The sequence below is a fragment of the Halomonas sp. KM-1 genome (assembly GCF_000246875.1).
Taxonomy (GTDB): domain Bacteria; phylum Pseudomonadota; class Gammaproteobacteria; order Pseudomonadales; family Halomonadaceae; genus Halomonas; species Halomonas aerodenitrificans.
In genome coordinates this window covers 1-57,048 of the sequence record NZ_BAEU01000075.1, presented here as the reverse complement: position 1 = coordinate 57,048, position 57,048 = coordinate 1, and the positions used below count along the sequence as shown (strand labels likewise).

Below are 57,048 nucleotides of genomic sequence, written 5' to 3'. Positions count from 1 at the left end.
GCCTCCCCGACGGAACTTTGCCCTGCTTTTGCGGTCCTGGGCGCTCCCGCTCCCTGAACCGCGTGCTGCAGGCATGGCAGTCGATCTGCCTGGCAGCGATGAGCCCGCACATCATGCCTCGCTGATACAGCGCTGACAAGCGACGGACTTTCTACGCTTCGGCTGGGCCGGCTTCAACTCCCCTTGCGGCTGCTGCCGTGCTTGGCCAGCAATGCCGAAAGCTTGGCCTCCATGCGCTCCTCGGGGTCCGCCGTTGCGGCGATGGGATCGGCTGCTCCCGATGCGGGGCTGGCGGCCTTGGGTGGGGCATTCTCATGAGACTGACGGGCGGCCTTGTCGGCCGGCTGGGCGCCTGTTGCAACGGCGCGGCTGCGGCCGGAGTTCGCCTTGCCACTGCCCCGCTTCGGGGCGGCACCTGCCGGACGGCTGCGCTCGAGCCGTTCGCTCTGCAACCGCTCCAGCTTGCGCTTGGCATGTTCGGCGGCCTGGGCATCGACGTCACCGGCAGGCGCACCGTCGAGGTCGATACGCTCGGCGCCTTCACGCACCGCCTTCAGGTAGCGCGGCAGATTGACGTAGCCGGCCAGCGCGCGGCGCACCAGCTTTTCGGGCCAGGGCTCGCGTGCAGCGAGGTCGTGGTGAATGCCGACCTTGAGCGGCCGTGTATGCCCCTTGAAGAAGGTGTGGGGATAGCGCTGGTACCACTGCTTCAGCAGGGCATCGGCGGAGGGCGCCTGCTCGATGGCAAGCTGGCCCTGACGCTCGGCCAACGCTTTCTGAGCCGGAGCCACCTTGAAAGAGGCATATGTCGGAGCGGTCGGCGCAGCGGATACACCACCTGCGGGAGCGAAAGGGTTCAACGGTTTGCTTGCCGCTTCTGCTTTCCCTGCCGCTTCTGTTTTCCCAGCCGCTTCTTGCTCGGCTTCGGCGGGCTCGCTCTGCTGTGCGGCTTCCGCCCGCGGTCGCTGGCCGATCAGCGCCGCCAGGCCTTGGGCGCGCCGCGCGGGGCCGGGAAACGCCGGGGTCGGCTCGCCCTTGCGCAGTCGTTCGCGCAGACGGGCATTGTCCTCTTCGAGCTCGCGATTCTGCTCGTCCAGTTCGCGGTTCTCTTCCATCAGCTCCAGGCGCGCCGCTTCCAGCTCCTGCTGCCGCACCTCGGATTCGGCGAGACGGGACTCCAGCTCCTGGATTCTTGCGCGATAGCTGCGCAGCTCATGGAGCGCCGTGTCGGCACAGGTCTCCAAGACATCGAACAGTTGACGTGAACGCTCTTCGATCAAACCGGCATCCTCCTGGCGGGCTCACGTTGACGACACGACGATCGAACGGGGTGGCGAGAACGGGGCAGCTCCATGCCTCAGCCTAGTGTGTGCCACAAGCGAGGCGCTGACAACGTGCAGTTCAGCGGCGTTGGTACTGCACGAAACTGTAGCTCGGCTGGCCCGGGTTGGGCGAGCCCGGTACCCGCTGCACCTCCTGCCATTCACTCTCGTCCAGCTCGGGAAAGCGGGCATCGCCCTCCACCTCGACATCCACCTCGGTGAGGTAGATGCGGCTGGCATGGGGCAGCGCCTGGGCATAGATCTCGCCGCCCCCCATCACCATGATCTCCTCGCTGGCATCGATGGTGGCCTGCTGGTCGGCCAGGAACAGCGCCGATTCGAGATCGTGGCAGACCCGCACGCCATCGTGGCGAAAGTTTTTATCGCGGGTCACCACGATGTTGAGCCGCCCCGGCAGCGGCCGACCGATGGAGGCGAAGGTCTTGCGCCCCATGATCAGCGGCTTGGCCTGGGTCATGCGCTTGAAGAACTTGAGATCCTCGGGCAGATGCCAGGGCAGCTTGTTGTCGACGCCGATCACGCCGTTGCGCGACACCGCGGCGATCATCGCCACCGGCACCAGGGTCTCGTCGGTCATACTGCCACCTCGGCCTTGATATGGGGATGGGGGTCGTAGCCTTCGATGGCGATATGCTCGAAGCGGAACGCGAACAGATCGTCGACGCCGGGATCGAGCACCAGCCGGGGCGCCGCACGCGGGGTACGCGAGAGCTGCAGCTCGGCCTGCTCCAGGTGGTTGAGGTAGAGGTGCGCGTCGCCCAGGGTATGGACGAAGTCGCCGGGCTCGAGGCCGGCCACCTGGGCGATCATCATGGTCAGCAGCGCATAGCTGGCGATGTTGAACGGCACCCCGAGAAAGATATCGGCGCTGCGCTGGTAGAGCTGGCAGGAGAGCCGCCCTTCCGCCACGTAGAACTGGAACAGGCAGTGGCACGGAGGCAGCGCCATCTCATCGACCAGCGCCGGGTTCCAGGCCGAGACGATCAGCCGCCGCGAGCCGGGATTGGTACGCAGCTGCTCGAGCAGCTTGGCGATCTGATCCACGTGGCCGCCGCGGGGGTCGGGCCAGCTGCGCCACTGATAGCCGTAGACGGGGCCGAGATCGCCGTTGGCGTCGGCCCACTCGTCCCAGATGCTGACCCCGTTCTCCTTGAGATAGGCGATGTTGGTATCGCCGCGCAGGAACCACAGCAGCTCGTGGACGATCGAGCGCAGGTGCAGCTTCTTGGTAGTCAGCAGCGGAAAGCCGCGGGAGAGATCGAAGCGCATCTGGTGGCCGAACAGCGAGCGCGTGCCGACCCCGGTGCGATCGCCGCGCTCCACGCCCTGCTCCAGCACCTGCCGCATCAGATCCAGATACGGCTGCTCGAGAGCGGACTGTTCGGGTTGCGATTGGAGAGCGGCCCGTTCGGTGGCGGGCCGCCCGAGCTGGGCGTTGTGGTCAGGCATCTTGGCAAGGCTCTATATATAAGATGGTCGATTGGCAGTCGATCGATTGACCAGAGAGTCTACCGCCTCCGCTCACGCACTCCTACTCTCGACGAGTATCACTGCGTAGCTGTCGTCGAGTTTCACTGCCCCGCTGGCGTCGAGTTTCATTGCCCCGCTGTCGTCGAGCTTCACTGCATCGCCTTGTCGCCCACCAGCGGCTGACGCCGCGACCAGGCGATGAGCAGGATACCGAAGAGAATCATCGGCAGGGTCAGCAGCATGCCCATGGTGAACCAGCCGAAGGCCAGGTAGCCGATGTGGGCATCCGGCAGACGGTAGAACTCCACGCCGAAGCGGAACACCCCGTAGAGCAGCAGGAACAGACCGGAAACCAGACCGCGCCGACGCGGCTGGGCCGACACCCACCACAGGATGACGAACATCACCAGGCCTTCGAGAAAGGCCTCATAGAGCGCGGTGGGGTGCCGCGGCTCCGGCCCCATGCCGGGGAACGGCATGCCCCAGGGCATCTCGGTGACCCGACCGGGCAATTCGCGGTTGATGAAGTTGCCGATGCGCCCGGCACCCAGGCCGATCGGCACCATGGGTGCGAAGAAGTCGGTGAGGCTGAAGAAGGCCATGCGCTTCTTGCGGGCGAACCAGAGCGCGGCCAGCAGCACGCCGATCAAGCCACCGTGGAAGCTCATGCCGCCGTCCCAGACACGGAACACCCATAGCGGGTCGGCGGCCCACTGGCCCATGCCGTAGAACAGCGCATAGCCGAGGCGGCCGCCGGCCACCACGCCGATGGCGAGATAGAACAGCAGATCGCCGATATCGTCATGGGTAAGGCCGTAGCGATGGGCCCGCAGGCGCCCCAACCACCAGGCACCGACGAAGCCGATCACGTACATCAGGCCATACCAGTGCACCTGAAAGGGGCCGAGCGAGATGGCGACAGGATCGATATCGGGATAGTTCATGTACACCTCGAAACGGGAAACGGAGCCTTACGACAGCCAGCGGGCCGAAAGCACAGACCGGGGCCGGCATGATGACGGGGCCACCGTCGATGACAGATGAAAGATGAAAGATGAAAAGATGAACGCAACACGGTCATGTCGCTGCGGTATCTTGGAAGGCGTCCGGCCGCCACTGCCGAAGCAGGTCGATGAGCTCACGCGGGCCATAGGGTTTGGCCAGGTAGTCGTCCATGCCCGCTTCGACGAAGCGCTGGCGGTCGCTGTCGGTGGCATTGGCGGTGAGCGCCACCAGAATGCTGCGACCGGCCTCGGGAGCGAGCGCCTCCTGTTCGCGCCAGCGTCGGGCTGCCTCGATGCCATCCATGTCTGGCATGAAGATGTCCATCAGCACCAGGTCGTAGAACAGACGCTGCTGCTGCAACAGGGCTTCCGGGCCACTGGCGACGCTGTCGACCCTGAGCCCCTGAGTCTCGAGCAGTTGGCTGGCCAGCATGCGGTTGACCGGCCCGTCATCGACCACCAGCACCCGCAGCGGCTCCGCTGCCTGGCCGGCGCCGGCGGGCGGCAGCAGCTCACCCCGCTCTCCGGCCAGACTGTTGATCAGCAGCAGGATGTCGGCGATACGCTCGCGCAGGTGGGCGTAACGCGACGAATCTCCGGGGCCTGCCTCACCACGCTCCATGCTCTCGGCCAGCTCATTCAGCAGCGGCTCCAGCTCGCGCTGCAGCAGCGTCAGGTAGTGGGACTTCAGCCGCGAGTCTTCCCTCGCCCGCTCGCGGGCCGCCAGCAGATTGCCGAATTCGTGCATGCCGGCGCGTTCGAAGAGCAGCAATTGATAGGGCGAGGCCTCCAGCCACTCCGCCCGGAAGGAGCGCCAGCGCCCCTCGCCATCGAGCACCTGCACCTCGACCAGCCTGTCACCCGCATCGCCTCGCTCGATCAGCCGAGTCGCGGGATCCTGCCCCCTGAGCTTGGCCAGACTTTCTCCCAGCAGCTGCTCCATGGCCAGGTTGGCGCCGACGATCCGCGCCTGGTAGAGCAGCAGCGCCGGCCGCTGACTGCTCGCCAGCAGCGCATCGGGGCTCGGTACCAGCTCGAGCCGCGACTGCAGCTCGATCATGCCATCATGCAGGCGCTCCATGCGTCCCATCATCGAGTCGTCATGGGTCTCGAGCCGTCCCGGCTGTGCCAGCCAGCCCGGCAGCATCTGTTCGGCTTCCAACAGCAGACGCTCGATGCGCTCGAGCCGGCTCTCGGCCTGAGCTTCACATTCGCGAATGCGATGGCGCAATTGCAGGAGAAAGGCCGAGGTGGTGAGGGTCGTGCCGACCAGCAGAGCCAGCAGCAGCCAGGCGGGACCCGTCCAAGCGGCAGGATCGGGGGTAGCCAGCCACAGTACGGCGCCTGCCAGCAGACACAGCAGCACCAGGGCTGCCTGGGCCAGCAGCAGCGGCCACAGCAGGGGCCATATCAGGTAAGACCATAAGCGGTCCTTGTGTACTACCACGGGCTTGCGTCCCTGTGCCGAATGCCGAATGCCGAATGCCGAATGCCGATGGGTGAGTTTACGCCGCTACGTCCTGGCTGTCATGGCGATGCCAGGAACGAATTGAGTTGCAAGGAAATTCGCTCCCGCGTCACCCCCTGGGGCTGTCCAGCAGGGCCGAAGCGACGCTCTTCCAGCACCACGGCGCCCGCGCCGGCGTCCCACTCCAGCCAGGTAGTGGCACGGGTGCCGTACTGCTCGCCGACGATGAAAGGCGGCGACAGCCGGCGCTCCAGCTCCAGCCCCACGCCGGTATCGGGCAGATGGCCATCGTCGGCCGGCAGTGTCTGGCCAAACGCTTCCAGCGCGTCCTCCGGCCAGCGGCGACGCTGCGCGGTCGCCAGCCCTTGTCGGGCGGCGATCAGCTTGGGCCAGGGCGTATCGAGAGTGGCATTGGAAAGGCCGTGGATGCCGGGCGCGACCTGGGTGAGCAGCAGCTCGTCCCGACCGCGGTGCAGATGCCAGAGGCGCTCACCATCGCCCGCCAGCAGGTTGAAGCCGGCATAGCGCCAACCCTCGCCCCCGGCGAGCCTGAGCAGCCAGGCAGCGAGGTCGGGGCACTCCAGTGCGTCGCGCACGAGCTGTCCCCGGCTCGGCGCACCGGGCGCCACGGCGAGGGCAGGATCGCGCACGTTGGTCACCGCCGCGAATCGCCCGCGACGATGCACCGCCAGCCAGCTGCCGCCGGCCTCGAGATCGCGGCCGCCGACGATGTCGGGCGCATCCTGCCACGCCGCCAGTGCAGCCGTCGGCCGTTGGTAGAACTCGTCGCGGTTGGCCACCAGGCGCAGCGATATCGGCGCCTGCGGTCGAAAATCGAAAGCGATGAGACACATGAGTCGCGCTCAGTCCCGTGGCGGCAGCAGGTGCGCCAGCTGCCATTCGCTGAGACGCCCGAACAGATGACTGCGAACCGCCACCGGTGAATTGAGCGCCAGGGTTTCCCGAACCAGCGCCTTGGCGGCGTCGATCGATACCCGACGAATGGCCGCTCTGACCCGGGGCAGGCTGGGGGCGTTCATGGAGAGGGAATCGAAGCCCATGCCCATCAGCAGCAGCGCGCCGGCCGGGTCGCCGGCCAGTTCGCCGCACACCGAGATCGGCTTCTTCAACCGCCGTGACTCCTCGGCCAGCCGCGCCATGGCGCACAGCACGGCGGGATGGCAGGAGTCGTAGAGGCTCGCCACCCGGGGGTTGTTGCGATCCACCGCCAGCAGGTACTGGGTCAGGTCGTTGCTGCCGACGGAGAAGAAGTCGACCCGCTCGGCCAGGGCATCCAACTGATAGAGCGTGGCAGGGACCTCCAGCATCACGCCTACCCGGGGCCGCGGCGAGACCACGCCCTCTTCGCCCAGCTCGCGAATGGCACGGTCCAGCAGGCGCAGCGCATCGTCGACTTCGTCGACGTTGGTCACCATGGGCAGCAGAATCTGCAGATTGTCGAGCCCCTGGGCGGCACGCAGCATGGCGCGCAGCTGTACCATCAGCACTTCAGGATGATCGAGCGTGACCCGGATGCCGCGCCAGCCGAGAAAGGGATTGGCTTCCTCGATAGGGAAGTAAGGCAGGTCCTTGTCGCCACCGATGTCGAGCGTGCGCATCACCACCGGCAGCGGTGCAAAGCTTTCCAATTGATCGCGGTAGAGACGCGCCTGCTCCTGCTCGCCAGGAAAGCGCTCGGCGATCATGAACGGCACTTCGGTGCGGTACAGACCTACGCCGCTGATGCGCTTCTTCAACGACACCGCGGTATCGAAGGCCAGGCCGGTGTTGACCATCAGCGGCATCACGTGGCCGTCGGGCGTCTCGCTGGGCAGGTCCTGCTCGTGCTCCAGCACTTCCGTCAGCGCCGCTTCTTCTGCGATCAGGCTGCCGTAGCGGGCCTTCAGTTCATCGGTAGGCCGCACGAAGAGCCGCCCACGGTGCCCGTCGAGGACCACCTCGGCACCGGAGAGTCGCGGCAACGGCAGGTCGACCATGCCCGACACGGTGGGAATGCCCATGGCCCGCGCCACGATCGCCACGTGAGAGGTGCTCGAACCACGCATCGAGACCAGCCCGGCAAGCCGCTCCCGCGGCACTTCGCCCAGCGTGGCGACGCTGATCTCGTCGCCGACCAGAATGGTGCTCTCGGGGAAGTTGGCGGGGGTCTGGGGAGTCTCCTCCTGCAGATGCGCCAGCACCCGGCGGCCCAGGTCGCGCACGTCGGCGGCCCGCTCGCGCAGGTAGTCGTCGTCGACCCGCTCCAGGTACTGCACGTGACGCCGCACCACGTCGGCCAACGCCCCCGGCGCCCACTGCCCTTCGCGAATGCGCTTCTCCACTTCCTGAGAGAGCGCGGCTTCGCTGAGCATCTGCTGGTAGACCTCGAACAGGGCCAGCTCCTGGGCCGAGATACGGTTGGCCAGACGCTCGCCCGCGGCGCGAATCTCCTCGCGCACGCACTCGATGGCCTCCTTGAGGCGCGCGATCTCGTGCTCGACGTCGGTGGGAATCAGGTCGGGAACGCTGTCCAGGTCGGCCAGCGGCGCCACCACCACCACCTCGCCGATGGCCATGCCGGGCGAGGCGGCAACGCCGGTGAACATGGCCTGCCCGCCAGGCAGCGCGGGCTTGCTGAGACTGCCCGTAGCCAGAGCGTGAGCCAGCACACCGGCCAACTGCGCGCCCATGGTGATGAGGAAGGCTTCATCCTCCTCATCGTAACGCCGCTTCTCACTCTGCTGTACGACGAGAACGCCGAGCATGCGCCGCTGGTGAATGATCGGCACGCCGAGAAAACTGGAGTAGCGCTCTTCGCCGGTGGCCTCGAAGTAGCGGAAGCGCGGGTGCGACGGTGCATCCTCCAGGTTGAGCGGCTCCTCGCGCTCGGCCACCAGGCCGACCAGCCCCTCGCCCACCCGCAGGGTCACCTGCCCCACCGCCTGGCTGTGCAGGCCGATGGTTTCCATCAGCACCAGCGCTTCGACCTCGGCATCGAAGAGATAGAAGGAGCACACGTCGGTGCGCATGGCCTTGCGGATACGGCGAACCATGGTCGCCAGCGCCGCATCGAGATTGCGTGCCCCGTTGACCTCCTGAATGACCCGGCGCAGCACCTCGAGCATCGGCGTCTTGCTTTCCATCGTTGTCGTCCCTCGCCTGCTCAGGAGTCAAGGCCAAGCACCGCCAGTGGTGGCAGCACTTACTAACGGGGCCCTGCGTTGCCCCTCTCGTACCGAACAGCGGTCTTATCCGCTCAGCGCCCTTCCAGCGCCAGCCGCTGCGCCCGCGGCGACAGCTCGCTCAGCGCGCGGCGATACACCTCGCGCTTGAACGGCACCACCTGACCCAGCGGATACCAGTAGCTGACCCAGCGCCAGTTATCGAACTCGGGCTTCTCCGAGCCGTCCATGCAGATACGGCTCTCCTGACAGCGAATCCGCAGCAGGAACCACTTCTGCTTCTGGCCGATACACACCGGCCTCGAGTTCATGCGCACCATGCGTCGCGGCAAACGGTAGCGCAGCCATCCCCGGGTACAGGCGAGCAGTTCGACGTCATCGGCGGTCAGGCCGATTTCCTCCTCCAGCTCTCGATAAAGCGCCTGTTGCGGTGTTTCGGTTGACTTGATGCCTCCCTGGGGAAACTGCCACGCATTCTGTCCTACCCGACGCGCCCAAAGCAGCTGCCCCCTTGCGTTGGCGATGATGATGCCAACGTTGGGGCGAAAGCCGTCAGCGTCGATCACGGACGTCACCTTGTGAAATTCATCGTTGCTTGCATTCTTCCACAAGGGCGCGAAGCGCATCAATACAACGTTGGGGCCGAACCGGCGGCAGGAGAAAAAGCTGTGGCAGGCTTAGCAGCGAGGACGTTGTCTGACATAATCGCCAGCTTTCACGAAACCTAGCAAGTCATTACTCACCAAATCGCAAGGGGTAAGCCGTGAGTCTGGCCATCTTCGACCTGGACAATACCCTGCTCGCCATCGACAGCGACCACGCCTGGGGCGAGTTTCTGCTCGAACAGGGAGCAGTGGATGCCAAGGCCTACCGTGAAGCCAACGACCGCTTCATGGCCGACTATGAGGCGGGCACGCTGGACATCCATGCCTTTCTCGCCGTGGCGCTCAAGCCGCTCGCCGACAACAGCCCCGAGCAGTTGGCCGCCTGGCATCAGCAGTTCATGGCCAGCAAGATCGAGCCCAACATCCTGGCCAAAGGCGAAGAGCTGCTGGCGCGTCACCGCAGTCGTGGCGACACCCTGCTGATCGTCACCGCCACCAACCGCTTCATCACCGGCCCCATCGCCGAGCGGCTGGGCGTGGATCATCTCATCGCGGTGGAGCCGGAGGTGCGCGACGGCCGCTACACCGGCCAGGTCAGCGGCACGCCGAGCTATCGCGAAGGCAAGGTCAAGCGCCTGGAGGCGTGGCTGGCGGACAAGGACTACACCCTGGACGACGCCTGGTTCTACAGCGACTCCCACAACGACCTGCCGCTGCTGGAGCTGGTGGAGCACCCGGTGGCGGTGGACCCCGACGCCACCCTGCGCGAGGTGGCCGAACGGCGCGGCTGGCGCATCATGAGCCTGCGCGACTGACCCAGGCCCGCCCTGCCATACGCAAAACCCCGAAAGCCTGGGCTTTCGGGGTTTTTCATTTCTGCTTAAACGCTGAGCAAATAGCCGAGCGAGATGAAGCGCAAGGCGCGCGGCGCACAGGAACCCGAGCATATGGGGTATATGTGAGGGTTACGAGCACCGCGCAACACAGCGATTCTCTCGCGTAGGCATTTGTTACCCCAGAAGGTGCTCGACCGCGGCGCGCTCTTCTCTCAGTTCGTCTTCGGTGGCCTTCATCTTGGCGCGGCTGAACTCGTCGATCTCCAGACCCTGGACGATCTCGTAGTCGCCGTTCTGGCAGCGCACCGGGTAGGAGTAGATGATGCCCTCGGCGATGCCGTAGCTGCCGTCGGAGGGAATCGCCATGCTCACCACCTGATCGGTGCCCAGCGCCCAGTCGCGCATGTGGTCGATGGCGGAGGAGGCAGCGGAAGCGGCAGAAGAAGCACCGCGCGCCTTGATGATCGCCGCGCCGCGCTGCTGCACGGTGGGGATGAAGTCGTTCTCGTACCAGTCGCGCTCGACCAGATCGAAAGCCGGCTTGCCGGCCACCTTGGTGTGGGCCAGATCCGGGTACTGGGTAGCGCTGTGGTTGCCCCAGATGATCATGCTGTCGACATCGGTAACGCGCTTGCCGGTCTTCTGCGCCAGCTGGGTCAAGGCGCGGTTGTGATCCAGACGGGTCATCGCGGTGAACTGACGCGGGCTCAGGTCGGGCGCGTTGCAGGAAGCGATCAGGGCGTTGGTGTTGGCCGGGTTGCCCACCACCAGCACGCGCACGTTGCGGCTGGCATTGTCGTTGAGCGCCTTGCCCTGCACGGAGAAGATCGCCGCGTTGGCTTCCAGCAGGTCCTTGCGCTCCATGCCCGGGCCGCGCGGACGGGCGCCGACCAGCAGAGCGAAATCGGCATCCTTGAAGGCGACGTTCGGGTCGTCGGTGGCGACGATGTCCTGCACCAGCGGGAAGGCGCAGTCGTTCACTTCCATGACCACGCCGTTGAGCGCGTCCATGGCCTGGGGAATCTCGAGCAGCTGGAGAATGACGGGCTGATCCGGGCCCAGCATGTCGCCTGCGGCAATACGGAAGATAAGGGAGTAGCTGATCTGGCCGGCACCGCCGGTAATGGCAATACGTACGGGATCTTTCATCGTTGCTCCTTCGGTTGAGCCGCCGTGAGGAAAACGCTGCTACGAATGGCTGCGCGAGCGAATCGTTCAGCATTTTCCTGAGGATGAGCCTTGCGAGCGCTTGCCCGCCCTGGCCGGGATTCGGACCGCAAGATGGTATGCTTGCATTGCACAAAACTCAATCCGACCTCCGACTAGGGAAAACCCTGCACAATGACTGCGCGAGCGAAGCGCTGCGTTGCGCGGTGCTGGTGCGCCAGCCCGGTCGGAATCCTCACATATACCCCATATGCTCCGGCTCCTGTGCTCCGTGCGCCTTGCGCTTCATCTCGCTCGCCGATTGTGCAGGGCTTCCCCATGGCACGACTGCCACCTTTTTCGGCTTTTGCGCTATCATGCAATGCTTGATTAGCCGAGTAGGCGGCACGATTCAGCCAGCTTGGCTCCGCGCGACGCAGCACTCGCTGCACAGGCTCGTCTACCGTACTCCTGCTATCGAACCAGGGAAGGCCGCATGCTCAGACGTCCCCCTATTTCCGCGCTGCTGGCCGCTCTGGTGCTGCTGGCTCTGCTGCTGTGGCTGGCACTCGGCGACGTGCAGCGCTTCCAGCAGCAGGCGCCCACCGCGGAAGCGCCACCCGCCGAGACCCTGCCCCGGGTCGAGTACCGTCACAGCAGCGCCGTCGCCTACCAGCCACAGCGGGTGGTCCAGGGCCAGCTGATGGCCTTTCGCGAGGTCGAGCTGCGTACCCGCCATGCCGGCCGGGTCGTCGAATTGCCGGTCACCCAGGGCAGCACGGTGGAAGCCGGCTCGCCCCTGCTGGCGCTGTCGCGCGACGCCCTGGAAGCGCAGCTGCAGCGCGCCGAGGATCGGCTCGAACTGGCCAGGGCCGAGCTGACCGGGGCCGACAGTTTACGTCAGCGCAACCTGATCTCTCAGCCCGAACTGCTGGGCCTTCAGAGCAGCGTCAGCGTGGCGGCGGCGGAGCTGGCCGAGCTGCGCCAGGCGCTGGAGGAGACTCGCCCCGCGGCCCCCTTCGACGGCGTCGTGGACCGTCTTCACGTGGAACTGGGCGAGGTGCTGCAGGTCGGCGACCCCTATGCCAGCCTGGTCGACGACCGCCGTCTCAAGGCCAGTGCCTGGGTGGCCCAACGCGATGCCCCCGACCTTGCCCCCGGGCTGCCCGTCGAGGCGCGCCTGCTGGACGGCAGCCGCCTCGACGGCGAGCTGACCCACGTCGCCAGTCGTGCCGATGAGTCCACTCGCTCCTTCTATATCGAAGCCGAATTCGACAACGCGGAGCGGCGCCGTCTGGCCGGCGCCAGCGCCACCCTGGCGATCACCCTGCCCGAGCGCGAGGTACACCACTTCTCCCCCGCCCTGCTCGAGCTGGACGCTGAGGGCCGGCTGCGGGTCAAACACCTGGACGAGGAGGACCGGGTGGTGAGCACGCCCATCAGCCTGGTCGCCGCCGACGCCACTCAGGCCCGTGTGGCCGGGCTGCCCGAGACGATTCGCCTGATCACCCTGGGCAGCGGCTTCGTCGCCCCCGGCGAGGAGGTCATCGCCGTGCCGGCGCCAAATGAGAGCGACAACGGCACCCTCGACGAAGATGCCGCCAACGCCATTACCGACGAAGCCATTACCGACGAAGACGGCACGATCAGCGAACGCGCAGAACAGGAGACTCCCTGATCATGCGTACCCTGATCGAGGCCGCACTGGACCGGTCGCGCACCACTCTACTGCTGCTGCTGGCCCTGCTGCTGGCGGGCCTCGCCGCATGGCAGGCAGTGCCCAAGGAGGCCAACCCGGACGTACCGATCCCCATCATCTACGTCTCGCTGGCACTGGAGGGGGTGAGCCCCGAGGATGGCGAACGACTGCTGGTGCGGCCAATGGAGCAGGAGCTGCGCACCATCGAGGGTGTGCGCAAGATGACCTCCCAGGCCAGCGAAGGCCACGCTGCGGTGACCCTGGAGTTCGACGCCGGCTTCGACCCGCGTCAGGCGCTGGCCGACGTGCGCGAGCGGGTCGACATCGCCAACGCCTCGCTGCCCGACGAGGCCGAGGAGCCGCGGGTGTTCGAGGTCAACGTCGGCCTCTTCCCGGTGCTGACCCTGGGGCTCTCGGGCCCCATCGAGGAGACCCGGCGGCTGGCCATCGCCCGCCAACTGCAGGATGCCTTCGAGGGCGTGCCCGAAGTGCTCGAAGTGGAGATCGGCGGCGAGCGCGAGGAGCTGATGGAGATCGTCATCGACCCGCTGGTGCTCGACAGCTACGGCGTCGACTTCGACACCCTGTTCAACCTGATCACCCGCAACAACCGCCTGGTGGCCGCCGGCAGCCTGGATACCGGCGCCGGCCGCAGCCCGGTCAAGGTGCCCGGCATCATCGAATCGCTGGACGACGTGCTCAACATGCCGGTGAAGGTCGACGGCGACCGGGTGGTCACCTTCTCCGACGTGGGCTGGATCCACCCCACCTTCAAGGACCCAGCGGGCTTCGCCCGCATCGACGACGAGCCGGCCCTGGTACTGGAGATCTCCAAGCGTGCCGGCGCCAACCTGATCGCCACCATCGAGGGGGTGCGCGAGATCCTCGACCAGGCCGCGCCGCTGCTGCCCGAGGAGCTCTCGATCACCACCATCATGGACCAATCGGTGACCGTCGATCAGATGCTCTCGGAGCTGCTCAACAACGTGCTCACCGCCGTGGTGCTGGTACTGATCGTGATCCTGGCCGCCATGGGCGTGCGCTCGGCGCTGATGGTGGGGCTGACCATTCCCGGCGCTTTCCTCACTGGCATCCTGCTGATCTGGGCCATCGGTTACACCCTCAACATCGTGGTGCTGTTCGCCCTCATCTTGGTCGCCGGCATGCTGGTGGACGGCGCCATCGTGGTCAGCGAACTGGCCGACCGCCACCTGCGCGAAGGTCAGCCGCCGCGGCAGGCCTGGATCAACGCCGCCTCACGCATGAGCTGGCCGGTGATCGCCGCCACCGCCACCACTTTGGCGGTGTTCTTCCCGCTGCTGTTCTGGCCCGGCGTGGTGGGTGAGTTCATGAAGTACCTGCCGGCCACGGTGATCCTGTGCCTGATCGCCTCCTTGGCCATGGCGCTGATCTTCCTGCCCACCCTGGGCGGTGTGTTCAGCGTACGCGCCAGCCGGGCCGTGCACGGCGAAGAGATGATCACCGCCGGCGGGCGCCTGTATCGTGCCACCCTGGCCAAGCTGCTGGCCTGGCCGGGCATGACGCTGACGATCGCCCTGCTGCTGATGGCGCTGATCTTCGTCGGTTACGGCCGCTTCAATCATGGCGTCGAGTTCTTTCCCGCCGTAGAGCCGGAAAATGCCCAGGTGGTCGTTCGCGCCCGCGGCGATTTCTCGGCGCTGGAGAAGGACGCCATCGTGCGTCGGGTGGAAGCGCGGCTGACCGGCATGAGCGAGGTGCAAGCGCTCTATGCCCGCTCCTACGCCATTCCCAACGAGCAGCTCGGCAGCGACGTGATCGGCACGGTGCAGTTCCAGTTGATCGACTGGCAGGAGCGCCGCCCGGCCCAGGTGATCATGAACGAGATGGCCGAGCGCACCGCCGACCTGCCCGGGGTCGTGCTGGAGTTCCGCGAGCAGGACATGGGCCCCGGCGCCGGCAAGCCGATCGTGCTGGAGGTGAGCGCCCAGCAGGAGGCCGATAGCGCGGCCACGGTGGAAACCATCCGGCGCGAAATGGAACGCCTGGGCGGCTTCCGCGACATCGAGGACAACCGCAGCCTGCCCGGCATCGAGTGGCGGCTCAACGTCGACCGTGCCGCCGCCGCCAGGCTCGGCGCCGATGTCGCCGCCGTGGGCAGCGCCGTGCAACTGGTCACCAACGGTCTGCAGGTGGCGAGCTACCGCCCCGCCCACGCCCCCGACGAAGTCGACATCAGCGTACGTTTCCCCCATGACTGGCGCAGCATCGATCAGTTGGACCGCCTGACCCTCAATACCTCCCGCGGGCAGGTGCCGATCTCTCACTTCGCCAGCCTCGAGCCTGCGCCACGGGTCGGCACCCTGCACCGCATCGACGGCCAGCGTGCTATCACCCTCGAGGCGGACGTGGCCGCAGGCTACCAGCCCGACGAGCGTCTGCGCGCGCTGCTGGCGGCGTTGGGCCCACCGCCGGAGGGTGTGCGCGTCAACGTGGCCGGCGAACAGGAGGACCAGGAGGAGGCCAGCCGCTTCCTGATCACCGCCTTCCTCGTGGCGATCGGGCTGATGCTGCTGATACTCGTCACCCAGTTCAACAGCCTCTACCAGGCGCTGCTGGTGCTCTCGGCTATCGTCTTCTCCACCGCCGGCGTGCTGATGGGCCTGCTGATCAACGGCCAACCGTTCGGTATCGTCATGGTGGGCATGGGTATCATTGCCCTGGCGGGCATCGTGGTGAACAACAACATCGTGTTGATCGACACCTACAACGAGCTGCGCCACGCGGGGCTGGCGCCCTACGACGCCGCTCTGGAGGCCGGCGGCCTGCGCCTGCGCCCGGTGCTGCTCACCGCCATCACCACCGTGCTGGGGCTGATGCCGATGGTGTTGGAGATCAACGTCAACCTGTTCGCCCCGAGCCTGGGATTCGGCGCCCCCTCCACCCAATGGTGGACCCAGCTCTCCAGCGCCATCGCCGGCGGCCTGGTGTTCGCCACCGGGCTGACGCTGCTGCTGACGCCATGCATGCTGGTGCTGTGGCAGCGCCGCTCGACGCGGGAAGCGACCGAGCCCGCCGAGACGTGACGAAGCACGACCCCAAATGAATCAATCAAGGAAAGGCGGCGGTCAATAATAGCAATGCCAGCAGCCATTGGCGTAGGCGGGTCGCCCATGACCTAGGCATTCTGCGGCTCCTGAGTCGGTAGTTAGGAGTGCATCGACACATTAGGGAAGACCCGGCGCTTGCCGCCAGGCTCCGGAGCGTGGGCAGGCTTTCCTGGCGGTGCAAGGTAACCTGCGCCTCACCACGGCGAGGGAAATACACCTTCGTTGACGTACTCTTCGATGTGCTCACGGTACCAGTCAGGGTTCCCCTCTGCCTCCTCGGCCCACGCCGACTCCACGATTGGCGCATGGAAGTCCCTGCTGCGATCCCCGCCGCAGGCGCGACAGCGAGCCCGCCACCAGACATAGACCTCACCCTCACCGGAGAAGCCGGCCACCAGAGTGTGGCGATAATCCGATGTCGGGTAATCCCGGTACCATTGCTGAAGCAGGGCATCCGAATCCGGCAGTCCCAGATCGATCTCGTAGAAGGTCTGGGTGCGGTAGGAGAACCAGCGGGCTTGTATCGACCGTGGGGCGGGAAGATAGGTTCCAAGAACAGCGGTCCTGTTCCCTCTAGGCGGATCGCGATCAAACCCTTCACTCAAACCACCAACTGGAGCCCCCCAGGCACGATCGAAAGTCAAATTCTCAACCCACACTGGCCAACCACGAGGCCCCCCTACGGTTTGGAGAGTGAACTCATATCGTGTTGGCTCCGCCTCGCAGGCGGCGGTGAATAATAGCAATGCCAGCAGCCCTTGGAGTAGGCGGGTCGTCCATGGGCTAGGCATCCTGCGGCTCCAGAGTCGGTAGGTAGGAGTGCACCGACACATTAGGGAAGGCCCGGCGCACACCGCTGGGCTCCGGCGCATGGGCCAGACTTTCCTTATAGTATGCGATGAGGGCGGCGCAGGCTGGCTTCGACGCGCTGATCATGTCATTCCCAGGGCGAGGGAATGATTCCCTCATCAATCCGTCGCTGAGTCTGGCTGCGAAAGGTCGCCGGATCGCCCTCGATCTCCTCAGCCCAGGCCGACTCCACGATGGGCGCATGGAAATCCCGGCTGCGATCCCCGCCGCAGGCGCGGCAGCGAGCCCGCCACCAGACTTTGGCTTCCCCTCTACCGGAGAAGCCAACCATAAGATAATGGCGGTAATCGGGCAGCGGATAGTCCCGGTACCACTGCTGCAGCAGAGCATCCGTATCCGGCAGTGCCAGATCGATCTCATAGAAGGTCTGGGTGCGATAGGAGAACCAGCGCGCCTGTACCGAGGCGGGAGCGGTCACCGGATGCGCCAGGTGGATATACGATCCGCTGCGTGGGGGGGAATACTCGAAACCAGCGCTGAGATTGCCAGCTGGCGAGCGCCAGGTGTCATCGAAGGTCAACTCTTCTACCCAAACTGGCCATCCTCTTGGTCCACCGAATGGCTGTACGGTAAAGTCGTAGCGACGAGGCTCCGCCTCGCAGGCGCTGGTGAGCAGTAACAAGGCCAGCAGCAACCCGTGGCGCAGAAGTGCCATCCACGACCTAAGCATTCTGAGGCTCCTTCAGGGCCGTTATCGGCACTTCGTGGCGATTGGGGAAGACCCGGCGCACACCGCTGGGCTCCGGAGCGTGGGCCAGGCTTTCCTGGCGATGCGAGGTATGGATGTAGCCGGCGAAGTGTTCATGCGATACGTCCAGCATCCACTGCCGGCCACGTCGCCTGCCGCCTTCCCACCACTCATCGATCAAGGTTTGCAGCTCGGCGGGGATGGTATGGTCCGCATCATCCCGGAGTTCATCAAGGGGCACCCAGGCTCGCTTCGCCTCGTCGTACATCCGGTGCAGGGCGTAGATGGCCAGCTCCTTGCGCGTGGCACGGCGCTCGATCTCGAGCACGTCCCGGCCATCCACACGAATGTCGAGCCCTCTGGCCTGCGCTTCCGCCTGGGCCCGGCGGACCGTCTCACCAATGGCCCCCAGCCCAGCACGGCGGCGTACGATCAGTTCCTCATGGTTGGTGAAGCCCAGTTCCAGGTTTGGGTTCTCGTAACCTCCGCCCACATCTGAGTGCGCACCGGGCAGGACAATTTCAGCGAAGTTGCCGGGGTGGTTGCCCTGGGCATCGGCAATGCTGCTGAGGGGAAAATTGCGGCGGATCTCGTGATGGGCGGTGAGCTGCACCACGCGGGCGGCACTGCCCGAGGCGATGTAGAGATCGAAATCGAGATTACGGGCAGTCCCTGGCCAGTAGAAGCTACCCACGGTATCGAACAGCCCGACGAAGCGCACCTGCGGAAAGGGTATCGGCCTAGGCGGAAAGGCCCGGATGCGACGCAGCGGTGGTTGATAGCCTGGCCTGTCGAGGCGGAAGTCCGGTACCAGCAGCGTTTCCGGCCAGCGATGGATCAGGTTGACGAAGTGCCGGGCCAGGGCCGCGCCACGGCTGAAGCCGAACACATCGAAGGTGATCGTGGCATCCGGGTTGTCCTCCAGAATCTCGCGGACATCAGTCAGCGCCTGTTCGATACGCGCATGGCCGCCCTCTGGACCCACACCAGTGCCCAGCCCAGCGAGGTCTTCGGCGGCCACAAAGCCATCCTCGCTCTCCCGGCCGGTAATGGTCCCCACGCCTTGGATATAAATTCGATAATCACCTCTTTCGGGATCATTAGGATACAAGTCAAATAACTTGGCCACGTTGGTGATATCGCGGTCGGGCAACTGCCGGTCGTTGTACTTGTTGTTGCCGGTGCCGTCGAAGAACACGCCGATCTGCAGCGTACGCTGCGGTGCGGGGGGCGTTTCTGGCTCCGGTGGCGGGGTGGAGAGTCGCGGTTCGGGCGTAGGCGTAGGGCGAACGACGCCCCAATCACCGAAGCGTTGCTGCGAGGCTACGGCCTGTGGCCCCAGTCCTCGGGCATTCAGGCGAGGGAGGTTCCTTTTAAGCAGGCTCTCCAGCCCCAGGACGGATGCCCCGCAGAGATTCGCGCACCATTGCTGGCCGTTCCATTCGACCAGAGGGCAGAAGGGGCGGTCGAAACCGTCGTTCAGGACCAGCAGCAGATCACCCTGCTTGACCGCCTTGACGATCGTCCGGATCGCCTCTGCTTTATCCGGAAACAGACCGTGTCCGCCTGCCTTTCTATACAGCTGGGAGAGGTTTTCCCGGCCAGACTCCCTCGATAGCTTGCTTTCGATCTTGCTCGCGGCAAAGGTGGGCAACTCAATGAAGGGAAGGTCGATATCCCTGACGTCATGACCACGAATGAGCTTCCAGAACACTGCCCCCCTCTCCTATCCCTGGCTTTCCATGAAAGGAAAGTGGATTAGGGTATCCGGATGGTGTAGGACGCCGCTATGGACAATTTCCTACAACGACAATGGCCAATGGATTAATTTTCTGTGCGAGAGCCATCCCCAGCTGCGCCAGCGTATGCCCCATCGCAACGCCGAGCGCGCAGACATAAACGCCGCCCCGGGGACAAACCGGGGCGGCGTCAAAATGGGTCGGCCCGCAGGCCTGCTAGAGAACGGTTCGTAGAACCAGAACCATTCGGTAGCGCTATTCGGTTTCGGTTTCCGGGCGCGGCGTATGCGCGGCGTGCAACCTGGCGATCAGTTGGTCTTCCAGGGCGAAGCGTTCGGTCAGCCCCTTGGCCAGGCGATCGAGCCATGCGGGCAAGCGCGGCAGGAAATGCTGGCAGCGCACCGGGGTCGAGAAGTCGGCGTCGAAGGCCAGCACCAGTTCGGTGGAGAGCTCCAGGCGCTCCAACAGCTTGGCGGCGATTTCCAGCGCTTCGTGATCCTCGAAGGCGTTGGCCTCCTCACGCAGCTGCGGATAGATCTCGAAGTGACCGGCGCTGATGTAATCCATCAGCAGCTCGCTGAAGCGATCGATCTGGGGCTTGCACACGGCCTCGAGCTCAGTATCGCAGGCCTCCTTGAGCTCGATGAAACTGACCAGCAGCTCACGGCGCTCGTCGAGCCAGCGGTCGATCAGCTGATGCACGCCGCCCCAGCGTTCCCTGGCTGTCTTGCACTGTTCCAGCATGGAGAGCCTCCTTCCCCTGTGAAGCCGGTTGCAGCCCGGACCCTGCCGAACCCGAAACCCCAGACTCACCCTTGCCAGCCTGACTGTCAATCCTTGGCCGAGGGAAAAACGTTCTTCAACGATTTACTTCAAGCTTGAAATTTTAAGCTTGAAGTATTTCTTCGGCGGGTCTAGCCTGATATCAACTACAACAACCAAACGGTTCCGCCTCATGAGAATCGCCTGCCTGGGCGGTGGCCCCGCCGGCCTCTACTTCGCCATCAGCATGAAGTTGCACGACCCGGCGCACGAGATCGTGGTGATCGAGCGCAACCGCCCCGACGACACCTTCGGCTGGGGCGTGGTGCTCTCCGACGAGACGCTGGACAACCTGGCCGCCAACGATGCCGTGAGCGCGGCGCGCATCCGCGAGCACTTCGCCTACTGGGACGACATCGCCGTGATCCACGACGGCGTCAAGACCGTCTCCACCGGCCACGGCTTCTGCGGTATCGGCCGCCGCCAGCTGCTGTTGCTGCTGCAGGCGCGCGCCCGGGAGCTCGACATCGAGCTGCGCTTCGAGAGCGACGTCGCCGAATCCGCCATCGATGAGCTGCGCCGCGAGTTCGACCTGGTGCTGGCCGCCGACGGCCTCAACTCACGCACCCGTCAGCGCTATGCCGAGCATTTCCAGCCCGACATCGACGTGCGCGCCTGCAAGTTCGTCTGGCTCGGTACCCGTCAGACCTTCAACGACGCCTTTACCTTCATCTTCGAGAAGACCGAGCACGGCTGGGTGTGGGCTCACGCCTACCAGTTCGATGCCGACACCGCGACCTTCATCGTCGAGTGCAGCGAGGCCACCTGGCAGGCCTTCGGCTTCGGCGAGATGAGCCAGCAGGCGTCGATCGAGGTGTGCGAGCGCATCTTCGCCCGTCACCTGGGCGGCCATGCGCTGATGAGCAACGCCAACCACATTCGCGGCTCGGCGTGGATCAACTTCCCTCGCGTGCTGTGCGCGCGCTGGAGCTTCGACAACGTGGTGCTGATGGGCGATGCCGCGGCCACCGCGCACTTCTCCATCGGCTCCGGCACCAAGCTGGCGCTGGAGAGCGCCATCGCGCTGGCCGACTACCTGCACAGCGAGCCCGACATGGCCAGCGCCTTCGCCCGCTACGAGGAGGAGCGCCGCCTGGAGGTGCTGCGCCTGCAGTCGGCGGCACGCAACTCCACCGAGTGGTTCGAACAGGTGGAGCGCTACCTGGCTCTCGACCCGGTGCAGTTCAACTACTCGCTGCTGACCCGCTCCCAGCGTATCAGCCACGAGAACCTGCGCCTGCGCGATCCGGCCTGGCTCGAGAGCGCCGAACGCTGGTTCCAGGCTCAGGCCGGCAACGCGAGCAGCGCACGGGCGCCGATGTTCGCCCCCTACCGGCTGCGTGACATGCAGCTGGTCAATCGGGTGGTGGTCTCGCCGATGGCCCAGTACAAGGCGGTGAACGGCAGCCCCACCGACTGGCACTTCGTGCACTACGCCGAGCGCGCCAAGGGCGGCGCCGGACTGGTCTACACCGAGATGACCTGCGTCTCGCCGGAGGGCCGTATCACCCCCGGTTGTCCCGGCTTCTACGCCCCCAAGCACGAGGCGGCATGGAAGCGGTTGTGCGACTTCGTCCACGCCGAGACGCCGGCCAAGCTGTGCGCCCAGATCGGTCACTCAGGGCCCAAGGGCTCGACCCAGCTCGGCTGGCAGGAGATGGACGCGCCGCTCGCCGAGGGCAACTGGCCGATCATGGCGGCTTCCGCCGTGCCGTGGTCGGCGCGCAATCAGGTGCCCAGGGCCATGGATCGCGCCGACATGGAGCGGGTGCGCGACGAGTTCGTCGCCGCCGCCCGCATGGCCGAGCGCGCCGGCTTCGACATGCTCGAGGTGCATGCCGCCCACGGTTACCTGCTCTCCTCCTTCATCACGCCGCTGACCAACCGCCGCGACGACGAGTACGGCGGTTCGCTCGAGAACCGCATGCGCTATCCGCTGGAGGTGATCCGCGCAGTGCGCGCCGCCTGGCCGGCCCACAAGCCGCTCTCGGTGCGCATCTCGGCCAACGACTGGGTCGGCGACGAGGGCGTCACCCCCGATGAGGCGGTCGAGATCGCCCGCCTGCTCCAGGCTGTCGAGGTCGACATCGTCGACGTCTCCGCCGGGCAGACCTCGATCCAGGCCAAGCCGCAGTACGGGCGCATGTTCCAGACGCCCTTCTCGGATCGCATCCGCAACGAGACCGGCATGGCTACCATGGCGGTGGGCAACATCTACCAGGCCGACCACGTCAACTCGATCCTGATGGCCGGACGCGCCGACCTGGTGTGCCTGGCCCGCCCTCATCTGGCCGACCCCTACTGGACGCTGCATGCCGCCGCCGGCATCCAGGACGGCGAATGCGAGTGGCCGTCGCCCTATCGGGCCGGGCGCGATCAGCTGCAGCGCCTGGCCGAGCGCGGCGAAGGGTGGGTGTGAGCATGAACACGACCCTGCCTCCCCTCGACGGCAAGCGCGCGGTGATCACCGGCGGCGGCAGCGGCATCGGCGCCGACATGGCGCTGGCCTTCGCCGAGGCCGGCGCGAAGGTGACCATCACCGGGCGCCGCATCGCTGCGCTCGACGCCTTGGCCGAGCGACACCCCAACATCGCTACCGCTGTCGCCGACGTAACCCGCGAGGCCGATATGGTCGCTCTGTTCGAGCGCCTGGGCGAGGTCGATATCGTGATCGCCAATGCCGGGGCCGCTGAGAGCGCACCGCTGGCCAGAACCGGCCTCGACCAGTGGCAGCGCATGCTCGATGTCAACCTGACTGGCGTGTTCCTGACCCTGCGCGAGGGCCTCAAGCGCGTGCGCGACGGCGGCCGGCTGATCGCCGTGGCCTCCACCGCCGGGCTCAAGGGCTATCCCTACGTGGCGCCCTACTGCGCCGCCAAGCACGGCGTGGTGGGTCTGGTGCGCGCCCTGGCCCAGGAAGTGGCGGGACGCGACATCACCGTCAACGCACTGTGCCCCGGCTTCACCGAAACCCCGCTGCTGGAAGAGAGCATCGCCACTATCGTCGCCAAGACCGGGCAGACGGCGGAGCAGGCCCGCGCCCACCTGCAATCGACCAATCCCAGCGGCAGGCTGATCCAGCCCGCCGAGGTCACCGCCACCGCGCTGTGGCTGTGCGGTCCGCACAGTAGCGCCATCCACGGCCAGGCGATCTCCATTTCGGGAGGCGAGACATGAGCGCACCAAAGGCAAAATCCGACGCCCTGAGCAAGGAGCGCCTGCGCCTGTGGCTGCGCATGCTCAGAGTGACCCGTCAGGTGGAAGCGGCGTTGCGCGAGAAGCTGCGCCTGGAGTTCGAATCCACCCTGCCACGCTTCGACGTCATGGCCGCGCTCTATCGCGACCGCGAGGGGCTGAAGATGAACGAGCTCTCCAAGCGGCTGCGCGTCTCCAACGGCAACGTCACCGGTATCGTCGACCGCCTGGCCGAGGACGGCCTGGTGGAGCGCATCGCCATCGAAGGGGACCGCCGCGCCACCCTGGTACGCCTCACCTCCGCCGGCTGTGATGCCTTCACCGTCATGGCCGAGGCCCACGAGGGCTGGGTCGACGAACTGCTGGATGGCGTCGATGCCGAGGATGCCCACCACATCGGCGAGCTGCTGCACCGCTTGCCGGCCGACACGGGAGCACGACCATGAAACTGGCCGACCTGACGCCCAGGCATTTCCTGTGGCGCATGGAGGGCGAAGTGGCGGTGATCCGCCTCGACCGCCCCGAACGCAAGAATCCGCTCACCTTCGACAGCTACGCCGAGCTGCGCGACACCTTTCGCAATCTGGTCTATGCCGAGGACGTCAAGGCCGCGGTGTTCGCCGCCAACGGCGGCAACTTCTGCTCCGGCGGCGACGTCCACGAGATCATCGCCCCGCTGGTGGGACGTGACATGAAGGGGCTGCTCGAATTCACCCGCATGACCGGCGACCTGGTCAAGGCAATGATCCACTGCGGCAAGCCGGTGATCAGCGCGGTGGACGGCGTCTGCGTCGGCGCCGGCGCCATCATCGCCATGGCCTCGGACATTCGCTTCGCCACGCCTCGAGCCAGCACCGCCTTCCTCTTCACCCGGGTGGGCCTGGCCGGCTGCGACATGGGGGCCTGCGCCATGCTGCCGCGCATCATCGGCCAGGGCCGCGCCGCCGACCTGCTCTACAGCGGGCGCAGCATGAGCGCGGAAGAGGGCCATCAGTGGGGCTTCTACAATCGTCTGGTCGAGCCCGATGCGCTGGAAGCCGAGGCCATCGCCTACGCCACCCGTCTGGCCCAGGGCCCGACCTTTGCCCACGGCATCACCAAGACCCAGCTCAACCAGGAGTGGTCGATGAGCCTGGAGCAGGCCATCGAGGCCGAGGCCCAGGCCCAGGCGATCTGCATGCAGACCCGCGACTTCGAGCGCGCCTACCGCGCCTTCGCCGCCAAACAGAAGCCGGTCTTCGAGGGGGATTGATGAGCGATACGAGCTTTCTCGACTGGCCCTTCTTCGAGGCCCGCCATCGCGACCTGGCCAAGCGCCTGGAAGCGTGGTGCCAGCGCGAGTTGCCCCGCGACCACGCCGACGTCGACGCTACCTGCATCCAGCTGGTGCGCGACCTGGGTCGGGCGGGCTTCCTCGAGGGCACTGCGGGGGACGCCATCGACGTACGCAGCCTGTGTCTGATCCGTGAAACCCTGGCCCGCCACGACGGCCTGGCCGACTTCGCCTTCGCCATGCAGGGGCTCGGCACCGGGGCCATCAGCCTGTTCGGCAGCGCCGAGCAAAAGCAGTGGGTGGACAGGACCCGCCGCGGCGAGGCGCTTTCCGCCTTCGCCCTGAGCGAGCCGCGCTCGGGCTCCGACGTGGCCCAGTTGGATACTACCGCCGAGCGCGACGGCGACGGTTACCGCATCAACGGCGAGAAGACCTGGATTTCCAACGGCGGCATCGCCGATGTGTACACCCTGTTCGCCCGAACCGGCGAGGGGCCGGGGGCCAAGGGGCTCTCCTGCTTCCTGGTGCCGGCCGACACGCCGGGGCTCGAAATCCGCGAACGGCTGGAGACCATCTCGCCCCACCCGCTGGCCCGGCTCGGCTTCGCCGACATGCGCCTGCCGGCCAGCGCCATGATCGGCCAGCCCGGCCAGGGCTTTCGCATCGCCATGGCGGTGCTCGACGTGTTCCGCTCCACGGTGGGCGCCGCCGCCCTGGGCTTCGCCCGCCGCGCGCTGGACGAGTCGCTGGACCGGGCCAGGAACCGCGAGCTGTTCGGCGCCAGCCTGGCCGACCTGCAGATGGTGCAGGGCCACCTGGCAGAGATGGCGCTGGACGTGGACGCCGCCGCGCTGCTGGTCTATCGCGCCGCCTGGACCAAAGACATGGGCGCCGAGCGGGTCACCCGCGAGGCGGCCATGGCCAAGCTCTACGCCACCGACCGCGCCCAGCAGGTGATCGACAAGGCGGTGCAGCTGCACGGCGGCGACGGCGTGCGCAAGGGCCACATCGTCGAGAGCCTGTATCGCGAGATCCGCGCGCTGCGCATCTACGAAGGCGCCTCGGACGTGCAGAAAGTAGTTATCGCCCGCAGTTGCTTGGCACAACAGAACAACACCCGACATGAATAAAACAGTAAGGGGGAGACGCTGTACAAATCGCCGAGCGAGATGAAGCGCAAGGCGCACGGAGCAAAGGAACCGGAGCATATGGGGTATATGTGAGGATTCCGAGCACCGCGCAACGCAGCGATTCGCTCGCGCAGGCATTTGTGCAGCGTTTCCCAAGACACGCCAGACCCGTATCCCCTGTCGACGCTTCCGCGCCGAACAACAACAACGACGTACGGAGAATGGTCATGAACGCACCGTCGGCTCACGCCGATACCTTTGCCCGGGACAACCTGCCTCCCGTGCATGAATGGCCCGAGCTCAGGCTCGACGGCTTCGACTATCCCGAGCGGCTCAACGCCGCGGTGGAACTCTGCGACCGCTGGCTCGAGCGTGGCCATGGCGAACGCGTGGCGCTGATCGGCAACGGCCGACGACGCAGCTACCGCGAGCTTGCCGAGTGGAGCAACCGCCTGGCCCACGCCCTGGTGGAAGAGCTCGGCGTGCGCCCCGGCAACCGGGTGCTGATCCGCTCGGCCAACAACCCGGCCATGGTCGCCTGCTGGCTGGCCGCGACCAAGGCCGGCGCGGTGGTGGTCAACACCATGCCGATGCTGCGCGCGAGCGAACTGACCCAGATCGTCGACAAGGCCGAGATCGCTCTGGCCCTGTGCGATACCCGCCTGCTCGACGAACTCGAGGCCTGCGCCGCCGGGAGCGCCTTCCTGAAGCGAGTGGTCGGCTTCGACGGCACGGCCAACCACGATGCCGAACTCGACCGACTGGCGCTGGACAAGCCCACCGAGTTCGAGGCGGTCGCCACCGCCGCCGACGATGTCGCCCTGCTCGGCTTCACCTCCGGCACCACCGGCCAGCCCAAGGCCACCATGCACTTCCATCGCGATCTGCTGATCATCGCCGACGGCTACGCCCGCGAGGTGCTGCAAGTGAGTGCGGACGACGTCTTCGTCGGCTCGCCACCGCTGGCCTTCACCTTCGGCCTCGGCGGGCTGGCCATCTTCCCGCTGCGCTTCGGTGCCAGCGCCGTGCTGCTGGAGAAGGCCACGCCGCCCAACATGATGGAAATCATCCGCGAGCATCGTGCCACCGTCGTATTTACTGCCCCCACCGCCTATCGCACCATGCTCGCCTCGCTCGAAAGCGGCGAGGAACTCGACAGCCTGCGCCTGGCGGTCTCGGCCGGCGAAACGTTGCCGGCACCGATCTACCATGAATGGATCGAGAAGACCGGCAAGCCGATCCTCGACGGCATCGGGGCCACGGAGATGCTGCACATCTTCATCTCCAACCATCTGGACGACCATCGCCCGGGCTGCACCGGCAAGCCGGTGGCCGGCTACGAGGCCAAGGTCGTCGATGCCGAGATGAACGAGCTGCCCCGCGGCGAAGTGGGACGCTTGGCGGTGCGCGGTCCTACGGGCTGTCGCTACCTGAACGACGTACGGCAGCTCAAATATGTTCGCGACGGCTGGAACATCACCGGTGACGCCTTCGTTCAGGACGAGGAGGGCTACTTCCACTTCGCTGCGCGCAACGACGACATGATCGTCTCGGCCGGCTACAACATCGCCGGCCCCGAGGTGGAAGCCGCCCTGCTGGCCCACGAGGCGGTGGCGGAGTGTGCCGTAATCGGCGCACCGAATGGAGAGCGTGGGCAGATCGTCGAGGCCTTCGTGGTACTGTCTCCCGGGGTCGAGCCGGATGCCGAGTGCGTCGAGCGGTTGCAGCAGTTCGTCAAGCAGCGCATCGCCCCCTACAAGTATCCGCGCTCGGTGCGCTTCGTCGAGGCGTTGCCGAAGACGGCCACCGGCAAGGTGCAGCGCTTCCGGCTGCGCCAGGAGCATTATCCTGGCGATTGATGACCGAGCCAGGCGATTGATGGCCGGACATTGGAAGGTCCGATGGTGGATCAGACTGACGGCGGAAAACGGCCCGACAGCCATGGCTGACGGGCCAACCTAACGAGGCGCTGGACACGTTGCGCCGATGAGACAAAAACGAGAGCGAAGAGGGGTATCCTCATGAAGAAACTAGCCAGCCTTGGCCTCGGCCTGCTGATGACCGCCAGCATGACGGCAGCCCAGGCCGATGAGGTCAGAATCGGCATGATCACGACACTTTCCGGCGGCGGCTCGCATCTGGGCGTGGACGTACGCGACGGCTTCATGCTGGCCATGGAGCGCTCGGGACGCGATGACGTGCGCGTGTTGATCCAGGACGACGCCAACCGTCCCGACCTGGCGCGCAGCCTCTCCAACGAGTTCATGCAGCGCGACAACGTCGACATTCTTACCGGCATCATCTGGTCGAATCTGGCCATGGCGGTTGTGCCGGCGGCCGTGCGCCAGGGTACCTTCTACATTTCCCCCAACGCCGGGCCCTCCGACCTGGCCGGGCGCATGTGTCACGAGAACTACTTCAACGTCGCCTATCAGAACGATAACCTGCACGGGGCCATGGGCGCCTACATGCGCGAACAGGGCTTCGAGCGGCCCATCCTGCTGGCGCCCAACTACCCCGCCGGCACCGACGCCCTGGCCGGCTTCAAGCATCTCTACGAAGGTGAAGTCGTCGACGAGATCTACACCCAGATGGGACAGACCGACTACGCCGCCGAGATCGCCCGGATCCGTGCCAGCAACGCCGACAGCCTGTTCTTCTTCCTGCCCGGCGGCATGGGCATCTCGTTCATGAAGCAGTGGGAGAACTCCGGCGTCGACCTGCCGGTGTTCGGTGCCGCCTTCTCCTTCGACGAGACCATCATCAAGGCGGTGGGCAGCGCCGCCATCGGCGCCATGAATACCTCGCTGTGGGCCTACGATCTCGACAACGAGGCCAACCACGCCTTCGTCGAGGCGTTCCGTGAGGCCTACGGCCGCACGCCGACGCTGTATGCCGCCCAGGGCTACGACACCGCCAACCTGATCCTGAGCGCGCTGGAGAAGGCCCACCCGAGCGATCAGGATGCCTTCCGCGAAGCCCTGCGCGAAGCCGATTTCGACACGGTGCGCGGCAAGTTCCGTTTCGGCCCCAACCACCATCCGATCCAGGACATCTATGTACGCGAGGTGGTCGAGGGTGACGACGGCCAGCCCACCAACCGTCTGATCGGCATCGCCGTGGAGGACATCCAGGACATCTATCACGAGCAGTGCCAGATGTGATGCAACGCCAGTGCCGCCGGGCCGAGGGTTCGGCGGCGCCTTCCTTGCCTTTCACGGTTGACGCTTCATGACATTATTCATCGAACAGCTCATCAACGGCCTTCAGCTCGGTACCATGCTGTTCCTGATGGCCAGCGGCCTGACCCTGGTGTTCGGGGTCATGGGACTGATCAACCTGGCCCATGGCTCCTTCTACATGGTGGGCGCCTACGCCACGGCGCTGGTGACCGCCGCCACCGGCTCCTTCTTCGTCGGCCTGGTCGCGGGTATCGCCGTGGCCGCCGCGGTGGGCGCCCTGGTGGAGCTGATCGTGATCCGCCGGCTCTATCACCGTCCGCACCTGGACCAGGTGCTGGCCACCTTCGCCCTGATCCTGATCTTCTCGGAGGGCACGCGCTGGGTGTTCGGCTCCTCGCCGCTGTGGCTCAACCCGCCGGCCATGCTGTCGGGCTCGGTCACGCTGCCCGGCGGGCTGCGCTACCCCATCTACCGGCTGGTGATCATCGCCGTGGGCGTGGCCGTGGCGGTGGGCATGTACTTCCTGATCACCCGTACCCGGCTCGGCATGCGCATCCGTGCCGGCGAGAGCGACCGCGAGATGATCGGCGCCCTGGGCGTCAACATCGCCCGGCTCTACACCCTGGTGTTCGCCATGGGCGCGGCGCTGGCCGGCCTGGCCGGCGCGATGGTCGGTGCCCTGCAGTCGGTGCAGGTGGGCATGGGCGAACCGGTGCTGATCCTGGCCTTCGTGGTGATCGTGATCGGCGGCATCGGCTCGATCAAGGGAGCGCTGTACGGCGCCATCCTGGTCGGCGTGGTGGATACCCTGGGGCGAGTGTTCCTGCCCGCCTTCTTCCGCCAGTTCATGAGCCCCTCGGAGGCCGCCGGCGTCGGCTCGGCCATCGCCGCCATGCTCATCTACATCATGATGGCCGCCATCCTCGCCTTCAAACCCAAGGGACTGTTTGCCGCCAATGAATAAGTCCAACACCTCGACGCTCGCGCCCCAGCCGGGGCTGCCGACACCGGCGGCCAGCTGGTACGACCGCAAGGGGCTGGTGCAGATCGGCCTGCTGGCCTTCCTGCTGCTGGTGCCCCTGGCGCTCTATTTCCTCGGTCACATCTACTACGTCAATCTGGCCTCGCGCATCACCCTGATCGCCATGGCCGCGGTGGGCCTCAACCTGGCCATCGGCTACGGCGGCATGATCAGCTTCGGCCACGCCGCCTACTTCGGTCTGGGCGGCTACGTGGCCGGCATCAGTGCCTATCACGCCTTCGATTTCACCCCGGTGATCGGCTGGCCCATCGCCATTCCCGGCAGCGACAGCATGCTGGTGATCTGGCTCGCGGCAATCCTGCTGTGCGGCCTGCTGGCGCTGGCCATCGGTGCCATCTCGCTGCGCACCACCGGGGTCTACTTCATCATGATCACCCTGGCCTTCGCCCAGATGATGTACTACTTCGCCAACTCCTGGCCCACCTACGGCGGTGAGGACGGCCTGCCGATCTTCCTGCGCAACGGCCTGCCGTGGGTGGATACCAACGACGCCCTGACCTTCTTCCTGATCTGCTTCGGCGGGCTCGTGCTCTCGCTCGCCCTCACCTCGCGGATCATGAAGTCGCGCTTCGGCGCCGCACTCACCATGGCGCGGCTCAACGACACGCGTCTGGCCACCGCCGGTGTCTCGCCCTACCCCATTCGCCTGGTCGCCTTCGTCATCTCGGCGATGATCACCGGGCTGGCCGGAGCACTCTACGCCGACCTCAACGGCTTCGTCAGTCCCACCATGCTGAGCTGGCACATGTCCGGCGAACTGATGGTGATCGTGATACTCGGCGGCGTGGGCCGGCTCTACGGGCCGCTGGCCGGCGCGCTGCTGTTCGTGATGATGGAGACGCTGCTGGGCGGCATGACCGAGTACTGGCAGCTGTTCCTCGGCCTGGTGCTGCTGTTCGTGGTGCTGTTCGCCAAGCATGGCGTGATGGGCTGGCTGGCCGGGAGGGAGCGTCATGAGTGAAGCCGTGCTCGAACTCATCGATCTCAACAAGCGCTTCGGCGCTCTGCAGGCCACCCGCGACGTCTCGCTGGACCTGTACCCCGGCGAGATCCATGCCCTGATCGGCCCCAACGGCGCCGGTAAGTCGACCCTGATCGGCCAGATCGCCGGTAGTCTGAAACCCGACTCCGGCCGTATCATGCTGGCCGGCCAGGAGATCACCTCGCTCAGCGTGGCGCAGCGGGCCCGGCTGGGGCTGGGGCGCAGTTTTCAGGTCTCGTCGCTGGCCGAGCCGCTGTCGGTAAAGCGCAACGTGATGATCGCCGTACAGGCGCTGCAGGGCCACAGCTTCCGCTTCTGGAAACCGGTGCAGCGCGACGAAAGCCTGCTGGCCCCGGCGCTGGAGGCGCTGGAACGTATGGCGCTCACCCACCGCGCCGACACCCAGGTGGCCGAACTCTCCCACGGCGAGCGCCGTCAGGTGGAAGTGGCCTGCGCGCTGGCACTCAAGCCCCGGGTACTGTTGCTCGACGAACCCATGGCCGGGCTCGGGCCGGAGGGCACGGCACACCTCACCGAGCTGCTCGAGGCGCTCAAGCTCGAGGTACCGATCCTGCTGATCGAGCACGACATGGACGCCGTGTTCCGCCTGGCCGACCGCATCTCGGTGCTGGTGGCCGGCGGCGTGATCGCCCAGGGCGACAGCGCCGCGATCCGCGCCAACCCGCAAGTCCGCGAAGCCTATCTGGGAGAGGCGACATGCTGAACGTCACCGCGATCGAGACCTTCTACGGCCCTTCCCAGGCGCTGTTCGGCGTCGACCTGAGCGTCCAGGCCGGCGAGATGATGGCGCTGATGGGACGCAACGGCATGGGCAAGACCACCACCATCCGCTCCATCTTCGGCCTCACCCCGGCACGCAGCGGCAGCATCACCTTCGAGTCCCACGACCTGCGCCGCCTGCCGTCGTACCGCATCGCCCAGGCCGGCCTCGGCCTGGTGCCCGAGGGGCGGCGCTGCTTCCCCAACCTCTCGGTGCGCGAAAACCTGGTGGTCACGGCGCGTCCCGGCTACTGGAGCCTGGCGCGGGTGGAGAAGCTCTTCCCACGTCTGGCCGAGCGGCGCACCCAGATGGCGCGCACCCTCTCCGGAGGCGAACAGCAGATGCTCGCCATCGGCCGCGCGCTGATGACCAATCCCAGACTGCTGGTGCTCGACGAGGCCACCGAGGGCCTCGCCCCGGTGATCCGTCACGAGATCTGGGCCGCTATTCGCGAGCTCAAGGACCAGGGCCAGTCGACCCTGATCGTCGACAAGTCGCTGGCCGAGCTGCTGCCGGTGGCCGACCGCTGCACCATCCTGGAGAAGGGACGCACGGTGTGGACGGGGGAGCCCGCCGCGCTCGACGACGAGCTGCGCGACCGTTACCTGGGCGTTTGAGAGGAAGCCGCCATGCCATTCGTCACCCAGCGCAAGGTGCGCTTCCAGCACTGCGACCCGGCGGGCATCGTGTTCTACCCGCGCTACTACGAGATGCTCAATTCGGTGGTGGAGGATTACTTCGCCGAGTCGATGGGCCACGACTTCAACCGGCTCCACGTGGAGAGCCGCACCGGCGTGCCCACGGCGCACATCGAAACCGACTTCCATGCCCCCAGCCGGCTGGGCGAGACGCTCACCTTCGAACTTACGCTGCGTGACGTCGGACGTACCAGCCTGACCCTGCGCACCCTGGCCCACTGCAACGGCGAACCGCGCCTGACCTGCCATTCCACCCTGGTGTTCGTCAGCCTGGACAGTGGCCGCCCCCTGCCCTGGCCCGACGACATGCGCCGGCACTTCGCCAAGGACTGCCAACAAGGATATCAAGATGAATGACGCCATCTCCCACCAGCTGCTTCACCCCTCTCACTGGAAGGCTGCCGTGGGCTACGCCAACGGCGTGCTCGCCACTGGCCGCACGGTCTTCGTCGGCGGCCAGATCGGCTGGAACGGCGATCAGGTCTTCGAGAGCGACGATTTCGTCGCCCAGGTGCATCAGGCACTGGCCAATATCGTCGAGGTGCTCCAGGTCGCCGGTGCCGGCCCCGAACACCTGGTGCGGCTGACCTGGTACGTGACCGACAAGCAGGAGTATCTGGCCAGGCTCAAGGAGGTGGGTGCCGCCTATCGCGAGGTGATAGGCAAGCACTTCCCGGCCATGACCATGGTCCAGGTAGCCGACCTGATCGAGGACCGGGCCAAGGTGGAGATCGAAGCGACCGCCGTCATTCCCGACGCTTGATCAGCCGCCGTGAAAGGCCGCGATACGCTGAACGAAACGTCCGCCCGGCGCGTAGTGGTGGAGAATGGTGAAGTGATCGTCGCCGGGTGAGAGCTCGGCGCTCACCGCCATGCCCTGGGCCTCGAGATGCTCGGCATGGGCCTGCATCTGACGGGCGAACTCCATGGACTCCTCGCCCCCCGCGACCAGATGCACCGGGGCGGCTACCCGACAGGGCAGGAACAGCGGACTGTAGGTCTGTACGTCGCGGCCGGTAAGCTGCAGCTTGGGCTGCAGCCACGACCAGGGGAAAGGGCGCAGGTCATAAAGTCCGCTGATGCACAGGGCACCCTCGAGCAGATCGTCGGGCAGGCCGTACTTACCTTGCCAGTCGGTGGCCAGTAGCATGGCGGTCAGGTGGCCCCCGGCGGAGTGGCCGGAGACGCTGAGCCGTGACGGATCGACGCCCAGTGAGGCGCCATGACGGTAGGCCCAGGCCACGGCGGCGCGCGCCTGCCTCACCACTTCGCCGAACGCCACCGTGGGGCACAGCGCATAGTTGACCACCGCCACGTTGATGCCCGCCGCCACCAGCCCTTCGGCCACGAAGCCGAACTCCCGATGGCCCAGCGAGCGCCAGTAGCCGCCGTGCAGGAACAGGTGCAGCGGCGCACCCTCGGCATCGGCGTGGTAGACGTCCATGCGTTCGGCCAGGGTCGGCCCGAAGGCGACGTTTTCGGTGACGCGGCAGCGCTCACGCAGCGCATCGCTGCGTGCCTGCCAGTCGCCAAGCAGCGCAGCCGGGTCGCGGCCGCGCATGGGATCGTATTCCCGGTCGATGGCTTCCTGGGTGGCGAAGTCACGATAGAGCATGACGGCTCCTTGTTGTTATTGCTTGCGTCACGTCGCGCCGGTTATGCAGGATGATGATGACCGTTCAGACGCGAGGGTCGCTGGCGGAAGGCGCCGAGCAGGATGCCCAGCGGCGCCACGGCCAGGATCACGAAACCGATCAGGGTCCAGCCCGGCAGCGAGATGCCCAGCAAGAGGAAGTCGATCTCGGCGCACTCGCCGGAGCCGGAGAGCACCATGCTCACCACGTCGCGCATGGGCAGGATGTCCATCATGTAGTCGAGACCGGGACCGCAGCTCGGCACCTGCTCCGGCGGCAGCGACTGCAGCCACAGGTGGCGCCAGGCCACGCCGATGCCGCCCAGCACCGCGGCCAGCGACAGACCGCCGTAGAGCGCGGCCCCGACTCGCCCGCGAGGGTTGTGGATGGCTGCGATGGCGAACACGGCGGCCGCCGCCAGCACGGCGACCCGCTGGAAGATGCACAGCGGACAGGGCTCGAGCCCGCCGATGTGCTCCAGGCCCAACGCGACACCCATCATCAAGGCGCAGAAGGCCAGTCCGGCCAGGCTCCACTGGCGCACGGAGAGGCGCCGCAAGGTATCGGGCATCACCTGCCTCCCTGACTCGCCATGGCCACTCGCGGTTCACGGGCGCTGGCGAAGTAATCATCGAGAAATGCGTCGAAGTGCAGCGCATCGGCGTCTTCGATATCGCGCTGTTGCTGATGCGAAGTGCCGACCAGCTGTTCGAAGTTGGCCGCTCGTGCCGGGCCGATGGGTTCCCGGCGAAACCGCTCGGCATGCTCGCCGGCGAGGGCGAGGATGGCCTCGATGAACTCCTCGCCGGTCGACTCCAGCCGCGCCAGCAGCCGGCCGGAGGGCGTCAGCGACGGATCCTCGAGCCAGGGGGCAAGCGAGGCGACGGCATCCGCATGGGGAGTGCCCTCTTCCAGCGCATCGAGCAGCTCGGCGGCCTGAGCGATCTCGGCGAAAATCTCTCCGCCCCAATCGGCCACGCTGCGCTGCGCGCCGTCCTGCATCAGCCTGAGCTCGGGGTCGCGGCCGCGCTCGACGACCAGGCGCCGGTTGTCGTCCAGCCGGTCGCACTCTTCGTCCGGAATCCAGGGGCTCTCGGCCAGCAGGCACCACACCAGGAAGGCGTCGATGAAGCGCAGCCGCGCCTCGTCGATGCCCAGCGGCAGGAAGGGGTCGAGATCGAGACAGCGCACCTCGATGTACTCGACGCCGCGCGCCTCCAGCGCCTGGCTGGGGGTCTCGTCGTGACGGGTGACACGCTTGGGCCGGATGTCGCTGTAGTACTCGTTCTCGATCTGCAGGATGTTGGCGTTGAGCTGCTGCCAGTCGCTGCCGCTGCGCACGCCCAGCGCCTCGTAGGCGGGCCACGGCGTCTGGATGGCATGGCGCAGGGTACCGACATAGTTGGCCAGCGAGTTGAAGCAGATCTTCAGCTGCGCCTGCACCTTGTTCTGGTAGCCGAGGTCGGACATGCGCAGGCTGGTGGCATAGGGCGACACCAGGGTATCGCGCCCATGCGCGTGCAGCTTGTCGGGAATGTTGCCATCAGGCAGGAAGCTGCGGTCGAGCGCCGGCGAAGCGCCGAACAGGTAGAGCAGCAGCCAGCTGTGACGGCGGAAATTGCGGATAAGGCCGAAATAGCGGCTGGAGCGGTAGTCGTCGAGGTCGACGTCGTGGGCTCCATCGCGCTCGCGCAGCAGCGTCCACAGCTCGTCGGGCAGCGAGACGTTGTAATGGATACCGGCGATGGCCTGCATGATGCGGCCGTAGCGCACGTCGAGTCCCTTGCGGTAGACGTGCTTCATGGTACCCACGTTGGAGCTGCCGTAGTCGGCGATGGTCACGCTGTCGTTGCCATCGAGACGAGCCGGCATGCTGGCCGGCCAGATCAGCTCCTCGCCCAGATGGCGGTAGCTGAAGCGGTGCAGGTCGGCGAGGAAGTCGACCGCATCGCCGGGGCGGCAGTACACCGGCGTGATGTACTCCAACAGCGCCTCGGAATAATCCGTGGTGATGTGCGGATGCGTCAGCTTGGAGCCCAGCGCGTACGGGTGCGGCGTGGCGGCGATACGCCCCGCGCCATCGACCCGCAACCCCTCCTTCTCCAGGCCGCGGCGCAGGCGCCCGAAGCGACCCTGAGCCGCCAGCTCGGTGAGGCGTGTAACGGTAGCAGTGTAATCAGACAAGGCGTGGACCCCGTGTCTAGGAGGCCTTCAACGGGCCTCTCGGTCGATGCATGCCGGCCGCCCAGGACGGCCGGACACGCCAATGATGTCGAGAGTATGGCGACACAGGCGCCAGGATCAAGATTTGCCCTTTCTGGCCTTGAGCAGAGCCGCTCCCAGCGCCCCCATCTGGTTGGGCTGAGACTGCTCGCGAGGTGCGTTATTGCGCGGGGCCTTGCCCTGACCGCCCCGCCGCTCGCCCTGGCCAGCACGCGACGATCTGCCACCCTCGGCCTCGCCCGGCTGATCGTCGAGCCGCATGGAGAGCCCGATACGCGCGCGCTCGAGATCCACGCTCATCACCTTGACCTTGACGATGTCGCCTGCCTTGACCACCGAGCGCGGATCCTCGACGAACTTGTCCGACAGCGCCGAGATGTGCACCAGGCCGTCCTGATGCACGCCGATGTCGACGAAGGCACCGAAGTGGGTGACGTTGGTCACGCTGCCCTCGAGGATCATGCCCGGCTCCAGGTCCTTGAGCGTCTCCACCCCCTCGCGGAACTCGGCGGCCTTGAACTCGGGGCGGGGGTCGCGGCCCGGCTTGTCGAGTTCCTTGAGAATGTCGCTGATGGTCGGTACACCGAAGCGCTCGTCGGCGAACTCGGCGGGCTTGACCGTCTTCAGCGTGGCACTGTCGCCGATCAGGCTCGCTACCGGGCGACCGCTACGGCTGGCGATACGCTCCACCACCGGGTACGCCTCGGGGTGCACGGCGCTGGCATCGAGCGGGTTGTCGCCGTTCATGATGCGCAGGAAGCCGGCGCACTGTTCGAAGGTCTTGGGCCCCAGGCGGCTGACGTCGAGCAGCTGCTTGCGGCTGGCGAAGGCGCCCTCGGCGTTACGCCGGGCGACGATGGCCTCGGCCAGCGCCGGGTTGAGGCCGGCCACCCTCGAGAGCAGCGCGCTGGAGGCGGTATTGAGGTCGACCCCGACGGCGTTGACGCAGTCCTCGATCACCGCTTCCAGACTCTTCGACAGCTGCAGCTGCGAAACGTCGTGCTGGTACTGACCCACGCCAATGGATTTGGGTTCGATCTTGACCAGCTCGGCCAGCGGATCCTGCAGGCGTCGGGCGATGGACACCGCGCCGCGGATGGTGACGTCGAGTTCGGGCAGCTCGCGGGCGGCATACTCCGACGCCGAGTAGACCGAGGCCCCGGCCTCGCTGACCATCACCTTGGAGAGCTGTTTCTTGCCAGCGAACAATTTGAGCAGGTCGCCGGCCAGCTTGTCGGTCTCGCGGCTGGCCGTGCCGTTGCCCACGGCGATAAGCGCCACGTCGTGCTTGTCCACCAGCTTGGCCAACTGCGCCAGGGACTCGTTCCAGGCGTTGCGCGGCGCATGGGGAAAGATCGTGGCGTGCTCGAGGAACTGACCGGTGGCGTCCACCACCGCCACCTTGCAGCCGGTGCGCAGGCCCGGGTCGATGGCCAGGGTCGCCTTCTGCCCCGCCGGGGCGGCCAGCAGCAGGTCCTTGAGGTTGGCAGCGAAGACCTCGATGGCATCGAGCTCGGCGCGTTCGCGCAGCCGCCCCATCAGCTCGGTCTCGAGGTGAGTATAGAGCTTGACCCGCCAGGTCCAGCGCACCACGTCGGCCAGCCACTTGTCGGCGGCGCGGCCCTCGTCGCGGATGTCAAAATGCCTGGCGATGGCCACCTGGGCGGGATGGATCGGCGCCTCGTCTTCGCCGGGCAGGCGGATGGCCAGGGTCAGCACGCCCTCGTTGCGCCCGCGGAACATTGCCAGCGCGCGATGCGACGGCGTCTTGGCCAGCGCCTCGTCGTGCTCGAAGTAGTCGGAGAACTTGGCGCCCTCGCGCTCCTTGCCGGCAATCACCCGGGCGCTGAGCTCGCCTTCGCTCCACAGCCGCTCGCGCAGTGTACCGACCAGTTCGGGATCCTCGGCGAAGCGCTCCATGAGGATCTGGCGCGCGCCGTCCAGCGCCGCCTTGGCGTCCTCGATGGCCGGAATATCGCCCTCGGCGGGGCGCAGGTAGTTGGCGGCCTCGCTCTCGGGGTCGAGGGTGGGATCGGCCAGCAGCGCATCGGCCAGCGGCTCGAGGCCGGCCTCGCGGGCGATCTGGGCCTTGGTGCGGCGCTTCTTCTTGTACGGCAGGTAGAGGTCTTCCAGGCGCTGCTTGGTATCGGCGGCCTGGATCTGCCCCGCCAGCTCCGGTGTCAGCTTGCCCTGTTCGTCGATGGCGGCAAGCACGGCGACCCGGCGCTCCTCCAACTCACGCAGGTAGCGCAGGCGTTCGTCGAGATTACGCAACTGGGTGTCGTCGAGGCCGCCGGTGACCTCCTTGCGGTAGCGGGCGATGAAGGGCACGGTAGCGCCGCCATCGAGCAGTTCCACGGTAGCGGAGACCTGCTGCGGGCGAACGGCGAGTTCCTCGGCGAGGCGCGAAATGATCCGGGTCGTGGCGTCCATGACTTCCTTGGTATTGCGACAGCGAAAGATCGCGCCAAGGTACCACAAACGCCACGCCCTCGCCGCCAGGATCAGCGTCGCCAGCCGATGTCGTCCCAGAAGTGACGGCGGGCCTCGCGAGCCGCCTCGTGCCGGGTCAGGCCGATGTCGCGCAGCTGGTGGTCGCTGAGCTCGAGCAGCTGGCTGCGCTCGTGGCGCAGCTGCACCAGGCGATCCATGCGCCGCGCCCAGCGCCACAGCTCGACGATGAAGCGCAAACGTCCGCGGGAGCGGGGTACGCAGTGGGGTGAGGCATGCTCACAGACTATCGCTGCCTTCATGTTCATGCGGTGCTTCCTCCTTCCGATGATGCGATGGAGAAAGTCTCGACGAAGCGCTAGAATCAATCCAACGAATAGTTGTTATGCCCATCATCACACTGCTTGATGGAATAACCTGCGAAACCGCTGGGAAAAACGGCCATGCTCCACACCATCGACCATGAACTGCTGCGCACCTTCGTCGCCATCGTCGACCACGGCGGTTTCACCCGCGCGGCCCAGGCGGTCAATCGCACCCAGTCCGCCGTCAGCATGCAGATCAAGCGGCTCGAGGAGGACGTGATCCAGCGACCGCTGTTCGAGCGTCAGGGACGCCAGATGCATCTGACCAGCGAAGGTACCACGCTGCTCGGCTACGCTCGCCGCATCCTCGCACTGCAGGGCGAGGCGCTCAACATGCTGCGCGAGCCGGATATGGTGGGACGGGTACGCATCGGCGTGCCGGACGACTTCGTCATGCGCTTCCTGCCGGGCATCCTGAAATCGTTTTCGCAGACCTGGCCACTGGTAGACGTCGAAGTGCAGTGCGCCCCCTCCTCGGAACTGCTCGGGCGCCAGCAGGGCAGTCTGGATCTGAGCATCGTGACCCGTGAAGTGGGTCAGGAGATCGGCACCATCCTGCGCCGTGAGGAGACGGTCTGGGTGGTGGCGGAGAGCCACCCGGTGCACCGCCAGTCGCCGCTGCCCCTGGCGCTGTTCGAGGAGCCCTGCTTCTGTCGCCGGCACGCCTGCAACGCCCTGACCCGCGCCGGGCGTCAGTATCGCATCGCCTACTCCAGCCCCAGCCTGGCCACGCTGCAGGCGGTAGTGGGTGCCGGGCTTGCCGTCTCCGCACTGATGAAGAGTCTGGTTACGCCCGGGATGCGGGTGCTCGACGAGGCGGACGGTCTGCCCCCGCTGCCGGACGGTTCCATCGTGCTGCTGCGCTCGCCCGAGGCCAGCTCACCGGCAGTGGATGGGCTGGCGCAGCACATCGTCGAGGGCTTCAGGTAGCCGCCGGCACGAAGGTCAGCGCCAGGCCGTTGTTGCACCAGCGCAGGCCGGTAGGCTCGGGGCCGTCGCTGAACACATGGCCCTGATGCCCGCCGCAGCGAGCGCAGTGATATTCGCGCCGCGGCCAGATCAGGCTGAAATCGAGCTGGCTGAGCAGATGCCCCTCGATGTGATCGAAGAAGCTCGGCCAGCCGGTGCCGGAGTCGTACTTCATGGCGCTCTCGAACAGCGGCAGATCGCAGCCGGCGCAGCGGTACTCCCCATCGCGCCACTCCTTGTCGAGCGGACTCGAAAACGGCGGCTCGGTACCGTGGTCGCGCAGGATCTCGAACTGCTCGGGCGTGAGACGCTCGCGCCATTCGTCCCGTGACAGCTCGATGCGCTCGAGATCCGGCGCCGGTTCGAGACTGAGCCTCGGAAACCCCCAGCCGACTCCCGGCAGCAGCCAGGCGGCACCACCCGCACCCAGCGCGCCGAGAAAGTGACGACGTTTCATTGTTCTCCCCCAGCGCCGCTGCGCGACGCCACCAGACATGAGTGAGTGCCCTTTACGCTCAGACCCGCGACGTATTGAGCGGTTCGCTATTGGCCGGACCTCGCTTCTCGTCTAGAGTCGAACGTCTCTCACAAGGCGCCGTGGGCTCGATCGTGCACCGATTCATGACACGCTGGCACTCCCTGATGGCCTGTCTCGGCCTGCTGGCCCTGACGCTGGCTATCGGCGGGCCATTGCTGAGCCAGACCCAGCGCCTGCTCGAAGCCCAATCGGCGCCTCATCCCACGCATCATCAGACCGCACATCACCACCACGCCACCACAGCAGCTCATGCCAATGCGCACTCGCATGGGCACGCCACCGCCGCAAACGGCCATGACGATCACCTGGCGGCCTGCGGTTACTGTCCGCTCTTCCTGCACATGCCGGGGATGCTGGTACAGGACGCCGTCACTCTTGCCCGGCCCGCTGTTTCCCCCGCTCCCCTTGGCGCCGGCATTTATCGCCCGCACACAGGCCAGCGGTATCGGCTCTATCATGGCCGCGCTCCACCGCTTCGCTCCCTCGTTTGATCTTCGGTTCGTCGCGAGGACTCCCAGCTCTGGGCAGCTCTCGTGACCGTTCGTCCCCTGATCAGGAGCGTTTCTCCATGTCTCGACAACCGGCGACGGCTCCCCGTCGCACCGGCAGGCTACTGCTTGCCTTGGTAACCCGGCTGCACGCCTATATCGGCCTCTTCGTTGCCCCCTTCATGCTGGTGGCGGCACTCTCCGGCATTGCCTACGTCCTGACGCCCTCGCTCGAGGCCTGGCTCTACCGCGATGCATTGAATGGTGTACAGGGCGGGACGGCACAGCCGCTTGCCCTGCAGGTCGAAGTGGCACAGCGTGCGCTGAGCACGGGCGACATGCCGGCAGTCGTCCGACCGGCGCCGCATCCGGGCGGAACCACTCGGGTCATGTTCGCGTCAGCCGAGCTCGGTCCCTCGCAGCATCGTGCCCTCTTCATAGATCCAGTAAGCCTCGAGATCAAGGGCGACATGCCGGTGTATGGCACCAGCGGCGTGCTGCCTCTGCGCACTACCATCGACCTGTTCCACCGTGAGCTGCTGATGGGCGACATCGGCCGGTACTACAGCGAACTCGCCGCCTCCTGGCTGTGGGTAGCTGCCTTCGGCGGGCTGGCCCTGTGGCTGCAGCGCCGCCGAGCGCTACGAGCCCAGCAAGGGCCGGCGGCCCTGCGCCGCCGGCATGCCACCCTGGGCATGGTGGCAGCACTAGGGCTGGTGTTCTTCTCAATTACCGGCCTGACCTGGTCGCAGTGGGCGGGCGGCAACATCGCCGAGCTGCGCCACGCCTGGGGCTGGGGTACGCCTAGCGTAACCACACAGCTCCCCGAGGCGGTGCCCCAGGCGCACGACGCTCATGGCGAGCACGGTGAGCACAGCCATGCTCAAGCGCCGGATGCGGGGGTGAGCCTGGCGGACTTCGATCTCGCCCTGAGCGCTGCCCGCACGGCCGGCATCGATGCAGCACTGCTGCAGATCGAGCCGCCACGCAGCGCAGACAGAGCCTGGCGAGTGGTGGAGATCGATCGCAGTTGGCCAACCCAGGTGGATCAGGTCGCCCTGCATCCACAGACCATGGCCGTCATCGACCGTACCGATTTCACCACCTTCCCCCTGGCCGCCAAGCTCACCCGCTGGGGCATCGACCTACACATGGGTGTGCTCTTCGGCCTGCCCAACCAGTTGGCCCTGGCGGCGATGGCCGGCTGCCTGGTGGTGCTGGTGTGCTGGGGCTATACGATGTGGTGGCGACGTCTGCGAGCAGCCCGGCACAGAAGCCGGGAAACGCTGAGTGAGATCTTCGTGGCGCTGCCTTGGGGCGCTCGGCTGGGCGTGCTGATGACGGCCGTGGCGCTGGGCCTGGCGCTACCGGTACTGGGCGCGAGCCTGGCCCTGTTCGCGGTGGTGGATGTGCTGCGCTGGCGGTCGGACCGGCGACGAGAGCCTCGGCTCGCCTAATCCCGATAACGCAACGGGGGAGAGGCTAGCGCCTCTCCCCCGTTGTCAACGCCAGAGCTTTCGGCTTCAGGTCAGGCTGGGCCCGGCCTTGACGATGGCTTCGCTGACGCCGTCGAACTTCTTGAAGTTGTCGACGAACTTGGCGGCCAGGTCACGCAGCTTGCGGTCATAGGCGGCCTGGTCTTCCCAGGTCTCGCGCGGGTCGAGCAGGCTCGAGTCGACGCCGGGCACTGCAACCGGCACGTCCAGGTTGAGGCCCTCGATGCGCTTGGTCTCGACTTCGCGCAGCACGCCGGACTGGATGGCGCTGATGATGGCGCGAGTGGTCGGGATGGAGAAGCGCGAGCCGCCTTCACCGTACGAGCCGCCGGTCCAGCCGGTGTTGACCAGGTAGACCTGGGCGTCCTTGGCCTCGACGCGCTTGATCAGCAGGTCGGCGTAGACACGTGCCGGGCGCGGGAAGAACGGCGCACCGAAGCAGGTGGAGAAGGTCGCCGCCAGGCCTTCGGAAGAGCCCATCTCGGTGGAACCCACCTTGGCGGTGTAGCCGGAGAGGAAGTGGTAGGCCGCCGCCTCCTTGGACAGCACCGACACCGGCGGCAGCACGCCGGACATGTCGCAGGTCAGGAAGATGATGGCGTTGGGTTCGCCGGCACGGTTTTCCGGTACGCGCTTCTCCACGTGCTCCAGCGGATAGGCGGCGCGGGAGTTCTGGGTCAGGCTGTCGTCGGTGTAGTCGGGCTCGCGACGGTCGTCGAGCACCACGTTCTCGAGTACGGTGCCGAACTTGATGGCATTCCAGATGACCGGCTCGTTCTTCTCGGAAAGGTCGATGCACTTGGCGTAGCAGCCACCCTCGACGTTGAACACGGTGCCGGGGCCCCAGCCATGCTCGTCGTCACCGATCAGGTAGCGTGCCGGGTCGGCGGAGAGCGTGGTCTTGCCGGTGCCGGAAAGGCCGAAGAACAGTGCCGTGTTGCCGTCCTCGCCGACGTTGGCCGAGCAGTGCATGGGCAGCACGTCGGAAGCCGGCAGCAGGAAGTTCTGCACCGAGAACATCGCCTTCTTCATCTCACCGGCGTAGCGCATGCCGGCGATCAGCACCTTCTTCTGGGCGAAGTTGATGATCACGGTGCCGTCGGAGTTGGAGCCGTCACGATTCGGGTCGCACTCGAAGTGGGGTGCGTTGAGGATGGTCCACTCCGCCTTGGCGGCGGGGTTGTAACCTTCCGGACGCACGAACATGGTGCGACCGAAGAGGTTGTGCCAGGCCGTCTCGGTGGTCACCCGCACCGGCAGGTAGTGGGTCGGGTCGCTGCCCACGTGGAGTTCGGAAACGAAGCGGTCGCTGCTGTTCAGGTAGTCCTCGACACGCGCCCAGAGAGCATCGAACTTGGCGGCCTCGAAGGGACGGTTGACGCTGCCCCAGTCGATGTCGCCGCTGGTGGAAGGCTCGTCGACGATGAAGCGATCCGTGGGCGAACGGCCGGTACGCAGGCCGGTGTTCACCACCAGGGCGCCGTTTGCAGCCAGGTGGCCCTCTCCGCGTGCCACGGCACGCTCGATGAGCTCTGCGCTGCTGAGATTGACGTGTGCTTGAGGAGCGGCTTGGGATGTGGTCATGTCGTTTCCTGGGCCTTGCGGCCGGTTCTCTCTCGTGTGCCAGGCGTCGATACGCCATTGCGTTGCGTTTCCGATCGTCCCTGTGCGGATGCATGCCGTCTTGTAATGAAGGCGATCGGCCATTAAGCGGGCGCCATTATGGCAAAAAGGAAGCCATCAGGAAACGAGAACTTTGACCGAAGTTCTTGTAGTTTTACTACTACATCGAGACATATCGCCGCAGGTTGACGACGCCCGAACTTGTGCATTGCAGCATCGTCAGGCGAACGAACGAGACGCCCTCGAGACATCTCGTTCGTCGTGTTAGACAGGCGGGTCAGTGCAGCGTGGGAGCAGCACCACCCTGCTCGTGCAGCAACGCCTCGACTTCGCTCTCGCCGAAGCGGTAATGGGTGTGGCAGAAGTGGCACTGGGTCTCGATCTCGCCCTGCTCGGCCAGCACGTTGCGCAACTCGTCGCCCCCCAGGGTCAGCAGCGCTTCCGCGATGCGTTCCCGCGAGCAGGTGCAGCCGAAGCGCAGCGCCTTGGGCTCGAACACCCTCACCGTCTCTTCGTGGTAGAGCCGGTGCAGCAGCTCACGCTGTTCGAGCCCCAGCAGCTCGTAGGTTTTCAGGGTCTTGGCCAGTTGCACGGTGCGCTCCCAGGCGTCCTCGTCCTGGTTCTGCGACTCGTCCGGCAGGCGCTGCAGCAGCAGCCCGGCGGCACGCTGGCCGTCGGCGCTCAGCCACAGCTGAGTGGGCAACTGCTCGGACTGCGAGAAATAGGCCTCGAGACAGCCGGCCAGGCTGTCGTGGTCGAGCGCCACGATGCCCTGGTAGCGATTGCCTTCGCGGGGGTCGAGGGTGATGACGATATGACCCTCGCCCACCAGCTCACGGAAGGCCGCCTCGCCCTCCGGCAGGCTGGCGTCTTCGGCCAGACGAGCGATGGCGCGCAGCTCGCCGCCGGGGTTGGACTCCGCCATCAGCAGCGACAGCTCTCCCTGCCCGCGTACCTCGATGCTGAGAATCCCGTCGAGCTTGACGGTGTCGGTGAGCAGCGCCACAGCCGCCAGCAGCTCACCCAACAGGCGGTTGACGGCCGGCGGATAGCCGTGCCGCTCGAGCACTTCGCCGTAGGCCCGCTCCAGCGTGACGATCTCGCCACGGACGTTGGTGCGTTCGAAAAGAAAGCGCTGGATCTGATCGGTCATCATCGATTCCGGAAAAGTCATTCGTCATGCTGGCGCTGGAAGCGCTGGATGTCCCGACGCTGTTTCTTGTCGGGTCGTTTGAGCGGATGCTGCATGGCCTGATTGGTCAGGCGCCGGCCTTCGGCCTCACGCGCACGGCGCTCGGCGCTCTCGTCGGTTTCGCGGTAGAGTTCACGAGCCTCGGGGGCGCCGCGGCGCTGATCGGAGAGCGCCAGGACTTCCACCTCCCACACGTCCCAGCCCTGGGGTACGCGAATCAGCGCCCCCACCTCCACGTTCTTGCTGGTCTTGGCGCGGCCGCCATTGTAATGCACCTTGCCGCCCTCGATGGCCTTCTTGGCCAGGGCCCGGGTCTTGAAGAAGCGGGCGGCCCACAGCCACTTGTCGAGTCTTACGTTATCCACCGACGCCTCCTGTCTCGCCAGGCTTGCCCTTGTCGCCACGCATCTTGTCGCCACGTGTCATGTCTCCACGTACCTTGTCGCCACGTACCTTGTCGGCACGTACTTCAGAGGGTAGCGCTTCGGGTAGGATCGTGGCGAAGCGGTCCAGGGCAATGAACTCCTTGAGCTCCTTTTCCGGCTGCGTGCTGTCAGGCTGCTTGATACCCAGCAGATGGCGGATGCCGAACTCCCGGGCGCTCTCCAGCACCTCGGGGTTGTCGTCGATGAACAGCGTGCGGGCCGGATCGAAGGGCTCGACGTCCTGCAGCGCGAACCAGAACTCCTGGGCCTCCTTGGGCACGCCGAGATCCGCCGAGGAGACGATGGCGTCCAGGTACTCCTCGAGGCCGGTGAGGGGCAGCTTGAGTTCGAGGCTTTCGCGATCGGCGTTGGTGGCCAGCACCACCCTGGGGTGTGCCTGCTTGAGCCACTTGAGGAAGTCCAGCGCGTCGCTGCGCAGGCCGATCAGGTGCTGGATCTCGCGCTTGAGCGCGACGATGTCCACGCCCAGCTCCCGGCTCCAGTAGGCCAGGCTGTACCAGTTCAAGGTGCCCTTCTCGCGAATGATGCGCGAGCGCAGCTGCTCCTGCGTGGCCTCGTCGAGGCGATGCAGCTCGACGTAGCGGCGTGGCAGATGCTCCAGCCAGAAGTGGCTGTCGAAGTGAAGGTCGAGCAGTGTGCCGTCCATGTCCAGCAGAACGGTATCGATGGCGCGCCAATCGATCATGGCGACTCCCGGTAGCATCTGAGCGGTGGAAGGCGTGATATTGTACCCAAAGGACAATGGCGGCGCATTCCCGGCTGGATGCCATGCCGACGGTCACCCGCACGAAACGGAGCCTTCATGTCAGACAAGCTGCCCTTGCAAAAACCCCAGGTGCTCTCCCGCCAGTCGGTGGCACGCAGCCGCCTGTTCCACATCGAGTCGCTGGAGCTGCGTTTCGCCAACGGTGCCGAGCGCACCTTCGAGCGCCTGACCGGCAGCGACCAGGGCGCAGTGATGATCATCGCCATGCCCGACCCCGACCACGTCCTGCTGATTCGCGAGTACGCAGCGGGCTTCGAGGACTACGTGCTGACCCTGCCCAAGGGCCTGGTCGACCCGGGTGAGGACATCGTAACCGCCGCCAATCGCGAACTGATGGAAGAGTGCGGCTTCGGCGCCCGACGCATCGAGCCGCTGGTGGAACTGTCGCTGGCGCCCAACTACATGCGTCATCGCATGCAGGTGTTGCTGGCCACCGAACTCTATCCCAAACGCCTGCCGGGCGACGAGCCGGAGCCGCTGGTGGTCGAAACCCATGCGCTGGAGGAGCTACCGGCCCTGCTGATGCGCGACGACTTCCACGAGGCCAGGGCCATCGCCGCGCTGTTCATCGCCCGGGATACCCTGCGCCAGCGCCGTTACGACGAACCGCGCCTGGGCTGGTAGCGCCTGCTGTCGCGCTCAACCGTGGCGATGCAGGTGAGGTAGCGTGGCGCCGTTCTCCTTGAAGCGTATCCAGCGGCTCTGACGATAGCTGTCGAGTCCGGCCTCCAGCAGGGTCATGACCTCGATCGCCTCTTCCACGCTGACTGGCGGCAGGCCACCACCATCGAGCGCTTCGACGATGCCTGTGTAGTAAGCCAGATAATCTCCCGGCAGGCCGCCGTGCTCACGACGCACCATGCCCCCCTCGCCGCTTTCGTCGACCAGCGTCAGTTGGCCCGGACGCGGATCGATGCCCCAGTCGCGGGTCGGCATACGCCCCTCACGCAGCCAGTTCTCCTGCGGGTCGCGGCCATACTTGACGAAGCTTCCGCGGGTGCCGTGCAGCGCCAGTTGAGGCGTCGGCTCCGCCACCAGTGAGCTGGCGCGCAGGGTTACCCGCAGCCCGTCGTAATCGAGCAGAGCGTGAAAGTCGTCGTCCACCTCGGCGCCGTCGCGGGCCGCCATCAGGTCGAGCAGTATCGCCCGCGGCATGCCGAACAGCGTGCGGGCCTGATCGAGCAGGTGCGAGCCGAGGTCGTACCAGATACCGCTGCCGGGCTTGTGCTGCTCGCGCCAACGCTCGGCGACTTGCGGGCGAAATCGGTCGAAGCGCAGCTCCAGCGACACCGGCCGGCCGACGCCCTCCTCCTTCACCAACGCCTGCAGCGTGCGGAAGTCGCTGTCCCAGCGGCGGTTGTGGAACACGCTGACCAACCGCTCGGCCTTGTCGGCCTCGGCCTTGAGCAGCCGCGCCTCGGAGAGCGACACCGTGAACGGCTTGTCGATCACCACATGCTTGCCGCCAGCGAGCGCTGCCTTGCCCAGGGCGAAGTGGGTCTCGTTGGGGCTGGCAATCACCACCAGATCGATGTCTGGCCGGCTCAGCAACGCCGCCGCCTTGGGCAGCACTTCGACGTCGGGCAGTACGGCATGCACTCGCTCGGGCGCACTGCTGACCACGGCCAACAGTTCGAGGCCCGGTGTGGCCTGGATCAGCGGGGCATGAAAGAAGCGGCCGGCGGTGCCGAAGCCGATCAGGCCGACGCCGAAGGTCTGCTTGCGCATGTCGTCGTTCCTTCTTGCTGAGGGAGAGCCCAAAGCCGACGAACCGGGCCTGGGCCCGGTTCGTCGCATACGTCAGTCGAGCTTGCTGAGGTCGCGCACCGCCCCCTTGTCGGCGGAGGTGGCCAACAGCGCATAGGCCTTGAGCGCGGCCGAGACCTTGCGCACGCGCTGGATGCTGGGCTTCCAGGCATCTTTTCCGCGCGCCTCTTCCGCCTCGCGCCGTGCCGCCAGCTCGCTGTCGGAGAGCTGCACGTCGATGCGGCGGTTGGGAATGTCGATGCGGATGATATCGCCCGAGCGCACCAGACCGATGGCGCCACCGGCGGCCGCCTCAGGCGAGACGTGACCGATGGAGAGCCCCGAGGTACCGCCGGAGAAGCGACCGTCGGTGAGCAGCGCACACGCCTTGCCCAGTCCTTTCGACTTGAGGTACGAGGTGGGATAGAGCATCTCCTGCATGCCCGGCCCGCCCTTCGGCCCCTCGTAGCGGATGACGACGACCTCGCCCTCCTTCACCTTGCCCGCCAGGATGTGCTCCACCGCCTGGTCCTGGGACTCGACCACGTGGGCCGGCCCTTCGAACACCAGGATGGAGTCGTCGACGCCGGCGGTCTTCACCACGCAGCCGTCCACGGCAATGTTGCCGGAGAGCACCGCCAGGCCGCCCTCTCTGGAGAAGGCATGCTCGAGGTCGCGAATACAGCCGTTGGCGCGGTCGCCATCGAGGGTCGGCCAGCGCGCACTCTGGGAGAAGGCCACCTGGGTCGGCACCCCCCCGGGGCCGGCCTTGAAGAACTCCACCACCTCGGGTGACGGATTGCGCATGATGTCCCACTCGTCCAGCGCATCCTTGAGGCTATCGCCATAGACGGTGGGCACGCGGGTATCGAGCACCCCGGCACGATCCAGCTCGCCGAGGATCGCCATGATGCCGCCGGCGCGATGCACGTCCTCGATGTGGTACTTCTGGGTGTTGGGCGCCACCTTGCACAGCTGCGGCACCTCCCGCGACAGCCGGTCGATGTCGGCCATGCCGAAATCGATCTCGGCCTCCTGGGCGGCGGCCAGCAGGTGCAGGATGGTGTTGGTGGAACCGCCCATGGCGATGTCCAGGGTCATGGCGTTCTTGAACGCCGCCTTGGAGCCGATGGCGCGCGGCAGCAGGTGTGCCTCGTCGCCCTCGTAGTAGCGCTTGGCCAGCTCGACGATGCGATGACCGGCGGTCTCGAACAGGCGGCGACGGTCGGCATGGGTGGCCAGCACCGTGCCGTTGCCCGGCAGCGCCAGGCCCAGCGCCTCGGTCAGACAGTTCATCGAGTTGGCGGTGAACATGCCGGAGCAGCTGCCGCAGGTGGGGCAGGCGCTGCGCTCCACCTCGGCCAGGGTCTCGTCGTCCACCGAGTCGTCGGCGGCCATGACCATGGCGTCGACCAGGTCGAGACCGTGATCGAGCAGCTTGGTCTTGCCGGCCTCCATGGGGCCTCCGGAAACGAAGATCACCGGGATGTTGAGGCGCATGGCGGCCATCAGCATTCCGGGAGTGATCTTGTCGCAGTTGGAGATGCACACCAGGGCATCGGCGCAGTGGGCATTGACCATGTACTCGACGCTGTCGGCGATGATGTCACGGCTCGGCAGCGAATAGAGCATGCCGTCGTGGCCCATGGCGATGCCGTCGTCCACGGCGATGGTGTTGAACTCCTTGGCCACCCCACCGGCCTTCTCGATCTCCCGCGCCACCAGTTGGCCCATGTCCTTGAGGTGCACGTGCCCGGGCACGAACTGGGTAAAGGAGTTGGCCACGGCGATGATCGGCTTGTGGAAGTCCTCGTCCTTCATGCCGGTGGCGCGCCACAGGGCGCGGGCGCCGGCCATGTTGCGGCCGGCGGTGGTGGTACGGGAGCGATATTCGGGCATGGTGTCCTCTTCGTGCGCATTGCGCTATACGGTTGACGCCGTCTTTGCCATCCAGGGGTGGCGACGATCTAGGCCATGATTCTGTCATGCACGAGCCGAGGCGGCTAGACCACGAGGGGATGAGCGTCTGAAAGCGGCTCGGTGCCATACAGTACCCAGACGTCCAGCGCCGGGCCCAGCTCCTCGACCAGGCGCAGCTTGTCCGGATGGGCTTCCAGGGTCTGGCGGGCGCAGATGCCCGCCTCGAAGCGCCCTTCCAGCAGCCCCTCGGCCACCGCCACCGTGGTGGGTGCGTCGATCTCTTCGGCAAAACCCGAAAGGTCGGTGTAGTAGCGGGTGGCCGGCTGACGTGCCACCTGGCGCGGCGTGGCGATGTCGCGCTGCGCCAGCAGCACTAGCGGATGGCTGCCGGCGACGAAGACATCCACCGGAAAGACGCGGTGCATGTATCGTCCCACGCAGTCGGCGTGGCTGAAGTGGGCCGTGCACTGCAGCACCCGGTCAACCTCGCCCGCTACCAGCGCCGCGAAGGCCGTCGGGAAATCGTCGAAAAACCTCACCTCGGCATCGGCCAGACCGCGAGTCGCGAGATAGCGGCCCAGCACCAGCACATGGTTGTTCCCATCAGGCCCCAGCGTGGCAACGATCATGACATGACTCCTCAGTCAGCGATGCAAAAGGTCAGCGGCTCAAAAGGCGAAGATCACCAGCGACCCGACAATCACCAGCACCACCCGCAGCCAGGCCGCGCGCCGTGCGATCACACCATAGGAAATCGCCATCAGGCCCAGGGCGATCTTCACTGCATCGAAGATGGCGCCGAACGGGTCGAAGGCCAGACGAATCACGTCGGGGTTGGCGACCATGGCCAGCGGGATGATGTAGAGCCCGATGCCCAGCGCCATGGCCTTCAGCGCCACCTTGAGCCAGTTCTCCCCGACCATGCCGGCGGCGATGAATACCCCGCCGCACACCGGCGGCGTGATGGTCGAGAGCAGCGCGAACCAGAACACGAACAGGTGGGCCAGCAGCGGTTCGAGGCCCAGCGCCGTGAGTGCGGGTCCCGCCACCGAGACGCAGATCACGTAGGCTGCCGTGGTCGGCACCTCCATGCCCAGCACCAGGCAGGCCAGCGCCGTGAGCAGCAGCGCCGGCCACAGCATCTCGTTGGAAAGCGACAGGATGCCCGAGGTGATCTTGACCCCGAGACCGGTGAGCGACAGCACACCGATCACCAGCGAAGCGCAGATGATGATGGCACCGATCACCGCCACCTGACGTCCCGCGGTGACCATCGCCTCGGCCATTCGCGAGGCGAAGCCGCGCAGGGAGAAGGTCAGCGTCACGTCGAAGAACAGCAGCAGCATACCGGCAAAGATGGCGATGCTGGCGGCGTACTGCGGCGTGTAGCCGCCGAGGAAGATGCGCTCGAGCAGCAGCACGAAGGGCACGGCGAAGAACAGCGAGGTGATCGCCACCTCCTTGCCGCTGGCGCGGTCCTCCGCCGCCATGGGGCGCAGATCGTGGCGGGTGGCGTAGGCGTTGATGCCCATCCACACGGTAGCGAAGTAGAGGATCGCCGGCAGCAGCGCCGCCGCCATGATCTGGGTGTAGGGCGTGCCGGTGAGCTCCACCATGACGAAGGCGCCCGCCCCCATCAACGGCGGCATGATCTGCCCGCCCGAGGAGGCCACCGCCTCGACCCCGCCGGCCAAGGTGCGCGGATAGCCCAGGCGCACCATGGTGGGAATGGTAATGGCGCCGGTAGAAGCCACGTTGGCCGAGGCGGAGCCGGAGATGGAGCCCATCAGCGCCGAGGAGATCACCGAGACCTTGGCCGCGCCGCCGGTCAGGCGTCCGGCGAAGGCGCTGGCCATGTTCATGAAGCCGCGCCCCGCCTCGCCGGCGTTGAGCACCGCACCGAAGATGACGAAGATTGCCACCACGCCGACGCTGACCCCGGTGAGCGAGCCCCACAGGCCACTCTCGGCGATGGTCAGGGTGCCGACGAAGCTCTGCATCGGCAGACCAGGATGGCCGAACTGGCCAGGAATGTGCTCACCGAATACCGCGTAGGCCAGCGCCGCCACCGCTACCAGCGGCAGCGGCCAGCCGATCGCCCGACGCGCAGTCTCGAGGGTCAGCACGATCAGGAAGACCCCTAGCGCCATCTGAAAATTGTTGTCGATGAAGCCGTACTGGTTGGCCAGCGCCTCCTCGTTGAAGGCGATGTAGCCGCAGGCGGCGATACCGAGCACGGTCAGCAGCCAGCCGCTCCAGCGCTCGAAGGGGGTGCGGGCGGCCAGGATGAGTATCCACGGCAGCGCCAGCGCCAGGTGAATGGGCCGGCTGACCAGGGCCGGCGTCAGGCCGTAGAAGATCAGCCCGAGATGAAAGCAGACCGTTACAGTGCCGAGCACCACCCAGGCGGGGTGCAGGCGAGGTACGCCCTCGGCGTCGCTGCCCGTCGTTGAAGAAGAGAGTGTCGATAACATGAAAATGGGGATGCCTTGCGACCGCAGCGGGGGCATCCTTGCCCGCGCCGCCAGCCTTGGTTAACGCAGCTCGTCGGGAATCTCGATGCCGGCTTCGTCGTAATAGCGCACGGCACCGGGATGCAGGGTGCCGGCAATGTTGCCGATCATGTCGTGGGTGATGCTGCCCCACCAGGCGGTCTCGTCCGCCATGGCATCGCGACGCTCCCAGAAGGTCTTGGTCAGCGTGTAGGCGGTGTCATCGTCCATGCCGGTAGTGGTATAGGCGATCACCGGCAGCGAGGTGGTCTCCACATCCTGATCGACGCCGGAGTAGGTGCCGGCGGGGATGGTCTGGCGTGCCGCGCCGGTCTGCTCGATCTGCTCGTCGGTGAGGCTGACCAGGCTGATCGGCATGCTGGCGGCGGTTTCGATCACGTTGGGCGTGGGAAAGGAGCTGGCGGTGACGAAGGCATCGATCTGACCGTTCTTCAGCGCATCGGGGCCGCTGCCGATCTCGGCGTTGGCCACACGCACCTTGTCCAGCATGCCGAACAGCTCGAGATAGCGCTCCGCCTCACGCGCGCCGAAGGTGCCGCGCCCGATCAGGACATGCTTGCCTTCGAGATCCTCGAGCCCGATCACGCCCTCATCGCCTGCCGCCACGAAATGCATGGTGATGGAGGGAATGGGGAACAGGCCGCGAATCTCCTGGAAGCGCGGGCTCTGACGCTCGGCGAACGGTCCCTCGCCGGCCATGGCCTGTTCGACCAGACCGGGCGGCGTGGTGAACACATAGTTGCCCTGGCGCGCCATCACTTCCATGACGTTCTGCACCGAGCCCTGGCTCTCCTCAAGGGTCAGCACGACTTCGCCTCCGGTACCCCGGCGAATCGACTCGGACAGCTCGACGCCCATCTGATAGTAGGCGGTACCCGCCGACGCAGACTTGTAGGTGACCCGGGTTTCGGCCTGGGCGGAAAGCGCAGTGGCACCCAAGAGTACGGCCGTGGCCGAAGCCAGCAGAGTGCGGGTGAAGGTGAGCTTGCGGTTTGACATCTGTCTCTCCCTTATGGCGTCCAGCATCGCTGCGCGATGGCGTGCGTTTGTTGTAGTGGTCGATTCGTTATAAAGAAATGTCGTGCAAACGTCTATAATGCCGATTTTTTCAGACGAAGAATACCTAGGACATAGGATGCGAATCACGGCTGTACTGGGCGCCACCGGGGGAATCGGCAGCGCCGTCGTCACAAAGCTGATGGAAGCGGGCGATTTCGTCTTTCTGCTCGACCACGAACGGGCAGAAGCCCGGGCCAGCGCGCTACTGACAAGATGGCCGGAGCAAGGCGCCTTCCTTGCCTGCGACCTGGCCGAACCGGCCAGCATCGAGGCGGCCTTCGCCCATATCGCGGCCCATGGCGCGGGCCTCGACACCTGTATCAACGCCGCGGGCACGATTCGTCGGGGGCGCTTCGTCGAGGTGCCGAGGGCAGAGCTCGGGGAGATGCTGCAGGTCAACGTCGGCGGCGCCTATCTGGCACTGCAGGCCGCCGCCAGGCTGATGATGGCGGGTCACGGCGGACGCCTGGTCATCCTTGCCTCGGCCCATGGCTTGCGCACCACCGCCGAGCGCTCGACCTACGCCATGTGCAAGGGTGCCATGCTGGCGCTCGCCCGGGCGCTGGCGGTGGAACTCGGCCCCCACGGCATTCTGGTCAACGCCGTGGCACCCGGTCCGGTGAGCGCCGGCATGCAGGACGCCGAGTCCGAGTCACGGCGCCGCTGGCAAGCGGCCACGCCGCTCGGCCGGGTGGCCACCGCCGACGAGGTGGCCGCGGCCGTGGCCTTCCTGGCCTCAGCCGAGAACACTTTCGTCAGCGGCGAAACCCTGGTGGTAGACGGCGGCGCCAACGTTGCCATGTGAGGAGTGTCGGCGCCGCGCCGTCAGATACCGAAGGCAACCCTGGCCACGTCCTTGTAGCGCTTGGCGAAGTGCACCGTCATACCCTCCTTGAGGAAGTCGGGCAGTTCGTCATAGTCGCGGCGGTTGGCCTCAGGCAGGATCACCTCGAAGATCTTGCTGCGCCGCGCGGCGATGATCTTCTCGCGAATGCCGCCCACCGGCAGCACCTGGCCGGTCAGGGTCAGCTCACCGGTCATTGCCAGCGGCCGGTCGATGCCCTGGTGCCGCGCCAGCGACAGCAGCGCCGTGGTCATGGTCACCCCCGCCGAGGGGCCATCCTTGGGCGTGGCCCCTTCCGGCACGTGCAGATGCACGAAGGCCGAATCGAAGAAGTCGGCATCGACGCCATTCTCGGCGAGGTGGCCCAGGGTGTAGCTGTAGGCGATGTTGGCCGACTCCTGCATCACCTCGCCGAGCTTGCCGGTGAGCTTGAAGCCGCGGGTCAGCGAGTGCACTTTGCCCGCCTCGATGGGCAGCGTGGCGCCGCCCATCGAGGTCCAGGCCAGCCCGGTGACCACCCCTTCCCCCTTGAGCACCTGCTCCTGACGGAACAGCGGTGCGCCGAGGAACTCCTCGAGGTTCTTGACCGAGATACGCACCGAATCTCGATCGCCCTCCAGCAGCTTGACCGCCGACTTGCGGACGATGCTGTGCAGCTGCTTCTCTAGCTGACGCACGCCGGCCTCGCGGGCATAACCCTCTATCACCTGGCGCAGGGCGGCATCGGTGAGATTGATACGCTTGCGCGGGATCTTGTCGCGCTCGAGCAGTTTGGGCCATAGGTGGTGCTTGGCGATGGCCACCTTCTCCTCGGCGATGTAGCCCGAGAGGCGGATCTGCTCCATGCGGTCGAGCAGCGGCCCCGGGATCGAATCGAGAGTGTTGGCGGTACACACGAACAGCACCTTGGAGAGGTCCAGGCGGACGTCGAGATAGTGGTCGAGGAAGTCGACGTTCTGCTCGGGGTCGAGCACCTCGAGCAGGGCCGAAGCCGGGTCGCCCTGGAACGACTTACCCAGCTTGTCAATCTCGTCGAGCATGATCACCGGGTTCTCGACCTCGACCTCCTTGAGCGCCTGCACCAGCTTGCCCGGCATGGCACCGATGTAGGTGCGCCGATGGCCCTTGATCTCGGCCTCGTCACGCATGCCGCCCACCGAGAAGCGGTAGAACTCCCGGCCCAGCGCTTCGGCGATGGAGCGGCCGACGGAGGTCTTGCCCACCCCGGGCGGGCCGACCAGCAGCAGAATGGAGCCCCCCACGTCGCCCTTGAAGGTGCCCTCGGCGAGGAACTCGATGATGCGCTCCTTGACGTCCTTGAGACCGTCGTGGTCGCGGTCGAGCACCGTCCGGGCATGGGTCAGGTCGAGCTGGTCCTGGCTGCGCACGCCCCACGGCATCGAGGTGAGCCAGTCGAGGTAGTTGCGCGTGGTGCCGTACTCCGGTGAGCCGGTCTCCAGCACCGAGAGCTTGTCGAGTTCCTCCTCGATCCGGGTCAGCACCTTGGGCGGCACCACCAGCCCTTCGAGGCGGTCGCGGAAGGTATCGACGTCATTCTCGCGGTCATCCTTGGAGATGCCCAGCTCGCGCTGGATCACCTTGAGCTGCTCGCGCAGGAAGAACTCACGCTGACGCTCCTGCATCTGGGCGTTGACCTGCTCGCTGATCTCGGTCTGCAACTGGGCGACGTCAATCTCCTTGCGCAGCAGCGGCAGCACCTTCTCCATGCGCGCCTGCACCGGCAGAGTCTCCAGCACGGTCTGCAGCTCACGCCCCTTGGCCGAGGTGATGGCGGCGGCGAAGTCTGTCAGCGGCCCCGGCTCATGGGGGCTGAAGCGGTTGAGATAGTGCTTGAGCTCCTCACCGTAGAGCGGGTTGATCGGCAGCAGCTCCTTGATGCCGTTGATGATCGCCATGGCATAGGCGCGGGTCTCGTCCTCGTCGGCCTTGACCGGCTCGCGAGGGTAGCTGACCTCGACCAGATAGGGCGGCTTCTTCGACAGCCAGCGCTGGATGCGGAAGCGGCGCAGGCCCTGGGCAATGAACTGCAGCTGCCCCTCCTCGCCGTGCATCTTGTGCACCTTGACGGCGGTGCCGATCTCGGGGAAATGATCGTGGCCGAGCTCATCGACCGAGGTGTCGCCGACGAAGGCAACGCCCAGGGTGTGGTGAGGCGTATTGCCGACCCGGCGCATGGTCTCCTCCCAGCGCTCACGGTTGATCACCAGCGGCTGGACCTGGGCAGGAAAGAACGGGCGGTTGTGGATCGGCAGCAGATAGATACGTTCGGGCAGATAGTCGCTCGCCGGCACCACGGCGTGGTTGGCGACCTCGTCCACTTCGCCGTCGGAGCCCAGCGCCTCGTCGGATTCCCTTCGCGCCTGCCAGCTGTGCTCGTCCTGATCGTGTTCGCTCATGAAGACCTCGTCCTGAAGCTGTTGAAGCCGATTGTTCACTGCCCTGTGGAATGCGGGCAGCAGAGTCGAACTTCAAGTCGGCTCATGCAACGAGGTGGCCGGGAGTTAGGGAAA

Annotated in this window: 50 protein-coding genes; 21 read left to right on the top strand and 29 right to left on the bottom strand. The window is 66.2% G+C overall.

Features of this window, described 5'->3' with window-relative positions; genetic code table 11:
* Positions 1-173 precede the first annotated feature (173 nt).
* From B8115_RS07830 to B8115_RS07795, 8 genes are all read right to left on the bottom strand, one after another.
* A complete protein-coding gene (locus tag B8115_RS07830) occupies positions 174-1,280 on the bottom strand; it encodes a ProQ/FINO family protein (protein WP_010627227.1) in 1,107 nt (368 codons plus the stop codon).
* 121 nt (positions 1,281-1,401) lie between these two features.
* The gene (locus B8115_RS07825) at positions 1,402-1,920 is read right to left on the bottom strand and encodes a dihydrofolate reductase (RefSeq protein ID WP_010627226.1); all 519 of its coding nucleotides are present in this window, start codon (positions 1,918-1,920) and stop codon (positions 1,402-1,404) included.
* On the bottom strand, positions 1,917-2,690 hold the full coding sequence (locus B8115_RS07820; RefSeq protein WP_035590484.1) for a thymidylate synthase: 774 nt from the start codon (positions 2,688-2,690) through the stop codon (positions 1,917-1,919). The genes B8115_RS07825 and B8115_RS07820 overlap by 4 nt, the downstream gene beginning before the upstream one ends.
* A gap of 272 nt (positions 2,691-2,962) precedes the next feature.
* A complete protein-coding gene (gene lgt, locus B8115_RS07815; RefSeq protein WP_010627224.1) occupies positions 2,963-3,757 on the bottom strand; it encodes a prolipoprotein diacylglyceryl transferase in 795 nt (264 codons plus the stop codon).
* 133 nt (positions 3,758-3,890) lie between these two features.
* The gene (locus B8115_RS07810; RefSeq protein ID WP_010627223.1) at positions 3,891-5,264 is read right to left on the bottom strand and encodes a response regulator; all 1,374 of its coding nucleotides are present in this window, start codon (positions 5,262-5,264) and stop codon (positions 3,891-3,893) included.
* A gap of 80 nt (positions 5,265-5,344) precedes the next feature.
* Positions 5,345-6,139, bottom strand: coding sequence for an NRDE family protein (locus tag B8115_RS07805; RefSeq protein WP_010627222.1), 795 nt, complete (start codon positions 6,137-6,139; stop codon positions 5,345-5,347).
* 9 nt (positions 6,140-6,148) lie between these two features.
* The gene (ptsP, locus tag B8115_RS07800) at positions 6,149-8,410 is read right to left on the bottom strand and encodes a phosphoenolpyruvate--protein phosphotransferase (protein ID WP_026037964.1); all 2,262 of its coding nucleotides are present in this window, start codon (positions 8,408-8,410) and stop codon (positions 6,149-6,151) included.
* 131 nt (positions 8,411-8,541) lie between these two features.
* The gene (locus B8115_RS07795; RefSeq protein ID WP_026037963.1) at positions 8,542-9,033 is read right to left on the bottom strand and encodes an RNA pyrophosphohydrolase; all 492 of its coding nucleotides are present in this window, start codon (positions 9,031-9,033) and stop codon (positions 8,542-8,544) included.
* A gap of 197 nt (positions 9,034-9,230) precedes the next feature.
* On the opposite strand from B8115_RS07795, the gene B8115_RS07790 reads away from it, so the two are divergent.
* A complete protein-coding gene (locus B8115_RS07790; protein ID WP_010627219.1) occupies positions 9,231-9,887 on the top strand; it encodes an HAD family phosphatase in 657 nt (218 codons plus the stop codon).
* Between the two features lie 195 nt (positions 9,888-10,082).
* Here the strand turns inward: B8115_RS07790 and B8115_RS07785 are convergent, their stop codons facing one another.
* Positions 10,083-11,057 (bottom strand): malate dehydrogenase, encoded by a 975-nt coding sequence (locus tag B8115_RS07785; protein WP_010627218.1) that lies wholly within the window; start codon positions 11,055-11,057, stop codon positions 10,083-10,085.
* A gap of 493 nt (positions 11,058-11,550) precedes the next feature.
* Here B8115_RS07785 and B8115_RS07780 point away from each other — a divergent pair, with 493 nt between their 5' ends.
* Positions 11,551-12,732 (top strand): efflux RND transporter periplasmic adaptor subunit, encoded by a 1,182-nt coding sequence (locus B8115_RS07780; protein ID WP_010627217.1) that lies wholly within the window; start codon positions 11,551-11,553, stop codon positions 12,730-12,732.
* A 2-nt stretch (positions 12,733-12,734) separates the two neighbouring features.
* Positions 12,735-15,818, top strand: coding sequence for an efflux RND transporter permease subunit (locus tag B8115_RS07775; RefSeq protein WP_010627216.1), 3,084 nt, complete (start codon positions 12,735-12,737; stop codon positions 15,816-15,818).
* Between the two features lie 218 nt (positions 15,819-16,036).
* Here B8115_RS07775 and B8115_RS07770 read toward each other — a convergent pair whose 3' ends face one another.
* The 4 genes from B8115_RS07770 to rsd form a co-directional block, all read right to left on the bottom strand.
* Positions 16,037-16,633, bottom strand: coding sequence for a DUF2931 family protein (locus B8115_RS07770; protein WP_010627215.1), 597 nt, complete (start codon positions 16,631-16,633; stop codon positions 16,037-16,039).
* Between the two features lie 146 nt (positions 16,634-16,779).
* Complete coding sequence (locus tag B8115_RS07765; protein ID WP_026037962.1) at positions 16,780-17,382, bottom strand: DUF2931 family protein; 603 nt, start codon at positions 17,380-17,382, stop codon at positions 16,780-16,782.
* Positions 17,375-19,114, bottom strand: coding sequence for a DUF2235 domain-containing protein (locus B8115_RS07760; RefSeq protein ID WP_010627213.1), 1,740 nt, complete (start codon positions 19,112-19,114; stop codon positions 17,375-17,377). Before B8115_RS07760 ends, B8115_RS07765 begins: the two co-directional genes overlap by 8 nt.
* A gap of 280 nt (positions 19,115-19,394) precedes the next feature.
* Positions 19,395-19,883 carry a sigma D regulator gene (rsd, locus tag B8115_RS07755; RefSeq protein WP_010627212.1) on the bottom strand — a complete coding sequence of 163 codons (489 nt, stop codon included), beginning with the start codon at positions 19,881-19,883 and terminating at the stop codon, positions 19,395-19,397.
* Positions 19,884-20,094: 211 nt separating this feature from the next.
* On the opposite strand from rsd, the gene B8115_RS07750 reads away from it, so the two are divergent.
* The 13 genes from B8115_RS07750 (at position 20,095) to B8115_RS07690 (ending at position 33,007) form a co-directional block, all read left to right on the top strand.
* Complete coding sequence (locus tag B8115_RS07750; protein ID WP_010627211.1) at positions 20,095-22,380, top strand: bifunctional salicylyl-CoA 5-hydroxylase/oxidoreductase; 2,286 nt, start codon at positions 20,095-20,097, stop codon at positions 22,378-22,380.
* Positions 22,381-22,382: 2 nt separating this feature from the next.
* On the top strand, positions 22,383-23,138 hold the full coding sequence (locus B8115_RS07745) for an SDR family NAD(P)-dependent oxidoreductase (protein ID WP_010627210.1): 756 nt from the start codon (positions 22,383-22,385) through the stop codon (positions 23,136-23,138).
* Positions 23,135-23,602, top strand: a complete 468-nt coding sequence (locus tag B8115_RS07740) for a MarR family winged helix-turn-helix transcriptional regulator (RefSeq protein WP_010627209.1) — start codon at positions 23,135-23,137, stop codon at positions 23,600-23,602. Before B8115_RS07745 ends, B8115_RS07740 begins: the two co-directional genes overlap by 4 nt.
* Positions 23,599-24,408: an enoyl-CoA hydratase family protein gene (locus B8115_RS07735; protein ID WP_010627208.1), complete on the top strand. Its 810-nt coding sequence runs from the start codon at positions 23,599-23,601 to the stop codon at positions 24,406-24,408. Before B8115_RS07740 ends, B8115_RS07735 begins: the two co-directional genes overlap by 4 nt.
* Entirely contained in the window at positions 24,408-25,559 is a 1,152-nt protein-coding gene (locus B8115_RS07730; RefSeq protein WP_010627207.1) for an acyl-CoA dehydrogenase family protein, read from the top strand. Before B8115_RS07735 ends, B8115_RS07730 begins: the two co-directional genes overlap by 1 nt.
* A gap of 227 nt (positions 25,560-25,786) precedes the next feature.
* Complete coding sequence (locus B8115_RS07725; protein WP_010627206.1) at positions 25,787-27,418, top strand: benzoate-CoA ligase family protein; 1,632 nt, start codon at positions 25,787-25,789, stop codon at positions 27,416-27,418.
* A 162-nt stretch (positions 27,419-27,580) separates the two neighbouring features.
* Positions 27,581-28,723: an ABC transporter substrate-binding protein gene (locus B8115_RS07720; RefSeq protein WP_010627205.1), complete on the top strand. Its 1,143-nt coding sequence runs from the start codon at positions 27,581-27,583 to the stop codon at positions 28,721-28,723.
* 67 nt (positions 28,724-28,790) lie between these two features.
* Entirely contained in the window at positions 28,791-29,705 is a 915-nt protein-coding gene (locus tag B8115_RS07715) for a branched-chain amino acid ABC transporter permease (RefSeq protein ID WP_010627204.1), read from the top strand.
* Complete coding sequence (locus B8115_RS07710) at positions 29,698-30,744, top strand: branched-chain amino acid ABC transporter permease (protein WP_010627203.1); 1,047 nt, start codon at positions 29,698-29,700, stop codon at positions 30,742-30,744. The genes B8115_RS07715 and B8115_RS07710 overlap by 8 nt, the downstream gene beginning before the upstream one ends.
* Positions 30,737-31,489, top strand: coding sequence for an ABC transporter ATP-binding protein (locus B8115_RS07705; RefSeq protein WP_010627202.1), 753 nt, complete (start codon positions 30,737-30,739; stop codon positions 31,487-31,489). Before B8115_RS07710 ends, B8115_RS07705 begins: the two co-directional genes overlap by 8 nt.
* On the top strand, positions 31,483-32,163 hold the full coding sequence (locus tag B8115_RS07700; RefSeq protein ID WP_010627201.1) for an ABC transporter ATP-binding protein: 681 nt from the start codon (positions 31,483-31,485) through the stop codon (positions 32,161-32,163). Before B8115_RS07705 ends, B8115_RS07700 begins: the two co-directional genes overlap by 7 nt.
* A gap of 12 nt (positions 32,164-32,175) precedes the next feature.
* Entirely contained in the window at positions 32,176-32,601 is a 426-nt protein-coding gene (locus tag B8115_RS07695) for a thioesterase family protein (protein ID WP_010627200.1), read from the top strand.
* Entirely contained in the window at positions 32,594-33,007 is a 414-nt protein-coding gene (locus B8115_RS07690; RefSeq protein ID WP_010627199.1) for a RidA family protein, read from the top strand. Before B8115_RS07695 ends, B8115_RS07690 begins: the two co-directional genes overlap by 8 nt.
* Here B8115_RS07690 and B8115_RS07685 read toward each other — a convergent pair whose 3' ends face one another.
* From B8115_RS07685 to B8115_RS07665, 5 genes are all read right to left on the bottom strand, one after another.
* Positions 33,008-33,859, bottom strand: coding sequence for an alpha/beta hydrolase (locus B8115_RS07685; protein ID WP_010627198.1), 852 nt, complete (start codon positions 33,857-33,859; stop codon positions 33,008-33,010).
* Between the two features lie 41 nt (positions 33,860-33,900).
* Entirely contained in the window at positions 33,901-34,449 is a 549-nt protein-coding gene (locus B8115_RS07680) for a disulfide bond formation protein B (RefSeq protein ID WP_010627197.1), read from the bottom strand.
* Positions 34,449-36,062 carry a glutamate--cysteine ligase gene (gshA, locus tag B8115_RS07675; protein WP_010627196.1) on the bottom strand — a complete coding sequence of 538 codons (1,614 nt, stop codon included), beginning with the start codon at positions 36,060-36,062 and terminating at the stop codon, positions 34,449-34,451. Before gshA ends, B8115_RS07680 begins: the two co-directional genes overlap by 1 nt.
* A gap of 117 nt (positions 36,063-36,179) precedes the next feature.
* Positions 36,180-38,534, bottom strand: a complete 2,355-nt coding sequence (locus B8115_RS07670; protein WP_010627195.1) for a Tex family protein — start codon at positions 38,532-38,534, stop codon at positions 36,180-36,182.
* A gap of 71 nt (positions 38,535-38,605) precedes the next feature.
* Positions 38,606-38,860 (bottom strand): DUF1127 domain-containing protein, encoded by a 255-nt coding sequence (locus B8115_RS07665; RefSeq protein WP_010627194.1) that lies wholly within the window; start codon positions 38,858-38,860, stop codon positions 38,606-38,608.
* Between the two features lie 135 nt (positions 38,861-38,995).
* Between B8115_RS07665 and B8115_RS07660 the strand changes: the two genes are divergently transcribed.
* Positions 38,996-39,847 (top strand): LysR substrate-binding domain-containing protein, encoded by an 852-nt coding sequence (locus B8115_RS07660; protein ID WP_010627193.1) that lies wholly within the window; start codon positions 38,996-38,998, stop codon positions 39,845-39,847.
* On the opposite strand, the gene msrB is transcribed toward B8115_RS07660, so the two are convergent.
* Positions 39,840-40,343, bottom strand: a complete 504-nt coding sequence (msrB, locus tag B8115_RS07655; protein WP_010627192.1) for a peptide-methionine (R)-S-oxide reductase MsrB — start codon at positions 40,341-40,343, stop codon at positions 39,840-39,842. The two genes, B8115_RS07660 and msrB, sit on opposite strands and share 8 nt — an antisense overlap.
* 164 nt (positions 40,344-40,507) lie before the next feature.
* Between msrB and B8115_RS24130 the strand changes: the two genes are divergently transcribed.
* Together B8115_RS24130 and B8115_RS07645 are read left to right on the top strand one after the other, a co-directional pair.
* Positions 40,508-40,915, top strand: coding sequence for a DUF2946 family protein (locus B8115_RS24130; protein WP_083861799.1), 408 nt, complete (start codon positions 40,508-40,510; stop codon positions 40,913-40,915).
* 77 nt (positions 40,916-40,992) lie between these two features.
* On the top strand, positions 40,993-42,369 hold the full coding sequence (locus B8115_RS07645; protein ID WP_010627190.1) for a PepSY domain-containing protein: 1,377 nt from the start codon (positions 40,993-40,995) through the stop codon (positions 42,367-42,369).
* Between the two features lie 66 nt (positions 42,370-42,435).
* On the opposite strand, the gene B8115_RS07640 is transcribed toward B8115_RS07645, so the two are convergent.
* From B8115_RS07640 to yrfG, 4 genes are all read right to left on the bottom strand, one after another.
* Positions 42,436-43,992 carry a phosphoenolpyruvate carboxykinase gene (locus B8115_RS07640; protein ID WP_010627189.1) on the bottom strand — a complete coding sequence of 519 codons (1,557 nt, stop codon included), beginning with the start codon at positions 43,990-43,992 and terminating at the stop codon, positions 42,436-42,438.
* A gap of 316 nt (positions 43,993-44,308) precedes the next feature.
* Entirely contained in the window at positions 44,309-45,184 is an 876-nt protein-coding gene (gene hslO, locus B8115_RS07635) for an Hsp33 family molecular chaperone HslO (RefSeq protein WP_010627188.1), read from the bottom strand.
* Positions 45,185-45,201: 17 nt separating this feature from the next.
* Complete coding sequence (hslR, locus tag B8115_RS07630) at positions 45,202-45,588, bottom strand: ribosome-associated heat shock protein Hsp15 (RefSeq protein WP_010627187.1); 387 nt, start codon at positions 45,586-45,588, stop codon at positions 45,202-45,204.
* Entirely contained in the window at positions 45,581-46,354 is a 774-nt protein-coding gene (gene yrfG / locus B8115_RS07625; RefSeq protein ID WP_010627186.1) for a GMP/IMP nucleotidase, read from the bottom strand. The genes hslR and yrfG overlap by 8 nt, the downstream gene beginning before the upstream one ends.
* A gap of 117 nt (positions 46,355-46,471) precedes the next feature.
* On the opposite strand from yrfG, the gene nudE reads away from it, so the two are divergent.
* Positions 46,472-47,059 (top strand): ADP compounds hydrolase NudE, encoded by a 588-nt coding sequence (gene nudE / locus B8115_RS07620; RefSeq protein WP_010627185.1) that lies wholly within the window; start codon positions 46,472-46,474, stop codon positions 47,057-47,059.
* A gap of 15 nt (positions 47,060-47,074) precedes the next feature.
* On the opposite strand, the gene B8115_RS07615 is transcribed toward nudE, so the two are convergent.
* The 5 genes from B8115_RS07615 to B8115_RS07595 form a co-directional block, all read right to left on the bottom strand.
* Entirely contained in the window at positions 47,075-48,163 is a 1,089-nt protein-coding gene (locus B8115_RS07615) for an oxidoreductase (RefSeq protein WP_010627184.1), read from the bottom strand.
* 72 nt (positions 48,164-48,235) lie between these two features.
* A complete protein-coding gene (gene ilvD / locus B8115_RS07610) occupies positions 48,236-50,080 on the bottom strand; it encodes a dihydroxy-acid dehydratase (protein WP_010627183.1) in 1,845 nt (614 codons plus the stop codon).
* A gap of 104 nt (positions 50,081-50,184) precedes the next feature.
* The gene (locus B8115_RS07605; RefSeq protein WP_010627182.1) at positions 50,185-50,730 is read right to left on the bottom strand and encodes a hypothetical protein; all 546 of its coding nucleotides are present in this window, start codon (positions 50,728-50,730) and stop codon (positions 50,185-50,187) included.
* Between the two features lie 39 nt (positions 50,731-50,769).
* A complete protein-coding gene (locus B8115_RS07600) occupies positions 50,770-52,575 on the bottom strand; it encodes a TRAP transporter fused permease subunit (protein ID WP_010627181.1) in 1,806 nt (601 codons plus the stop codon).
* A gap of 60 nt (positions 52,576-52,635) precedes the next feature.
* Positions 52,636-53,613 carry a TAXI family TRAP transporter solute-binding subunit gene (locus B8115_RS07595; protein ID WP_010627180.1) on the bottom strand — a complete coding sequence of 326 codons (978 nt, stop codon included), beginning with the start codon at positions 53,611-53,613 and terminating at the stop codon, positions 52,636-52,638.
* Positions 53,614-53,749: 136 nt separating this feature from the next.
* Here B8115_RS07595 and B8115_RS07590 point away from each other — a divergent pair, with 136 nt between their 5' ends.
* Entirely contained in the window at positions 53,750-54,478 is a 729-nt protein-coding gene (locus B8115_RS07590; RefSeq protein ID WP_010627179.1) for an SDR family NAD(P)-dependent oxidoreductase, read from the top strand.
* Between the two features lie 20 nt (positions 54,479-54,498).
* On the opposite strand, the gene lon is transcribed toward B8115_RS07590, so the two are convergent.
* On the bottom strand, positions 54,499-56,934 hold the full coding sequence (lon, locus tag B8115_RS07585) for an endopeptidase La (protein ID WP_010627178.1): 2,436 nt from the start codon (positions 56,932-56,934) through the stop codon (positions 54,499-54,501).
* Positions 56,935-57,048 lie beyond the last annotated feature (114 nt).

Excerpts from the sequence above, each read along its gene's own strand:
- B8115_RS07825 (WP_010627226.1), bottom strand. The coding sequence starts at position 1,920 with ATGACCGACGAGACCCTGGTGCCGGTGGCGATGATCGCCGCGGTGTCG.
- B8115_RS07820 (WP_035590484.1), bottom strand. The coding sequence starts at position 2,690 with ATGCGGCAGGTGCTGGAGCAGGGCGTGGAGCGCGGCGATCGCACCGGG.
- lgt (WP_010627224.1), bottom strand. The coding sequence starts at position 3,757 with ATGAACTATCCCGATATCGATCCTGTCGCCATCTCGCTCGGCCCCTTT.
- B8115_RS07805 (WP_010627222.1), bottom strand. The coding sequence starts at position 6,139 with ATGTGTCTCATCGCTTTCGATTTTCGACCGCAGGCGCCGATATCGCTG.
- ptsP (WP_026037964.1), bottom strand. The coding sequence starts at position 8,410 with ATGCTCGAGGTGCTGCGCCGGGTCATTCAGGAGGTCAACGGGGCACGC.
- B8115_RS07785 (WP_010627218.1), bottom strand. The coding sequence starts at position 11,057 with ATGAAAGATCCCGTACGTATTGCCATTACCGGCGGTGCCGGCCAGATC.
- B8115_RS07780 (WP_010627217.1), top strand. The coding sequence starts at position 11,551 with ATGCTCAGACGTCCCCCTATTTCCGCGCTGCTGGCCGCTCTGGTGCTG.
- B8115_RS07775 (WP_010627216.1), top strand. The coding sequence starts at position 12,735 with ATGCGTACCCTGATCGAGGCCGCACTGGACCGGTCGCGCACCACTCTA.
- B8115_RS07770 (WP_010627215.1), bottom strand. The coding sequence starts at position 16,633 with ATGCCTAGCCCATGGACGACCCGCCTACTCCAAGGGCTGCTGGCATTG.
- B8115_RS07765 (WP_026037962.1), bottom strand. The coding sequence starts at position 17,382 with ATGCTTAGGTCGTGGATGGCACTTCTGCGCCACGGGTTGCTGCTGGCC.
- rsd (WP_010627212.1), bottom strand. The coding sequence starts at position 19,883 with ATGCTGGAACAGTGCAAGACAGCCAGGGAACGCTGGGGCGGCGTGCAT.
- B8115_RS07750 (WP_010627211.1), top strand. The coding sequence starts at position 20,095 with ATGAGAATCGCCTGCCTGGGCGGTGGCCCCGCCGGCCTCTACTTCGCC.
- B8115_RS07745 (WP_010627210.1), top strand. The coding sequence starts at position 22,383 with ATGAACACGACCCTGCCTCCCCTCGACGGCAAGCGCGCGGTGATCACC.
- B8115_RS07740 (WP_010627209.1), top strand. The coding sequence starts at position 23,135 with ATGAGCGCACCAAAGGCAAAATCCGACGCCCTGAGCAAGGAGCGCCTG.
- B8115_RS07735 (WP_010627208.1), top strand. The coding sequence starts at position 23,599 with ATGAAACTGGCCGACCTGACGCCCAGGCATTTCCTGTGGCGCATGGAG.
- B8115_RS07730 (WP_010627207.1), top strand. The coding sequence starts at position 24,408 with ATGAGCGATACGAGCTTTCTCGACTGGCCCTTCTTCGAGGCCCGCCAT.
- B8115_RS07725 (WP_010627206.1), top strand. The coding sequence starts at position 25,787 with ATGAACGCACCGTCGGCTCACGCCGATACCTTTGCCCGGGACAACCTG.
- B8115_RS07720 (WP_010627205.1), top strand. The coding sequence starts at position 27,581 with ATGAAGAAACTAGCCAGCCTTGGCCTCGGCCTGCTGATGACCGCCAGC.
- B8115_RS07715 (WP_010627204.1), top strand. The coding sequence starts at position 28,791 with ATGACATTATTCATCGAACAGCTCATCAACGGCCTTCAGCTCGGTACC.
- B8115_RS07710 (WP_010627203.1), top strand. The coding sequence starts at position 29,698 with ATGAATAAGTCCAACACCTCGACGCTCGCGCCCCAGCCGGGGCTGCCG.
- B8115_RS07705 (WP_010627202.1), top strand. The coding sequence starts at position 30,737 with ATGAGTGAAGCCGTGCTCGAACTCATCGATCTCAACAAGCGCTTCGGC.
- B8115_RS07700 (WP_010627201.1), top strand. The coding sequence starts at position 31,483 with ATGCTGAACGTCACCGCGATCGAGACCTTCTACGGCCCTTCCCAGGCG.
- B8115_RS07695 (WP_010627200.1), top strand. The coding sequence starts at position 32,176 with ATGCCATTCGTCACCCAGCGCAAGGTGCGCTTCCAGCACTGCGACCCG.
- B8115_RS07690 (WP_010627199.1), top strand. The coding sequence starts at position 32,594 with ATGAATGACGCCATCTCCCACCAGCTGCTTCACCCCTCTCACTGGAAG.
- B8115_RS07685 (WP_010627198.1), bottom strand. The coding sequence starts at position 33,859 with ATGCTCTATCGTGACTTCGCCACCCAGGAAGCCATCGACCGGGAATAC.
- B8115_RS07680 (WP_010627197.1), bottom strand. The coding sequence starts at position 34,449 with ATGCCCGATACCTTGCGGCGCCTCTCCGTGCGCCAGTGGAGCCTGGCC.
- B8115_RS07670 (WP_010627195.1), bottom strand. The coding sequence starts at position 38,534 with ATGGACGCCACGACCCGGATCATTTCGCGCCTCGCCGAGGAACTCGCC.
- B8115_RS07665 (WP_010627194.1), bottom strand. The coding sequence starts at position 38,860 with ATGAACATGAAGGCAGCGATAGTCTGTGAGCATGCCTCACCCCACTGC.
- B8115_RS07660 (WP_010627193.1), top strand. The coding sequence starts at position 38,996 with ATGCTCCACACCATCGACCATGAACTGCTGCGCACCTTCGTCGCCATC.
- msrB (WP_010627192.1), bottom strand. The coding sequence starts at position 40,343 with ATGAAACGTCGTCACTTTCTCGGCGCGCTGGGTGCGGGTGGTGCCGCC.
- B8115_RS24130 (WP_083861799.1), top strand. The coding sequence starts at position 40,508 with ATGACACGCTGGCACTCCCTGATGGCCTGTCTCGGCCTGCTGGCCCTG.
- B8115_RS07645 (WP_010627190.1), top strand. The coding sequence starts at position 40,993 with ATGTCTCGACAACCGGCGACGGCTCCCCGTCGCACCGGCAGGCTACTG.
- B8115_RS07640 (WP_010627189.1), bottom strand. The coding sequence starts at position 43,992 with ATGACCACATCCCAAGCCGCTCCTCAAGCACACGTCAATCTCAGCAGC.
- hslO (WP_010627188.1), bottom strand. The coding sequence starts at position 45,184 with ATGACCGATCAGATCCAGCGCTTTCTTTTCGAACGCACCAACGTCCGT.
- yrfG (WP_010627186.1), bottom strand. The coding sequence starts at position 46,354 with ATGATCGATTGGCGCGCCATCGATACCGTTCTGCTGGACATGGACGGC.
- nudE (WP_010627185.1), top strand. The coding sequence starts at position 46,472 with ATGTCAGACAAGCTGCCCTTGCAAAAACCCCAGGTGCTCTCCCGCCAG.
- B8115_RS07615 (WP_010627184.1), bottom strand. The coding sequence starts at position 48,163 with ATGCGCAAGCAGACCTTCGGCGTCGGCCTGATCGGCTTCGGCACCGCC.
- ilvD (WP_010627183.1), bottom strand. The coding sequence starts at position 50,080 with ATGCCCGAATATCGCTCCCGTACCACCACCGCCGGCCGCAACATGGCC.
- B8115_RS07605 (WP_010627182.1), bottom strand. The coding sequence starts at position 50,730 with ATGATCGTTGCCACGCTGGGGCCTGATGGGAACAACCATGTGCTGGTG.
- B8115_RS07600 (WP_010627181.1), bottom strand. The coding sequence starts at position 52,575 with ATGTTATCGACACTCTCTTCTTCAACGACGGGCAGCGACGCCGAGGGC.
- B8115_RS07595 (WP_010627180.1), bottom strand. The coding sequence starts at position 53,613 with ATGTCAAACCGCAAGCTCACCTTCACCCGCACTCTGCTGGCTTCGGCC.
- B8115_RS07590 (WP_010627179.1), top strand. The coding sequence starts at position 53,750 with ATGCGAATCACGGCTGTACTGGGCGCCACCGGGGGAATCGGCAGCGCC.
- lon (WP_010627178.1), bottom strand. The coding sequence starts at position 56,934 with ATGAGCGAACACGATCAGGACGAGCACAGCTGGCAGGCGCGAAGGGAA.